This is a genomic window from Xanthomonas sp. F10, from assembly GCF_014206815.1.
Lineage (GTDB): Bacteria > Pseudomonadota > Gammaproteobacteria > Xanthomonadales > Xanthomonadaceae > Xanthomonas_A > Xanthomonas_A indica.
Map to the genome: position 1 here is coordinate 172,466 of NZ_JACHNP010000002.1, position 57,671 is coordinate 230,136.

The window sequence follows — 57,671 nt, forward strand, 5'->3', positions numbered from 1 at the left end:
GTGTTGCAGTGGACCGTGCTGCACCTGCTCGTCGAAGGCGTAGTAGACGTCGTTGAACGGGCACACCTCTTCCGGCGCGGGCAACGGTGCGAGGGTGGCGGCGTGCCGGTACCACGCCTCGGCGATGGCCGGATCGCGCTGCACGCCTCCCCAGCCGGTATCGCACAGCAAGCCGTAGAGCACGGCCGCATGCGCGCTCTGCGTGCAGCTGCGCGCGGCCAGGGCGCCCAGCCAGTCGGCCTGCAGGTGTCCGCCATGCACCGCAGCATGCAACGCCCGCAGCAGTTGGTGATCGTCCAGGCGCAACGGCGCCGGCAACGCGGCGACGGCCGACAGGTGGGGAACGGCCTGGTCAGGCTGCTCGGCGAAGCTGTACAGCTCCGCCAACTGCAGATGCAGCTGCGCACGGTCGCCATCGTCGTGCGTACGCTGCAACATGGCATGCCCGTGGTGCAGCGCCTGCGCGATCGCCTCGGCGTCGTCGGTGTCGATGCTGTCCACGTCGATCGCATCGAGCCAGGCGACCAGGCGCAGACGCTGGCGTTCGCCAGGGTCGAGGCGGGCGGCCAGCGGCCCTTCGGCCAGCGCGAGGATCTCTTCGCGGCTGCCGCCCCAGCGTGGAGTGTGCAGCGTGGCGTAGGACAGCAAGGCTGCGAGTCCATGGCCGCTGTGGCGCAGCGTCAGCGACAGCCAGAACCACGCCGGCGGCACGGGATCATCGGGGACCGGCCTTCCGTCCGGCGCGCGCAGTTGCGCGGGCAGTACCGCGGGCAGGCCGAGGGACGCGAGGTCCCGCGCGTCCGCCGCATCGAGCGTGTCGTTGTCGCTGGGATGCACGCCGTCGCATCGCCAGTGCGTCAGCCAGTCCGGTTCGCCGAAGACCTGCACGCTGCGGGTGAGCAGCGTGCCGAGGATCCACGGCAGCGGAGACCGCGCCATCAACTGCAGCGCGTCTGCAAACAAGTGCCATTGCGCGTGGCGCACCGCCCGCCACTGCGCCGCGCCGACGCCTTCCGCCCAGCCCGTGCCACGCGCCTGCAGCGCGCGTCGCTCCCAACAGGCGCAGCGCAGGAGCCGCGGTGCCGGACTGTCCGGAGACTGTTGTTGCCATGCGTCCAGCACGGCTGGCAGCGCACCGGGGCGGGCCGCCGCGAGTGCACCGGTCTCTTCTACGATCCGCGCGTACAAGCTCGCCTCGCCGGCTGCGTCGGTCGCGGCGAGCAGCGTCCGCAACTGCGCGTCCACCGCGTCGAAGCGTCGGGCGAGCAGGTCATGTTGGAAGGGGGTCAGATCGGCGCGCACGGCTTGCGCGACGGACGTGGCGGGATGCATGGGACGTCTCGGATCGGAAGGGAAGTGATGAGGGGAGCCGGTGCCGTTGCGCGCAGGCGGTCGGCCCACGCGGGTGACGCAGGCATGCCGTCTCGCCACGGCGGATCGCGACGGCACCGCGTGCCGATGGCAAGGTCCCGTTCGGTTCCCGCGCGGCGTGGCGGCGCAGGTGCGGCGCGCCATGCGCTCGCAGACGGCGCCGTCGTTGGGCGCGGAGAACCCGCTTGCGTGCAGGCGCCGCGCCGTCCGCGGTGGCGGCTGGCGGTGAAGGCGGCATTGGACGCAGGGAAGAGAAGACGAAATGGGCACAGAACAGGGGCGCCGTCTGCCGTCGTGGATCGCACGCGCGGCATCACGATGCAGACGACCGGCATGTCGACATGGGGCGTCGAGTGGGGGCGCGCAGTATAGGGCAGCGCCGTTAGCGCACCGTCGTCGCCATGGCGTCATCGCCGTGGCCATGCGGGTGCCGCGCGGATGCCGATCGCTGCGCCTCCGCGGGTGTGTTCCGGTTCATGTGCACACCACGCACGTGCATGGCTCGGCCACGCGGCGCTTGCGTGACGATCGCCGTGCTCTCGGCAGCGCTGGGTCAGCGTGGGTCGGCGCAATGCATGCCCTTGCCGATCTGTATCGTCACACGCCCGGCCACCGCGATCGATGGTCGGGCGTGCGGTGCGGGCGTTACTGCGGGCAGCTCACGCCGACGGCGGCGAAGGCATTGCGCACCGCGGTCACCGAACGGCCCAGGTCGCTGGCCGCGGTCTGCACGCCGCAGGCGCCGCTGTTGAAGCTGGTGCTGGGCGTCCAGTACAGCTGGTTGGCGCGGGCGAAGACTTCGAAGGCGCTGCGCGTGTTCCAGCCGGACGTCTTGGCCAGGGTGTAGAAGGCCTTGTTGTAGACGCCCGAAGAGTAGTGCACGTTCATGCCGCTGCTGTAGTTGGCGGCGTTGTCGATCGAGGCGCCGTCCTGGGTCGGGTTGGCCATGTAGCGCAGCGCGCCGCTGGCCTTGACGATCTCCGCGCCCACCAGGAAGTCGTTGCTGCCCTTGAGGTAGTACTCGGTGGCCTCGCCGGCCATGTCCGAGAACGCTTCGTTGATGCCGCCGGACTGGCCGGAGTAGGTGAGGTTGGAATGCTGCTCGGTGAAGCCGTGCGAGACCTCGTGGCCGGCGACGTCGGCGCTGACCAGCGGATAGAAGCGCGTGTTGCCGTCGCCGAAGTTCATCGTCGAGCCGTTCCAGAACGCGTTCTCGTAGCGCGAGCCGTAATGCACGCGCATCACCAGCTGGAAGGTCAGCGGCGCCACGCCGACGTAGCTGCGGTACATCTTCTCGATCACGCCGCCGAAGTAGTGTGCGTCGTTGATCGGCGAATAGGCGCCGTTGATGGCCTTGTAGGTGTTGCGCGAGCAGGTGAACTGGAAGGCGGTGGTGCCGGAGCTGCCGCCGTTGAGGTTCACCGATTTGACGTTGGTGTTCTGCATGCGGCAGTTGCTGTCCACGTCCAGGAAGCCGTGGATGCTGTCGCTGCCGTACTCGTACTGGCCGGTCTTGGTGTTGCCGCCCGGGCCGGTGGCGTCGCGGGTGGTCAGGCCCTCCCACTGCTTGAGGATCGCGCCGCTGCGCGCGTCCACGATCACGAACGGCCGACTCGGCGTGCCGCCCTGCGGCGCATCGGCGAAGAACGACACCACGTAGGCCAGGTGCGCGCGGTCGCTGTCGTCCAGATAGATCATCTGCGGCGCCTGCGCGCGCTCGATGCGGCGCTCGGCCTGGGCCGTGCCGAGGGCGACGCGCTGCGCCAGCAGCAGCGCGCGATCGGCAGTCAGCGTGGCGCTAGCCGCATTGGAGGCCGTGTTCGGCAACTCGCTGGCCAGCCCGGCCACCGAGCGGCCGAACAGGCTGTGCACGCTGCCGTCGGCGCGTTCGCTGACGATCACCTGTTCGCCCCACACCGGAATGCCGCGGAAGGTCTGCTGGTAGCGGCGGTGCACGGTGCCATCGGCATCTTCGCTGCTGCCGAGCAGGGTGAGCGCGGATTCGGCGTCCAGCCCGATCAGTTCGGCATGGCGCACGGCGGCCGCCGCCGGAATACCGCCCACGCGCGCAGCGGCGCTGCGGTACTGGGTACCGAGCGTGTCCGGATTCTTGGCATGCAGGTCCACGCGTTGCGCGGCGCTGGCGGAGGTGGCGGCGAGCGCGAGCAGCAGGGCGGGCAGCAGCACCGACGGACGATGACGACTTGGCAGAGTCATGAGCGGAATCCTCGAACGCGAGAAGGAAGGACACGCCGGCGCGGCAGCGAAGCGGCCGTGGCGCGGTGACGTGGCATGACGACTGGGCAGTGCGGCCGATCGGCGCAGTGCCTCCCCCTGTGCAGCGACCATAACGGCCGCGCTGCATCGCGTGGTAGACAGGTTGTGTTCAGGATTTTTGGCGCTTGAATGCAGCGTGCGCCGGTTCGGTGATGTGGGATGCGCGGTCGAGGCAGGTGCGTGCGCGATCGCAGCTTCATGCATAACGCTGCGAGTACGCACGTGGTTGATGCCGCTCCGTCAGAGGTCATGTAGACGCTTTGAGCGAAACGTGCGTTGTAGGAGCGGCTTCAGTCGCGACGAGATAATGCGGGGAATGCAGCGTCACGGTTGAAGCAGCCTTACGAAGATGTGGCGCCTCGGTATGCGAAAGCGGCGAGGTGCGGGCACACGTTGCCTGGGTGGAATGCTGTAGGCCCAGCACCTTAGCCGCGAATGCAGTTGGACGTGATGGCGGAGCGGGGCAAATATGCTGGCTAGCGGCAGCACTCGTCCCGTTTGGGATCGGCCGGACAGACGGTCGGTACAGCGTGTCGCGGCTGAAGCCGCTCCTACGACGGGTCGAACGATTCTTCGACTACGGAGCGGTTGAGAGGAACCATGGGGAGAAGCGCGGCTCGGATGGCGAATGCGCTGCAATGCGATGCGACGCTCGCGCATCCGCGGTTGCAGCTTCGCCCCTCGCCGCACGCTGCGGCGAGGAGGTGCTTGCTCAGGCCGGCAGCGCCAGGTCGTCGATCATCGCGCGCAGGAACCGCGCCGCTTCGCCGCCGGTGCAGGCGCGGTGGTCGAAGCTCAGCGACAGCGGCAGGATCTTGTGCGTTTCCACGCCGCCCATCACCGGCACCAGTTGGTGGCGGGCGCGGCCGGCGGCGACGATGGCCACGCACGGCGGCACCACGATCGGCGTGGCGTAGCGGCCGGCGAACATGCCGAAGTTGGACAGCGAGATGGTGTAGCCGCTCAGTTCCGACGCCGGGATGCTGCGCGCCTCCACCTGCTGGCGCAGGCGGTTGATGCCTTCGCGCACGCCACGTGCATCGAGCATGTCGGCGTTGCGCAGGGCCGGCACGAACAGGCCGTCGTCGGTGTCCACGGCGATGCCGATGTCCACGTGCGCGTGCAGGGTACGGGTCAGCGCCTCGCCGTCGAACCAGGCGTTGAGCGCCGGCACCGCCTGGCAGGCGGCGACGATCGCGCGCACCAGGCGCCCGGTGGTGTCGTTGCCCGGCGTCCACGCGTGCAGGTCGGCGTCGTCGTTGAGCGTGGTCAGCACCACCTGGCGCTGCGCCTCGGCCATCACCCGTGCCATGTTGCGGCGCACGCCCTTCAGCGGTTCGGGCTGGCCCTGCACGGCCACGCCCGGCGGCTGCGTGCGCATCGGCTTGCCGGCGGCGGAGAGCGGGGTGCGCGCGGGCGCTGCGGCTGACGGGGGGGCGTTCGTAGGAGCGGCTTCAGCCGCGACAGCAGGACGCCTTGCGGTCGCGGCTGAAGCCGCTCCCGCAGTCGCACCTGCCTTCGCCGAGCCATCCGCCGCGGCCTGCTTGACGTCGGCCAGGGTGACCGCGCCGTCGGCGCCGCTGGCGCGCACGCGGCCCAGGTCCACGCCCAGCTTCTTGGCCAGGGCGCGTACCGCCGGCATCGCGCGCACGCCGCCGACCGACACGGCTTGCTCGCTGTGCACGGTGTTGGAGCTCTGCATCGCACCGACCACGGTGCCGGCATCGTCACGCTCGCCGGCCGCCTGCGCGTTGTCGGCGTCGTGCAGCTCGCCGCCGTCGTCGGAGGCCACCACGCGGTCGTCGGCCGCGGCGGTGTCCGCGCCGGCGCCCTTGCCGGAAGCGGCCGGCGCCGCGCCGCCGTGGTGATGGCCGGTATCCTGGCCTTCGGCGCGCTGCGGCAGGTTCGGGTCGGGCGCGAACTGCGCCAGCATGCTGCCGGTGACGACGATGTCGCCCGGCGCGCCGGCCAGCTTCAGCACTTTGCCGGAGACCGGCGAGGGCACTTCGACCACCGCCTTGGCGGTTTCCATCGACACAAGCGGCTCGTCCAGCCGGATGGTGTCGCCTTCCTTGACGAACCACTCGACGATGGTGGCGTCGGGCAGGCCTTCGCCCAGGTCGGGCAGATTGAAGTTCTTGGTTTGGCTCATGTGGTCTCTTCCAGCAGTTCCAGGTCGCGTGCCGGCAGCCAGCCCTGCGTGCCGTCGGCGCGCTCGGCCCACCACCAGTCGCCGTATTCGTGATGCAGGACGACGGTGTCGCCCTGCGCGGCATCGAGTTCGCGCGCGTCGTAATCGCGCAGCGCCACGGCATGGCCGTCGCCGGTCGGCTGCAGCCAGGCCAGCGGCGCCCAGCCGGCACTGCCGGCGGCGCCGGTGATCCAGACGAACGCCGGCCACTCTTCGTCGCGCACGCCCAGCGCGACCCGCTCGCCGGCGGCGATGCGGATCGGATGCGGATAGGCCGCGCGGTAATCGCTGATCAAACGTGCCTGCATATCAACCCGCGGCCATCGCCCGCTTGGCCGCCGCCACGATCTTGTCGGTGCTCGGCAGGTATTTCATTTCCAGCCGGAACAGCGGGATGTGGGTGTCGTAGCCGGTCACGCGCTGCACCGGCGCGACCAGGTCGTACATCGACTGCTCGGCCAGGCGCGCGGCGATCTCGGCGCCGAAGCCGGCGCTGCGCGGGGCTTCCTGCACGATCACGCAGCGTCCGGTACGCGCCACCGATTCGGCGATGGTGTCGAAATCCAGCGGGCGCAGCGTGGCCACATCGATCACTTCGGCGCTGATGCCGTCGGCGGCGAGCCGGTCGGCCGCTTCCAGCGCTTCCTTGACCTGCGCGCCCCAGGCGACCAGGGTCACGTCGGTGCCGTCGCGCAGCACGAAGCACACGTCCAGCGGCAGCGCTTCGCCGTCGTCGGCCACCACTTCCTTGTACTGCCGGTAGATGCGCTTGGGCTCCATGTAAATCACCGGATCCGGCTCGCGGATCGCCGCCAGCAGCAGGCCGTAGGCGCGCTGCGGCGAAGACGGCAGCACCACGCGCAGGCCCGGCACGTTGGTGAAGATGGCTTCGTTGGCCTCGCTGTGATGTTCCGGCGCGCGGATGCCGCCGCCCCACGGCACGCGCAGCACCATCGGGCAGTGCAGGCGACCACGGGTGCGGGTGCGCAGGCGCGCGGCGTGGCAGATCAGGTGATCGACCATCGGGTAGACGAAGCCGTCGAACTGCGCCTCGGCCACCGGCTTCATGCCCTGCGCGGCGAGGCCGACGCTGAGCCCGGCGATGGTGGTCTCGTCCAGCGGCGTGTCGAGCACGCGCTGCGCGCCGAAGCGCTGCTGCAGGCCGGCGGTGGCGCGGAACACGCCGCCGTTGACGCCCACGTCCTCGCCCAGCACCAGCACCGACGGGTCGTGCTGCAGTTCCCAGGCCAGCGCCTGGGTCACCGCTTCGATCAAGGTAATGGGCGTGCTGGTCATCGGGGTGTCTCCGCGCGACGTCGCCGCGCTGTGGGCGGTGCCGGCCGCAGACGCGGCCGCGTGGTCGGCGAGGCGAGGGCTGAGCTCATCCATGGCGCTGCTCCAGGGCGATGGCCTCGGCACGCTGCGCGAGCAGGTCCGGCGGCGGGTCGGCGTACAGGTAGTCGAACATGGCTTCCACCGGCTGCACCGGGGTCTCCAGGTAGGCGTTGAGCTCGATGTCGGCCAGGCGCGCGCATTCCTGCTTCCACGCTGCTTCCTCGTCCTCGCTCCACAGGCCCTGCGCGCTCAGCCAGGCGCGCAGGCGCAGCAGCGGCTCGCGTTCCCAGGCCTGCTTGACCTCGGCATCGTCGCGGTAGCGGCGCGCGTCGTCGGCGGTGGTGTGGTCGGACAGGCGGTAGGTCATGAACTCGATCACCGTGCCGCCCTGGCCGGCCAGCGCGCGCTCGCGCGCCTGGCGCATCGCCTCCAGCACCGCGATCAGGTCGTTGCCGTCCACCTGCAGGCAGTGCAGGCCGCCGGCCAGGCCCTTCTGCGCCAGGGTCTGCGCGCCGGTCTGCGCAGTGCGCGGCACCGAGATCGCCCAGCCGTTGTTGATCACGCACAGGATCAGCGGCAACTGGTAGGCGCCGGCGGAGTTGAGCGCGGCGTAGAAGTCGGTCTTGGACGAGCCGCCGTCGCCGCAGGTGGCCACCGCCACCTGCGCCTCGCCGCGCAGCTTGAACGCCAGCGCGGCGCCGGCGGCGTGCAGGCACTGGGTGGAAATCGGCACGCAGATCGGGAAGTCGCGGGCGGCGTCGGAATCGCGCTGGAAGTCGCTGCCGCGCTCGTCGCCGCCCCAGTACAGCAGGATCTCGCGCGGGCGCACGCCGCGCATGAACATGGCGCCGTACTCGCGGTAGCTGGGCGCCAGCACGTCGCCGCGGCGCATCGAGGCGCCGATGCCGACGTGGGTGGCTTCGTGGCCCAGGCACGAGGCGTAGGTGCCCAGCTTGCCGGTGCGCTGCAGGGCCACCGCCTTGCTGTCGAAGGTGCGCACGTAGAGCATCTGCTTGAACAGCGCCAGCAGCGTCTGCGGGTTGGCCGAGTCGGCCGGAAGCGCGTCGCGGACCGGCTGGCCGCCCGCGTCGAGGTACTGCAGGAACTCAATTTCGAACTGGGCGGCGATGCTCATGGCGATGGCGCTCTCGACAACAAGTTTCAAATGATATGAGTCGGCATGTTAAGGAAGCCGTGCACAAAAGCCGTCGTGCACCGCAGCACGTGCTGATGCCGTATCGCACAAGAAAAGCCTGGTCGCGCCGCGTTGCCGATTGATGGCGTTGGGTATCGCCGATGTTGCACTGCGATGCATGCCGTTCATGTGCGCGTGGGTGTCCACCGGTGGCGCCGGTAGATGCCCGCAGTGCGCCGCGCGCGTCGACAGGCGAGAGCATTGGACAAGGGCGGAAGACGTAGGCGTGCAAGCGCGGCGCGAGGGCGCCCCAGCGCCCGCTACGCCTAACCTCGTAGGAGCGGCTTCAGCCGAGACGGGCCTTCACGGAACGCCCCGTCGCGGCTGAAGCCGCTCCTACGCGATATCGCGGGTGCCCCGCTGAATACCGGCAGCACATGATCGGTGACGGGTCGGCGTCGCCCCAGCAAAAAGGGCGTGGCCTCGCGGCCACGCCCTCGCACTTGCACCGCTTGCCGCGATCAGCGACCGAACAGGCGCAGCCCTTCCACGTAGGTGCTGAAGCGCGCGCTGTTGTCGCTGGGGTCGGCGTCGGCCGAGGTCGAGCCGGCGCTGGCGCCGATCACGATCTGGCGGTCGGCCGGCAGCGGCCGCGTCGCCAGGCTCAGGCGGAACGCGGCGCTGGCGCCCGGCGCCAGGTCGGCGCCGCTGCGGCACTGGAAGCGCGCGCTGCGCAGGCCGTGGTTCTGCCGCACGCACTGCCAGCCGCGCGGCGGCACCAGCGCGGTGAGCGCCGACAGGGTGCTGCCGTCGATCTCCAGGCTGGCGCCCTGCACCGGCGCGTTGCCGTGGTTGCGCACGTCGATGCGGTAGTCGGCGAAGAAGGCCAGGAACGGCAGGGTGGCCGGGCCATCGATCGACACCGCCAGGTCGCCGGCCGGGCGCGCCTGCACCGCCACCGTGGCGCTGCCGCCGTTGTCGCCGGGGTTGGGGTCCTCGGTCTGCGAGGCCACCGACGCGGCCAGGCTCAGGCTGCGCCCGACCAGGGCGGCGCCGGCCGGCACCGCCACCTCGAAGCGCGGCGTGGTGCCGGCGGCGAACTGTGCGGTGCTGCAGGTGACCACGGTCTGCGCGGCCACGTCCGGCGCGGCGCAGTCCCAGCCCGGGGCGGCGGTCACGCTCGGGGCCACCGCCGCGTCCAGGGCGAAGGCGACCGCAGCGGCGCGCGCCGCGTCCGGGCCGGCATTGGCCAGAGTGATGCTGTAGCGGATGGTGTCGCCGGCATAGACCGATGCGTTGGCGGCGCTCACGCGCAGGCTCAGGTCGGCGCGCTCCAGCGGCTTGAGCTTGATCAGCACCACCGCCGGGTCGTGGTCGGACAGCCGCGCCGGCGAGTTGGCGTCGTTGCGCGCCACGGCCGGGAAATCGGCGTTGAGCCGCGCGTGGGCTTCGCTGAGGCCGGCGATCTGCGCCGAGCGCATCAGCGCGCGGTTGGCCAGGATGTGGTCCAGCGACTGCACGTTGCCGTCGTAGGCATAGGAGTAGCTCTGGTCCGGCGTCGACAGCAGGGTCAGGTTGTACAGCGCCGGATCGACCAGGGTGGCGCCGTCGCCGCCGACCACGGTCTGCGTGTCGGGCGCCGGCAGGCCGGTGATGGTGCCCATCGCATCGACGTAGCCGTCGTTGAACTCGAAGGCGTTGAAGTCGCCCATCACCAGCAATTGCTCGGTGGGATCGGCGGTCTGGCGCGCCTGCAGCAGGTTCGCCAGGAACACCGCCTGCGCCTGGCGCTTGGCGCGGATGCGCTGGCCGCTGGCGTCGTCGGTCTCGGCGCCGTTGAGCGAGCGCTGGTGCACCTCGACCACGGTCAGCGGCAGCGCGCGGCCGTCGGCGAAATGCACCACCGCCTTCAGCAGCAGCGGCGGACGGTCGTTGAGCAGGCTCACGGTGCCGCTGGGCCCGGTCCAGGTGGCGGCCTTGCCTTCCTGGCTCACCGAGACCACCTCGACGCGGGCGAGGCCGGCGCCGATCTGCGCGGTCTTGACCAGGAAGCCGACGTCGATGCCGCCGACGTCGTTGCCTTCCTGCAGGTAGGCCACGTACTGCGGATCGGGCTGGCCGGCGGCCACCGCGTCGCGGTTGACGCGGTCGGCCAGGGTCTGCAGCACGCTCAGGTTCTCGATCTCCACCGTGCCGAGGATGTCGGGGGTGTTGAGGTAGTTGCGGATCGCCAGCGAGGCCTTGTTGAGGCGGGCCTGGTAGGCGGCCGCGGTCAGCACCGGTTCGCCGATCGCCGGATCGTTCTGGTCGTCGAAGAAGCGCTCCATGTTGTAGGTGGCGATGTTGACGTCGTCGGCCTGCGGCGCCGGGGCCGGCCTGGGCTGGTCGGCGCCGTTGCACTGCACGCTGGGCGCGGTTTCCGGGTAGATCGTGTAGCGGCGGAAGCTGTAGTCCAGCGGGCCGCTGACGCCGAGCACGGTGCAGCCGGCGGCCACGTCGATGCGCTCGCCGCCGAGGCCGGCGCTGCCGACCGCGATCACCTGCGGGCTGGTGTTCCAGCGCGGCACATCGCTTGGCGAGCCGGCCGGCAGCGCGTCGGGCTGCTGCACGCCGGCGCTGCGCCAGGCGCGCGGCAGGCCGGTGACCACGGCATGGAACACGCCGTTGCTGGTCGCGCTGGCGTTGGTCTCGTTGACGTTGCCCAGGGTCGGGGTGTTGACGGTCAGGCTGGGCACGGTGACGCGCATGCCTTCCAGGCGCTCGAGCTGGTCGTAGGCGCCGTTCGGGTCGGGGAAGCGGGTGGTCAGTTCGACTGCGGCCGGCAACGGATTGCCGGTGGACTGCAGCAGCACCGTCGGCGAGCTCAGTTCGGTCAGCGGCGGCTGGCTGGGGTCGGTGCTGGGCACGTACTCGACCACCGTGGCCTGCACCCGCACCGCGTTGCCCACCGCGGCCTCGGCCGGCGGCGCGCTGCCGGTGTAGACGTAGATGCCCTCGGAGGTGAGTGGGTCGGCGTCGGCCTGGGCGTCGGGCGTCTGCAGGAAGAAGCCGGCGCTGCGCCGCGCGGTGACGATGCCGCTGGTGGCGACCACCTGGCCGACCAGCGGCGAGCGCGCGCCGCTGCCCTGGATGCTGTGGATCGGCACCAGGTTGAAGTCGTCGTTGAGGATCACCCCGCTGGCGGTCAGCATGGACGGCAGCGCGCCGCTGACCCCGCTGATGTCCAGGTAGAAGGTCTCGTCCGGTTCGTTGCTGGTGTCGCCGTTGACCAGCACGCGCACCTCGGCGCTGCTTTCGCCGGCCGGGATCGTCACCTGGGTGGCGGCCAGCGCCTGGTAATCGCTGCCGGCGCTGGCGGTGCCGTCGCGGGTGGCGGCGGTGAAGCTCACGCCGGCGCTGCCGGCCGGCTGGCTCAGCGTCACGGTGAACACGAACGCGGTGCTGCCGCTGTCGCCTTCGGCGCGGCTGATGTTGGCCACGCTGGCCACCGGCAGGTTGCCGCCGCCGCACAGGCTGACCGCCGCGGCGCTGTTGCGCGGGGTCGGCGCGCCGGTGGCGAAGTCGGCATTGTTGTTGTCGCTGTCGGTGCAGCCGCCGTTGCCGCGCAGCACCGCCAGGGTGTTGCTGGGCGCGGCGGTCGGGGCGCTGCCTTCGGCGCAGCTGGCGCTGCTGCCGTAGCCGACGAAGTCGGCGTTGCCAGCCGGGCAGGCGCCGCTCAGTGCGGCGCTGCCCTTGCTCAGCGCGATCTTGCCGGCAGTGCCGCTCATGGCGATGGTGCCGGTGGCGTCGGGCGTGGGCAGCGCGGTGCTGCCGCCGCTGCCGTCGGCCTGCTTGACCAGGTAGTAGCCTCCGGGCGCGATGCTGCCGCTCAGCGGGGTGACCTGCCAGCTGCTGCCGGCGGCCGAGGCGTACTGCACCGACCAGCCGGCCAGGCTCACCGCCTCGCTGCCGTTGTTGTGCAACTCGACGAAATCGCTCTTGTAGGTGGCGCCGCTGTTGCCGCCACCGCCATAGACCTGGCTGATGACCACCTGCGCCTGGGCGTACCCGGCACACCCCAACGCGCACGACAACACTGCAGCTCGAAGCAGCATGGCTCGCATGAACAAGATCTCCCCAATCCTTGAAGACGTGGACTTAAGAGTGGCTGACGAAGCGTAGCGAGCAGTCGCCAGGTGGGTGCGGACGGCGCGGAGGAACCGCAGTGTACGAGTGGTACATGAGGATTCCGAGCACCGTCCGCGCCCGCCTGGTGGCTGCGCAGTAGTTTTGTTAGCCGCTCTTACGCAGATGACTTGACGGCGCCCCCCCAGGCGCCGCCGACGATTGTGCCGGAGTTTGACAAGGTGTGCTGACCAATGTGTGACATTCGTCGCTGCGGTACCCTTGCCGGCCCGGAACGCCCACGCCGCCCATGCCCGTCGAACAGAACCAGCGCCCGCTCGAAGCCGGCATCCATACCGACCTCGAAGGCCGGCTGACCTATGGCGGCTACCTGCGCCTGGACCGGCTGCTGTCGGCGCAGCAGCCGCTGTCCAATCCGCCGCACCACGACGAACTGCTGTTCATCGTCCAGCACCAGACCTCCGAGCTGTGGCTGAAGCTGCTGGCGCACGAACTGGGCGCGGCGATCGCGCACCTGCAGCGCGACGAAGTGTGGCAGTGCCGCAAGGTGCTGGCGCGCAGCAAGCAGGTGCTGCGCCTGCTGACCGAACAGTGGTCGGTGCTGGAGACCCTGACCCCGTCGGAGTACATGGGGTTTCGCGACGTGCTGGGTCCGTCCTCCGGGTTCCAGTCGCTGCAGTACCGCACCATCGAATTCATGCTCGGCAACAAGAACGCGCAGATGCTGCCGGTGTTCGACCACGACCCGCAGGGCCAGGCGGCGCTGCAGGCGGTGCTGGAGGCGCCCAGCCTGTACGAGGAGTTCCTGCGCTACCTGGCCCGCTTCGGCCACGCGGTGCCGGCGCCGTACCGCGCCCGCGACTGGCGCCAGCCGCACGTCAGCGACCCGCTGCTGCGCCCGGTGTTCGAGCGCATCTACGAGAACACCGACCGCTACTGGCGCGAATATGCGCTGTGCGAGGACCTGGTGGACCTGGAGACCCAGTTCCAGCTGTGGCGCTTTCGCCACATGCGCACGGTGATGCGGGTGATCGGCTTCAAGCGCGGCACCGGCGGCTCCAGCGGCGTCGGCTTCCTGCAGCAGGCGCTGGCGCTGACCTTCTTTCCGGAGCTGTTCGAGGTGCGCACCTCGGTGGGGCTGGAAAGCCGGGACCCGGGACTCGGGACCCGGGACCCGGATGGGGCGTCGCAAGCGCCGTAGTGGAGCGCGCTGGCAGGCGCCGCTCGGCCTTGCTGCGCTGCGTTGTTATCGGAGGCGTTCGTCTTCCGCGTGGACGCGGGCTTACCGCATGCGCACATCGCCTTCTTGCCCGGAATCCCTGGTGCTTGAGGTCCCGCTTTTCCGGGTCCCGGGCCCCGGGTCCCGAGTCCCGGCCCGTCCACGCATTTGACGCCACGCCGTCCCTCGGTGATCCTCGCGCGTTGCCCGGCCTGGCCGGACGCACCGCCCCAGCCCATCTGAATACGCAAGGGAACACCGCATGAGCGTTGACGTCGTCGCGTCGAACCACCCCGCCTCACCGCAGCCGCCGTCAGCGCAACCGCCCGAATTCAAGACCCTGCTGGGCCATCCGCGCCCGCTGTGGATGCTGTTCATGACCGAGTTCTGGGAGCGCTTCGCGTTCTACGGCATTCGCTGGGCGCTGGTGCTGTACATCGTGGCGCAGTTCCATGGCGGCCAGGGCACGGGCCAGGCCTCGGCCAGCGCCACCTACGGCGCGTACCTGGCGCTGGTGTATGCGGCGGCGATCTTCGGCGGCTATATCGCCGACCGGGTGCTCGGCTACCAGCGCTCGATCCTGGTCGGCGCCGCGGTCATGTCCACCGGCCTGTTCCTGATCTCCGTGCCCAACCCGCAGATCTTCGAACTGGGCCTGGCCACCGTGGTGGTCGGCAACGGCCTGTTCAAACCCAACATCTCGACCATGGTCGGCAAGCTGTACAGCGCCGCCGATCCGCGCCGCGACAGCGGGTTCACCATCTTCTACATGGGCATCAACCTGGGCGCGATGATCGCGCCGTGGCTGACCCAGCAGCTGGCCGAGAAGGTGTTCGGCACCGAAGCCATGCCGTCCTACAAGATGGTGTTCATCGCGTCGGGCTTCGGCATGCTGATCAGCCTGGTGTGGTTCTGGTTCGGCCGCCGCCAGCTCAAGGGCATCGGCGCGCCGTTGCCGGGCGGCGCAGGCAACATGCGCGTGATCTATGTGCTGCTGGGCATGCTGGTGGCGATCCCGGCGGTGTACCTGGCGCTGGCCGCCGGCGCCGAAGTGCTGCAGTGGATCCTCAGCACCATGTTCGTGGCGCTGGCGATCATGCTGCTGGTGGAGGGCATCCGCAACGGCAAGGTGGCGCGCGACAAGGTCATCGCGATGCTGATCATCTTCGCCTTCAACGTGCTGTTCTGGATGTTCTTCGAACAGGCCGGCAGTTCCTTCACCTTCCTCGCCGACGAGATCGTCAACCGCCAGTTCGGCGACTGGACCTTCCCGACCGCGTGGTTCCAGTCGGTCAACTCGCTGGCGATCATCACCCTGGCGCCGGTCATCGCCTGGATCTGGGTCAAGGCCGGCCGCTTCAATCCGTCGATCTCGCGCAAGTTCGCGCTGGGCCTGATGTTCAACGGCCTGGCCTTCCTGCTGCTGATGTTCGCGCTGTCGAGCCTGGTCAACGACGCCGGCAAGATCCCGTTCTGGACGCTGTTCATGGTCTACGTCATCCAGTCGGTGGGCGAGCTGTGCCTGTCGCCGATCGGGCTGTCGATGGTGACCAAGCTGGCGCCGGTGCGCCTGGTCGGCTTCGGCATGGGCGGCTGGTTCCTGTCCACCGGCATCGGCAACAACCTGTCCGGCATCTTCGCCAGCCATGTCAGCGGCGAAGGCGGCATGACCGTGGCTTCCGCGCTGGGCGGGTATACCTTCGGCTTCTGGGCGTTGCTGGGCGCCGGCGTGGTGCTGTTCCTGATCGCGCCGCTGATCAGCAAGCTGATGCATGGTGTGAAGTGAGGACGTGCCAATGACGATGAACAAGACGATGTGCGCCGCCCTGGCGGCGGTGCTGGCCCTGGGCGGTTGCAGCCAGACGGCGCCGCCTGAAGCGCAGGCGCCGGCCAAGCCGCTGGATACCTCGGTGCAGAAGCCGCCGGTGGCCGATCCCAACCAGCCGGTGGCCTCGGGCAATACCCCGGCGGCCGCCGACATCGCCGCGGCCAAGGCGCTGGGTGCGCAGTTCGACCCCCAGCGCAACCCCGCCGACGACCTGGACACAGCCATGGTCGAGGCCAAGCGCGGCGGCAAGCGCATCCTGCTCGACGTGGGCAACGAGGCGTGCGACTGGTGCCATACGCTGGACACCTTCATCGAGGGCGATGCGGAACTGCGCAGCTTCCGCGATGGGAACTTCGTCTGGGTCAAGGTCAACGTCAGCGACGCCAACAAGAACGAGGCGTTCATGGCGCAGTACCCGAAGATCGTCGACTTCCCGCACCTGCTGGTGCTCGACGCCGACGGCAAGCTGCTGCATTCGCAGGTGGTCGGCGACCTGCAGAAGGGCAAGGGCTACGACCGCAAGAAGTTCTCGGACTTCCTCAAGCAGTGGGCACCGCCCAAGCCCTGAGCGGCGGCGACGCGTCGTTCTCGCAGGAGCGGCTTCAGCCGCGACGGCGCGTTACTGGGAACGCCCGGTCGCGGCTGAAGCCGCTCCTACGGTGTCTATACGGCCCCATCTCGCGAGGTACCGGCGCCTCAGCGCCCGGTCATGCTCGGCAGGCCCTCGGCCGCCAGGCGGTCGATCAGCCGGTTCAGCAGCCGCTGCTCGTCCTCGCTGAAGGGGGCCAGCAGGCGCCGTTCGCACTCCAGCACCATCGGCGCCACCACCTGGTACACCTCCACCCCGGCCGGGGTCAGGTGCAGCACCGAGCGGCGGCGGTCGTCGCCATGGGTCTCGCGCTGGATGAACCCGCGCTCCAGCTGCCGCGCCACCGCCCGGCTCACCGCCACCTTGTCCATCGCGGTGCGCTCGGAGACCTCGCCGGCCGACAGGCCCGGATACAGCGCCAGCACCGCCATCACCCGCCATTCGGTCACCGCCATGCCGTAGCGCTCGCCGTAGACGCGGGCGATGTTGCTGCTGATGCGGTTGGACAGCACGCTGATCCGGTACGGCAGGAACCGTTCCAGATCCAGGGAGGGCGGCTCGGGCGTCGGGGCGGGCGTGGCGATCGTCATGCTGCATTGCACCTTGCTGGTGGTTTCACTTGTAACTACAACGGAGGATACTACGGCCATTCTCGCGAGTCTGGCGTCCGTCCGCACCCGAAATTTCGGCCCGGCCGCCGCACCCCGTCCTCCAGGAGACGCGTCATGAGTGCACAACCGCAACATCCGTCGCAGCCTGCCAACCTCGGCATGCAGGTCACCACCTTCGAGAACCCGATGGGTATCGACGGTTTCGAGTTCGTGGAATTCGCCGCGCCGGCCGGGCAGGGCGAGCAGTTGCATGCGTACTTCCGCAGCATGGGCTTTACGGCGGTGCTGCGCCATCGCCAGCGCGCGATCACCGTGTACCGCCAGGGCGGGGTCAATTTCCTGGTCAACGAGGAACCGGATTCCTTCGCCGCCGATTTCGCCGCCGCGCACGGCCCCTGCGCCTGCGGTTTCGCGATCCGCTTCCAGCACCCGGCCGACGAGGTCTTCGCCAAGGTGCTGGAGAACGGCGGCGAAGCCATCGCCGACAAGGCCGACACCCGCGCGGTGCAGGCGCCGGTGGTCAAGGGCATCGGCGACTGCATGCTGTACCTGGTCGACCGGTATGGCGAGAAGGGCTCGGTGTACGCAGATTTCGAGCCGGTGCCCGGCGCCGAGCAGCATCCGGCCGGGTTCGGCCTGACCTTCATCGACCACCTGACCCACAACCTGTATTTCGGCAACATGCAGCGCTGGTCGGATTACTACGAGCGCCTGTTCAACTTCCGCGAGATCCGCTACTTCGACATCAAGGGCGCCAAGACCGGGCTGGTGTCCAAGGCGATGACCGCGCCGGACGGCGTGGTGCGCATCCCGCTCAACGAATCGTCCGATCCCAAGAGCCAGATCAACGAGTACCTGGACGCCTACCGCGGCGAAGGCATCCAGCACATCGCCTGCTTCACCGACGACATCTACGAGACCGTCGAGCGCATGCGCGCGGCCGGCGTCGCGTTCCTGGACACGCCGGACACCTATTTCGAGGTGATCGACCAGCGCATTCCCAACCACGGCGAGGACGTGCCGCGGCTGGCGCGCAACAAGATCCTGATCGACGCCGACCCGGAGACCAAGCAGCGCAAGCTGCTGCAGATCTTCACCCAGAACTGCATCGGCCCGATCTTCTTCGAGATCATCCAGCGCAAGGGCAACGAAGGCTTCGGCGAAGGCAACTTCAAGGCGCTGTTCGAGAGCATCGAGCGCGATCAGATGAAGCGCGGCGTGCTCTGAGGGCGGAAGGCGGCGAGCGGGGGGCTGACGGCCAAGGTGCTCGAAGCCGGCGGATGCTGACAGCGCATCGCGGAGACTTCCGACAGCCGTTCTAGCCCCTCTCCAACCGGGAGAGGGGTTGGGGTGAGGGTAGGCTTGTGCAATGACGTCCAAGCCGCCCTTGCCCACCACGACATTGGAGCACGCGCGTGATCTGCGCACTGGCATGACCGATGCGGGGCGCCTGCTCCGGTACCACCTGCGCAGCGGTTTGTTGGGATTGAAATTCCGCAGGCAGCATCCGCTGCCGCCGTACGTAATGGATTTCTATTGCGACGCGAGAGCGATGGTGATCGAACTGGATGGTTCTCAGCACACGCTCGCCGTCGATGCGGTGCGTACGCGCTACCTCCAATCGCGAGGGATGCGGGTACTACGTTTCTGGAACAACGATGTGCTGAAACGGCCGGATGCGGTACTTGCGCACATCGTCGCGGTCGCCGGCGGTCTTACCCTCACCCCAACCCCTCTCCCGGTGGGAGAGGGGCTTCAAGCAGAAGAGCCCTCGTCATGAACATCCAACCCAACGGCTACATGTCCGGCTTCGGCAACGAATTCGCCACCGAGGCGGTGCCCGGTGCGTTGCCGATCGGGCAGAACTCGCCGCAGCGCGTCGCCCACGGCCTGTATGCCGAGCAATTGTCGGGCACCGCGTTCACCGCGCCGCGTGGCGTCAACCGGCGCAGTTGGCTGTACCGCATCCGCCCGGCGGTGGTGCATGGCGGCTTCGTCGCCTACGACCGCGCGGCCGCGTTCCACAACGATTTCCAGCGCGGCCCGGTGCCGCCGGATCAGTTGCGCTGGAGCCCGTTGCCGCTGCCGGAGGCGCCGGTGGACTTCGTCGATGGTCTATACACCATGGCCGGCAACGGCTCGGCCGAGGCCCAGCATGGCGTGGCGGTGCACCTGTACGCGGCCAACGCCTCGATGCAGGGCCGCTTCTTCTACGATGCGGATGCGGAACTGCTGATCGTGCCGCAGCTCGGCCGGCTGCGCCTGTGCACCGAGCTGGGCACGCTGGAGCTGGCGCCGCAAGAGATCGCGGTGATCCCTCGTGGCGTGCGCTTCCGCGTCGAGCTGCCCGACGGCCCTGCGCGCGGATACGTGTGCGAGAACTTCGGCGGCCTGCTGCGGTTGCCGGACCTGGGACCGATCGGCGCCAACGGCCTGGCCAACCCGCGCGACTTCCTGACCCCGGTGGCCGCCTACGAGGAAGGCGAGGGCGACTTCGAACTGATCGCCAAGTTCCAGGGCCATCTGTGGCGCGCGCCGATCGGGCATTCGCCGCTGGACGTGGTCGCCTGGCACGGCAACTACGCCCCGTACAAGTACGACCTGCGCCGTTTCAACACCATCGGCTCGATCAGTTTCGACCATCCCGATCCGAGCATCTTCACCGTGCTGACCGCGCCCAGCGACACGCCCGGCACCGCCAACATGGATTTCGCGATCTTTCCGCCGCGCTGGCTGGTGGCGCAGCACACCTTCCGGCCGCCGTGGTTCCACCGCAATGTCGCCAGCGAGTTCATGGGCCTGGTGCACGGCGTTTACGATGCCAAGGCCGACGGCTTCGCCCCGGGTGGAGCGTCGCTGCACAACTGCATGAGCGGGCACGGCCCGGACGCGGCCACGTTCGACAAGGCCTCGCAGGCCGATCTGTCGCGGCCGGACGTCATCGCCGACACCATGGCCTTCATGTTCGAGACGCGCGCGGTGCTGCGCCCGACCGCGCAGGCGCTGGATGCCGCGCATCGTCAGCGCGACTACCAGCAGTGCTGGCAGGGCCTGCGCCGGCAGTTCCGCGCGCCCTGAGCGGGCGTCGGCGCAGCTGCGCTGTTCAGGCTGCTCAGGCCACTGCCGAGGCTGCTTCTGCCGAGGCCGCTGCTGCCGCTGCTGCGGCTGCGGTCTCGGCGCTCAGGCGGCCTCCGCCGCCGCGGTCAGCGCGCCGTGCAGCGATGCCGGCAGGATCTCCAGCACGCGCTCGCGGATGCGCTGCGCGTAGCGCTCGGAGGTCATCTCCGGCATCGTGCGCAGCGCCAGCGCGATCGCGCACAGGGTGTCCTGTTCCTCGCGCGCGGCGCGCAATTGCTGCTGCAGCGCCGGCGAGGCCGGATGCCGCTGCAGTTGCAGCAGGTCCAGCAGATACATGCGCGCATTGAGCAGCGCGCGCCGCGGCTCCGTTGATGCCGGCGGCGCGCTTGTCGCCACCGGCATGGCGACGCTGCTGCGGCCATCGTCCAGGTAGCCCTGCTGCAGCAGGCCCTGCACGATCGCATCGGCACCGCGGCCGCCCAGCGTGGTCAGTTCCTCGACACTGCGCTGGCCGTCGGCCAGGATCAGCACGCGTCGCTGGCGCATGTCCAGCGGCGCATCGTGCGATTGCAGTGCCGCAAGGGCGAGGGCGGTCTTGCGCGGATGCATGGCGGCGGGGTCGGTAGGCGCGCAGCGTCGCGCAGCGCGGTGAAATGCCGATGACAGGCGCGATGCGCTGGCATGTCCGTGTCGACAGCCGCCTGCCATCGGCGCGGTCGAGCGCCTGGTTCGGGACGCGGTGCGCCGCCGCGCGTGCTCGGCGCTGCGTCGCCGCCGCCGTGCAGTGCGAGGGCATGCACGCTAGCCTATGCGCTGGTCCAGCGAGGAACTGCGATGAAGCCGATTCAACCAGGCGTGGCGGTCTTGCTGCTCGCGCTCGCCGCCTGCGACCGGCAGCCGCCATCGCCGCCGGCCGCGCCTCCTGCGCCATCGGCGTCCGCCGCTCCCGCCGCCGCGGCCGACGACGGCGCCTTGCCGCCGCCGGAGATCGACCAGCCCGACGGCGACGTGCCGCCGGCACAGGCCCCGGCCTCGGCGCTGCCGCCGGAACTGGCGGCGGGGGACCGGCAACTGGCGCGCATCGACGGCTACGGCGACCTGCGCCTGGGCATGAGCGCGGCGCAGGCACGTGCGGCCTGGGGCGGCGAACTCGACGGCCAGCCCAGCGCCGGCAGCAGCTGCTACGTGCTGCGTCCGCGCTGGGCCAAGGGCAACCGCCAGTTCGGCCTGATGGTCGAAGACGACGCGCTGGTGCGCTACGACGTGCGCACCGCCAAGGAAACCGCGCCCGGCGGCGGCAAGGTCGGCATGGACCTGGCGCAACTGCGCGCGCTGTATGCCGGCCGGCTGGAGGAACAGCCGCACAAGTATGTCGAAGGCGCGAAGGTGCTGCGCGTGCGCGGCGAGTCCGGCCAGCCCGGCGTGCTGGTGTTCGAGACCGACGCCGCCGGCAAGGCCGTCGCCTGGCGCGTCGGCCTGCCGCCGCAGGTGGATTACGTGGAGGGTTGTGGCTGAAGGGCGGGGATTGGGGAGTCGGGATTGGGGATTCGTAAAGGCGGCGCTATCGAGCGCTTGAGGCACAGCGGATCACGCCAGCCCTAACGCCGTACGGATGCCCGCTTTTGCGAATCCCGAATTCCTAATGCCGAATCCCTGCCGCAGCAAGCTGGCGCCGCTCGCGCCGCCGTGCGCGGCGGGCGTACCAGCGTTCGCGCAGGCAGGAGAAGATCACGTACAGCGCCGGGGTGCTGAGCAGGGTCAGGCTCTGCGAGATCAGCAGGCCACCGATCATCGCGATGCCGAGCGGGCGGCGCAGTTCCGAGCCTTCGCCCAGGCCCACGGCCAGCGGCACCGCGGCCAGGATCGCCACCATCGTGGTCATCATGATCGGGCGGAAGCGCACGATGCAGGCCTCGCGCGCGGCCTCCAGCGGGGTCTTGCCGTGCTCGCGTTCGGCGACCAGGGCGAAGTCGATCATCATGATCGCGTTCTTCTTGACGATGCCGATCAGCAGCACCAGTGCGATCATCGAGATCACCGACAGTTCGGTGCCGGTGACCCACAGCGCCAGCAGCGCGCCCATGCCGGCGGCCGGCAGCGTGGAGAGGATGGTCACCGGGTGCACCAGGCTCTCGTAGAGCATGCCCAGCACGATGTAGACCACCACGATCGCGGCCAGCACCAGCACCAGCATCGAGTTCGGCTGCAGCTGCACGCCGAAGCCGCCGCCGTCGGCGATGCGGATGTCGCCGGGCATGCGCAGCCCGGCCACGGCGGCGGCGATGATCGCATCGCCCTCGCCGGTGCTCACGCCAGGGGCCAGGTTGTAGCTCAGGTCCATGGTCGTGTACTGGTTCATGTGGGTGATCTGCGACGGCGCCAGGCCCGGCACCTGGTGGGCGACCGCGGTCAGCGGGATCATCGTGCCGTTGCGGGTGGGCACGTAGATGCGGTTCAGCGCCGCCGGCGTGGCGGTCTGGTCCGGCAGCGCGTTGACCACCACGCTGTACTGGTTGAGGTCGGAGTAGATGGTGGAGATCTGGCGCTGGCCGAACGCGCCGTACAGCGCGCCGTCGATGGCGCCGATCGACACGCCCAGGCGCGCGGCCAGGGCGCGGTCGATGACGATGTTCTGGCGCAGGCCGGCGTTGTCCACGTCGGTGCCGACATCGCGCAGCTTGGGGTTCTGCTTCAGCGCGGCCTGCAGTTTCGGCAGCCACTCCTGCAACTGCGCGTTGTCGTTGCCCTGCAGCGAGACGCGGTACTGCGCGCCCTGGCTGGTGCCGCCGCCGCCGTCGCTGGGCAGGTCCTGGATCGCGCGCAGGCGCAGCTGCAGGTCGGGGTAGCGGTCGGCCTTGGCGCTGAGCCGCGCCAGGACCTCGGCGGTGGTGTCGGTGCGGCCTTCGTCGCGGCGCTTGAGTTCGATGTTGAAGCTGGCGCTGGAACCCTGGCGGCTGCTGCCCAGGCGCGCGCCGACGATCTTCACCGCCGGGTCGGACATCAGCATGTCGGTGATGCGGCGCTGGCGGCTGACCATGTCGGCGAAGGACACGGTGGCGCTGGAGGTGGCGCGTCCCCAGATCAGGCCGGTGTCCTGCGCCGGGAACGAGCCCTTCTTGACCGCGCCGGCCAGGAACACCGTGGCCACGATCAGCAGCAGCGGGGTCAGTGCCAGCAGCAGCGCGTGGCGCAACGAGAAGTCCAGGGCCACGGTGTACACGCGCAGCATGCGTTCGTGCATGCGCTCCAGCCAGGCGCCGAAGCGGCCGGGGCGTTCCGGCTCGGCGTGCGCGGACAGGAAGCGGCTGCACAGCGCCGGGGTGAGCGTGAGCGAAACCACCGCCGAGACGCAGATCGCCGCCACCAGGGTGACGGTGAACTCGCGGAAGAACACCCCGATCATGCCGCTGGCGAACAGGATCGGAATGAACACCGCCACCAGCGAGGCGGTGATCGAGACGATGGTGAAGCCGATCTCGCGCGCACCGGCCAGCGCCGCATCCAGCCGCGACATGCCTTCGTCGAGGTGGCGCATGATGTTCTCGATGACCACGATCGCATCGTCGACGACGAAGCCGATCGCGATCACCAGCGCCAGCAGGCTCAGGTTGTTGAGGGTGAAGCCCATCACGTGCATCGCCAGCGCCGCGCCGGCCAGCGACAGCGGCACGGTGGCCGCGGCGATCAGCGTGGGCGCCAGCCGACGCAGGAACAGCGCCATGGTCAGCACCACCATCGCCAGGCTGATCATCAGCGTGGCCTGCACCTCGTTGAGCGAGGCGCGGATGGTCGGGGTGCGGTCGAAGTACGCCGTCATCCTGGTGCCCGGCTGCAGGTAGGTGCGCAGCATCGGGATCTCGGCCTTGACCCGGTCCACCGTCTCCACGATGTTGGCGCCGGCACGGGTGAACACGTACATCACCACCGCCGGCTTGCCGCCGAACCAGGCCGCCTGGTAGGCGTCCTGCTGGCCGTCGTAGACGTTGGCGATGTCGCGCAGGCGCACCGTGCGGCCCTGCTGCTGGCTGATCACCACCTGGCCGAAGTCGGCGGCCTTGGCCACCGCGTCGTTGGCGACGATGGCGGTGGTGGTGGTGCCGTCGCTGAGGAAGCCGGTGGGCGAGGTGACGTTGGCAGCGCGCACCGCATTGCGCAGGTCGTCCGGGGTCAGGCCCATGGCATTGAGCGCGCGCAGGTTCACGTCCACCCGCACCGCCGGGGTGGAGGCGCCGCCGATGTCCACCGAGGACACGCCGCTGATCTGGCGCAGGCGCTGCGCCAGCAGCGAATCGGCGACGTTGTACAGCTCGTCGGCCGATTGCGTGTCCGAGGTCAGGGCGATGGCGATGACCGGGTCGTCGTTGGGATTGGCCTTCTGGTAGCGCGGCGTGGCCAGGCCGGAGGGCAGGTCGGCCTGCGCGGCGTTGATCGCGCTCTCCACGTCCTGTGCCGCCGAGTCGATGTTGCGGTTGCTCTGGAACACCATGAACACCTGGCTGTTCCCCTCCGAACTGGAGGAACGCATGGTGTCGATGCCGGGCACCTGGCCCAGGTGCCGTTCCAGCGGCGCGGTGACCGTGGACGCCATGGTCGCGGCGTCGGCGCCGGCCTGGCTGGCCTGCACGAAGATCACCGGGATCGAGATGTTCGGCAGCGCCGCCACGCCCAGGCGCAGGTAGCACATCATGCCGATCACGAACAGGCCGATGGCCAGCAGCGCGGTGCCGATGGGACGGCGGATGAAGGGCGCGGAGATGTTCATGGGGCCGGGACCAGGAGAGCCGGGACCCGGGACTCGGGACACGGGACCCGTGCGAATTGGTCGCTTTGTTGTTCAGTGGCAAGCGCGTAGGTATGGCTGTTTTGCAGGTGCGCGCGGAGCCCGCTTTGCGGGTCCCGGGTCCCGGGTCCCGGGTCCCGGCTTCTCAAGCCCCTCATGCCGGCCGCTCCATTGACACCCGCGCCGCGCGCCGCTCGCGCCATGTCCGCACACGCTCGGAGGCACGTTCCATGTACAGGTAGATCACCGGCGTGGTGTACAGGGTGACCAACTGCGACAGCAGCAGGCCGCCGACGATGGAGATGCCCAGCGGGCGGCGCAGTTCCGAGCCGATGCCGTCGCCCAGCGCCAGCGGCAGCGCGCCGAGCATCGCCGCGGCGGTGGTCATCATGATCGGGCGGAAGCGCAGCAGGCAGGCGCGGCGGATCGCGTCGTGGGCGCTGGCGCCCTCCCGGCGCGCGTCGATCGCGAAGTCGATCATCATGATCGCGTTCTTCTTGACGATGCCGATCAGCAGCACGATGCCGACGATGCCGTCCACCGACAGGCTCAGCCCGCACAGCATCAGCGCCAGCAGCGCGCCGACACCGGCCGGCGGCAGGGTGGAGATGATCGTCAGCGGATGGATGTAGCTCTCGTAGAGCACGCCCAGCACGATGTAGATCAGCACCACCGAGGCCAGCAGCAGCCACACCACGTCGGTCTGGCTGCCGGTGAACTCGGCGGCCTTGCCGATGAACTCGGCATGCAGCTGCGGCGGCAACTGCAGCTGGGCGCGGGTCTCCTCGATCGCCGCCACCGCCTGCGACAGCGAATAGCCCGGCGCCAGGTTGAACGACACCGTCACCGCCGGCAGCTGCTGCTGGTGGCTGACCACCAGCGGCGTGGTCGACTGCTTGGCCTCGGCCACCGCCGCCAAGGGCACGGTGCCGCCGCTGCCGACGGTGATGCCGGTGTTCTGCGCGCCGATGCCGGTGGCGGTGGACGAGTTGCTGGAAGTGGTCTGGCCGAAGCTGGTGGCGTTGCTCGCGGTCAACGCGCCGCTGCCGTTGCTGGCCACCGCCAATTGGTTCAGCAGCGCGGTGCTAGTGCGGAACTCCGGCGCCACTTCCAGCACCACGCGGTACTGGTTGAGCTGGGTGAAGATGGTGGAGATCTGGCGCTGGCCGAAGGCGTCGTACAGCGTGTCGTCGATGGTCTGCATCGGCACGCCGAGGGCGCTGGCCTTGTCGCGGTCCACGCGCAGTTCCAGCGCGCGGCCCTGGTTGGCCAGGTTGTTGTCCACGTCGGCCAGTTCCGGGCGCTTGCGCAGCGCCTCGGTCAGGCGCGTGGCCTGGGTCGCCAGTTCGGTGCTGTCCACGTCCGAGAGCGAGTACTGGTACTCGGTGGCGGCCACGCGGGTATCCAGGGTCACGTCCTGCACCGGCTTCAGGTACAGCGCCACACCGGGTAGCCCGGCCACCGCCTTCTGCAGCCGCGGCAGCAGGTCTTCCAGGCTGTCGCGGTCGCTGCGCGGCTTCAGCACGATGCTGAGCTGGCCCTGGTTGAGCGTGGGGTTCATCGAGCCGGCGCCGATGAAGGCGGCCACGCCGGTCACCGCCGGGTCGCGGCGCAGCGCCTCGGCCACCGCCTGGGTGCGCTGCTCCATCTGCGGGAACGCCACGTTCTGGTCGGCCTGGACCACGCCGGTGATCAGCCCGGTGTCCTGCTCGGGCAGCAGGCCCTTGGGGATCACCACGTACAGCAGCACGGTCAGCACCATGGTCGCCAGCGCCACCAGCAGGGTCAGCTTCTGGTGGCCCAGCACCCAGTCCAGGCTGCGTTCGTACAGCCCCACGGTGCGCGACCACAGCGTAGTCTTGCCGGCCGCCGCCGCGCGCTCGTGCGCGTCCTCGCCCTCGGGCAGGGCGTCGGGCTTGAGTAGGTAGGCACACATCATCGGCGTGAGCGTCAGCGACACCAGCATCGAGATCACCACCGCGATGCTCAGCACCCAGGCGAACTCGTGGAACAGGCGGCCGGTGACGCCGGGCATCAGGATCAGCGGCAGGAACACCGCCACCAGCGACACGGTCAGCGACAGCACGGTGAAGCCGATCTGGCGTGCGCCGATCTCCGCGGCCTCGCGGCCGCTCTTGCCCTGTTCGATGTAGCGCACGATGTTCTCGATCATCACGATCGCATCGTCGACCACGAAGCCGGTGGCCACCACCAGCGCCATCAGCGACAGGTTGTCCAGCGACATGCCGGCGAAGGCCATCACCGCGAAGGTGCCGGCCAGCGACAGCGGCACCGCCACCGACGGGATCACCGTGGCCCACAGCCGGCGCAGGAACACGAAGATCACCGCCACCACCAGGCCGATGGTCAGGATCAGGGTGAACTTGACCTCGTGCACCGAGGCACGGATGGTCTCGGTGCGGTCGGAGAACACGTCCAGGTGCACGCCCGCCGGCAACACGCCCTGCAGCTGCGGCAGGATCGCGCGGATCTGCTCCACCGTCTGCACGATGTTGGCGCCGGGCTGGCGGCGCACTTCCAGCAGCACCGCCGGCTTGCCGTCGGCCCAGGCGGCGAGCTGGTCGTTCTCCACCCCGTCCACCACCTTGGCCACGTCCGAAAGCCGCACCGGCGCGCCGTTCTTGTAGCTGATGACGGTGTCGCGGTACTCGGCGGCACTGGACAGCTGGTCGTTGGTGCCGATGCTGTAGGACTGGGTCTTGCCGTTGAGCGAGCCCTTCGGCGCGTTGACGTTGGTCTGGGTCAGCGCGCTGCGCAGCGCCTCCATGGTCAGGCCCATGTTCGACAGCTGCGCCGGATTGACCTGGATGCGCACCGCCGGGCGCACGTTGCCGGCGATCGACACCAGGCCCACGCCCGGCACCTGCGACAGGCGCTGGGCCAGGATCGAGTCGGCGTAGTTGTTGACGTCGCGCAGCGGCAGCGTGTCGGAGCTGAGCTTGAGGGTGAGGATCGCCGCGTCGGCCGGGTTCACCCGGTTGTAGACCGGCTGGTAGGGCAGCGAGGAGGGCAGGGTGGACTGGCGGATCGCCGCCTGCACGTCCTGCGCGGCGATGTCGATGTCGCGGTCCATCGCGAATTGCAGCACGATCGTGGACAGGCCGGCCGACGAGTCGGAGGTCATCATCTGCAGCCCGGAGATCTGCCCGAGCTGCCGCTCCAGCGGCGTGGTCACCAGCGAGGCCATGGTGCTGGCGTTGGCGCCGGGATATTGCGTGGTCACCACCAGGCTGGGCGCGTCGATTTCCGGCAGCGCCGACACCGGCAGCTGCCGGTAGCCGAGGATGCCGAGCAGCAGCACGCCTGCCATCAGCAAGGTGGTGGCGATCGGGCGGCGGATGAAGATCGTCGAAAAGCCCACGGGGAAGATCCTTGCTGGTGAGAGTCCGGCGCGGCGGTGCCGGCGCCGGGGAAGACGGCGGAATCAGCGGCGGCCGTGGCCCCGCGCCGCGATCGCGGCGCGGCATGGCGACGCCGCCGCCTGCAGGCGCCCCAGTCGCGGCCTGCCGCGCGGGCGCGGCACGGCCCTCGCCGGGGCGCGCGGCGCGCTCAGCGCGGCCCGCCGCCGCCGCGGCGTCCGCCGCCGCGTTGCTGCTGCTTGCCCTCGGCGGCCTTCAGTTCGGCCTCGGTCGGCTCCGGTGGCGCCTCGCCCGGCTTCAGCGCGGTCACCTTGGTGCCGGGCTTGAGCCGGAACTGACCTTCGGTGACCACCCGCTCGCCGGCCTTCAGGCCTTCGGTCAGTTGCACCTGGCTGTCGCCGACTTCCGCGCCCTGCTTGACCGTCTGCATCTTGACCGTGTTGTCGGCCTGCACCACGTACACGTAGTCGCCGTTGGGGCCGCGCTGCACCGCCTGGGTCGGCACCACCACCCCGTCGGGCACGGTGCGCAGGGTCAGGCGCACGTTGACGAACTGGCCCGGCCACAGCGCGCGGTCGTTGTTCGGGAACACCGCGCGGACCTTGAAGGTGCCGGTGTCGACGCTGATCTGGTTGTCGATCACGTCGACCTGGCCGTCGCTGGCGATCGGATGCGCGTCGGTGCGGTCCAGTGCGGCCACCGGCAGCGGCGCCGCCGCCTGCGCCTGGCGCACGTCCTGCAACTGGATCTCGGGCAGGTTGAAGGTGACGTAGATCGGGTGCACCTGGGTGATGGTGACGATGGTGCTGCTGGTGCTGACGATGTTGCCCACGTCCACCCCGCGGATGCCGGCGATGCCGTCGCTGGGGGCGAGGATGCGGGTGTACTGCAACTGCACCTGCGCCGCGCGCATCTGCGCATCGTTGGCGGCGACCGCCGCTTCGTACTGCGCCACCTGGTTGCGCTGGGTGTCCAGGTCGGTCTTGGCCACGTACTGCCGGTAGGCCGGCGAGTCGGAGCGCTGGAAGGTGGAGCGCGCGGTGGCCAGCAGCGCCTGGTTCTGGCGCTTGCTCGCCGCGGCCTGGTCGTAGCTGGCCTGCAGCGAGCGCGGGTCGATCTGCGCCAGCAGTTCGCCTTTCTTGACTTCCTGGCCTTCGCGGAAGTTCAGGCTCATCAGTTGGCCGCCGACCTGCGGGCTGACGGTGACGGTGCTCAGCGCGGTCACCGTGCCGGTGGCGGTGGCGTAGATCGGCACCGCCTGGCTGCTGGCGGCGACCACCGTGACCGGCACCGGCGTGTTATCGCCGTCGTCGCCCATGCCGGCGTCGCCCCCCTTGTGATGCCCGCCGCCGCGCATGAAACGCGTGCCCACCACCACCAAGGCCACCGCTGCGAGGATCAGCAGCGCAATCTTCCAGAAACGCGACATCCGGGGAAACTCCTGTGGCGAGGCGGGGTGGAGGACCCTCCCGCAGTGGCTGGTGCAACGGTCGCGAAAGCATATCGCCGGCGCGTTGCGATTGGACCATGACTGAAGGGACAGACCCCGCGGGCGGGCGAGGCCGGTCGTTCGCTCTCGCAACGCACCGGCGGCGCATCGGTTGACACGGATTCGCAAAGGTTTTTTCCCCGCGGCGGGATCCACGGCCGCCCCCGACCGACCGCCGATGCACTACATTGACTGAACGCCTGTTGCGTCCCGACCTGGAGTCCTGCCATGCCGCGCCTGTCCCGCCTGCTGTCCGCGATGCTGTTCGCCGTCCCCGCCCTGGCCTGGGCGCAGAGCGCCGAGCGCCCGGAGGTGGCGGCTGCCGCGGCCAGGCTGCAGGCCAAGGTGGTGGAGTGGCGGCGCGACTTCCACCAGCACCCGGAGCTGTCCAACCGCGAGGAGCGCACCGCCGCCAAGGTCGCCGAGCGGCTGCGCGCGCTGGGCCTGAAGCCGCAGACCGGCATCGCCCACCACGGCGTGGTGGCGATCGTCAAAGGCGCGCTGCCCGGGCCGAAGATCGCCCTGCGCGCGGACATGGACGCGCTGCCGGTGACCGAGCAGACCGGCCTGCCGTTCGCCTCCAAGGCCACCGGCGAGTACCGCGGCGAGACCGTGGGGGTGATGCACGCCTGCGGCCACGACGCGCACACCGCGATCCTGCTCGGCGTGGCCGAGGCCCTGGTGGCGATGCGCGCGCAGCTGCCGGGCGAGGTCATGCTGGTGTTCCAGCCCTCGGAGGAGGGCGCGCCGGGCAACGAGGAGGGCGGCGCCTCGCTGATGCTCAAGGAAGGCCTGTTCCGCGACTTCAAGCCGCAGGCGATGTTCGGCCTGCACGTGTTCTCCAGCGTCCAGGCCGGCAAGATCGCGGTGCGCGGCGGCCCGCTGATGGCCGCCTCGGACCGCTTCAGCATCAAGGTGGTCGGCCGCCAGACCCACGGCTCGGCGCCGTGGAACGGCATCGACCCGATCGTGGCCAGCGCCGACCTGATCGGCGCCGCGCAGAGCGTGATCAGCCGTCGCGCCAACCTGTCCAAGCAGCCGGCGGTGCTGAGCTTCGGCGCGATCAAGGGCGGTATCCGCTACAACATCATTCCCGACGACGTGGAGATGGTCGGCACCATCCGCACCTTCGACGAGGGCATGCGCCAGCAGATCTTCGCCGACCTCAAGACCGTGGCCGAGCACACCGCCGCCGCGCACGGCGCCAAGGCCGAGGCGCACGTGCCCGACCAGGACGGCAACCCGGCCACGATCAACGACCCGGCACTGACCGCGCGCATGCTGCCCAGCCTGCAGGCGGTGGTCGGCGCCGGCAACGTCTACGAACCGCCGCTGCAGATGGGCGCGGAGGATTTCTCGTACTACGCGCAGCAGTTGCCGTCGATGTTCTTCTTCGTCGGCGCCACCGGCCCCGGCATCGACCCGGCGACCGCGCCCAGCAACCACTCGCCGCAGTTCCTGCTCGACGAGACCGCCCTGGACGTCGGCCTGCGCGCGATGCTGCAGGTCTCGTTGGATTATCTGGGGATGAAGCCGGAGGCCTGAAGGGGTGGGATTGGGGAGTCGGGAGTGGGGATTCGTAAAAGCGACAGTCCCGCAGCCTCGTGGAAGGCATCGTGCGTCGGCCCGGCAGCGATGGACAGATGGACATCCGTAGGAGCGGCTTCAGCCGCGACGGGCGTTACCGGGAAGACTGTCGCGGCTGAAGCCGCTCCTATGCGCGCGGCGCTGGATCGCCTCTGTGGGAGCGACTTAGTCGCGACGCGGGAAGCCCAGAACCGAGGGATTCCTTCGACACCAATCGTGGCCGCCCTTCCAGACTCGCATGTGCCCTGCGCCCTTTCCCTGTAGGAGCGGCTTCAGCCGCGACGGGCATGACCGGGAAGGCTGTCGCGGCTGAAGCCGCTCCTACGACGCGCGGCGTTGGATCGCCTCTGTGGGAGCGACGTCAGTCGCGACGCATGAAGCCTTGCAGCGACGCAAGCACCTCGACACAAGCGCGTGCAGCATCGCTTCGCCACTTCCGAATCCCCACTCCCCAATCCCCACCCATACACCTCCCAGCCAGAACGCGCCCGCTACACTGCACCACATGAACACCCCCCAGGATTCCAGCCTCGGCCGCGAGGTCGCCTACCCGTCGCAGTACGATCCCGCGCTGCTGTTTCCCATCCCGCGCGCCGCGGCGCGTACCGAGATCGGCCTCGACCCCGTGGCGCTGCCGTTCTTCGGCGTGGACCGCTGGCATGCCTACGAACTGAGTTGGCTCGATGCGCAGGGCAAGCCCTGCGTCGCCACCGCGACCTTGCAGGTGCCGTGCGCCTCGCCGAATCTGATCGAATCCAAGTCGCTCAAGCTCTATCTCAACTCGCTCAACGCGATGCGCTTCAACAGCGCCGAGGCGCTGCGCAGTTGCATCGTCACCGACCTGTCGGCGCGTGCCGGCGCCGACGTGGCGATGGAATTCGGCCTGCCGCCGATCGACACGCTGGGCGAGGGCGAATCGCTGGACGCGCTGGACATCGCCATCGACTGCTACGGCCCGCCGCGTCCGGACTTCCTGTCCGCCGCCGACGGCGAGGTGGTCGAAGAGACCCTGACCAGCGAATTGCTCAAGTCCAACTGCCCGGTCACCGGCCAGCCGGACTGGGCGTCGCTGCACATCCGCTACCGCGGCGGCCGCATCGACCGGGAGGGGCTGCTGCGCTACCTGATCAGCTTCCGCGAGCATGCCGGCTTCCACGAGCAGTGCGTCGAGCGCATCTTCCACGACCTGATGACGCGCTGCCGCCCGCAGTCGCTGCAGGTGGAGGCGCGCTACACCCGCCGCGGCGGCCTGGACATCAATCCCTGGCGCGCCACCCCGGACGTGGCCGAACCGCTGAGCTTCCTGCGCGATCTGCGCCAGTAACCAGACACCGCGCCGACACCGCAATGGTGCGGCGCCGTCCGCACCTGTGCTCGCCTGCGATCGGCTGCTTTCAGCGTGCTTGCGATGCGCGTGTCGCGCACCGCTCCCGAACCGATTGAACGACGGTCCCTGTCGCCGCGTTCGAGGCACGTCGCACGCCTGAACCGCGTCTGCGCGATTCACGGCTGCGCGATCCTTTTTTAACAAATCCTGTGACACCGTGGCATCGTCCCATCACGCAGGGAGCTACGCGATGAACAGCGATAAACGTGCCGACTTCTCGGCAGTCACTGCCAAGGTGGATACCACGGCCGACGTCGTGCAGAAGGCGGACTTCTCCGCCGTGCAGAGCAAGGTCGACAGCACGGCCGAGCAGGTGCAGCAGGTGTATGTGGTCAAGCCCGGCGATTCGCTGTCCAAGATCGCCAAGTTGCATTACGGCGACGGCAATGCCTGGACGCGCATCTTCGAGGCCAACCGCGACGTGCTCGCCGACCCCGACAAGATCTATCCCGGCCAGACGCTCAAGTTGCCCGCCGGCGCCTGACGACACGAGCTTCCACCACCACTTCTTCGCCATTCCGACAGGAGTCCCTTTCCGATGAAGACCCGTTCGATCTCCCCGTTTTCGCCGCTGCTGATCGCCCTGGTCGGTGCCCTGGCGCTGGCCGGCTGCAAGAAGCAGGAGCAGCAGCAGACCACGTCGCCCGATCCCACCTCGTCCGCACCGACCGAACAGATGCCGGGTCCGGCCGCCGCGCCGGCGGAGCAGCCGGCACCGGCCGCCGCGGGCGCCAACGCGGTGAACGTCGCCGCGGTCGCCGTCGGCAACACCGCGGCCGCGGACAAGTCGGTCGCGCCGCTGACCACGCTCGGCAGCAAGGACAAGATCATCGTCTCGGTGAAAACCGAGGGTTCGGCGACCAATGCCAACGTCGGTGCCAAGCTGGTGTTCCAGGACGGCCAGACCGCCGGCGAGCGCACCGAGACGCTCAACACCAGCGGGGCCGACACCACCAACTTCGAGTTCACCAATCCCAAGGGCTGGCCGGCCGGCCAGTACAAGGCCGAGGTCACCGTGAACGGCCAGGCGGCGGGTACGCCGCAGACGTTCGAGGTGAAGTGATCCAGGGCTGAGCCCGGGTCACGGGTCGCACGCGCCGCCTCTCTCCCGGCACGGGCGACACGCTGGCGCAGCCGCGAGGCTGCGCCTTTTTTATGGCTGGTCCGATGGGGTGTGCCCCCAGTGGCAGGAAGTGGCACTGCGAATCGAAGGCGCGCATCCGATGCCGAGCGCGCGCGCCATCGCTGCATCGCGGTTTGGACGGCATCGCATGCAGCACGGTGTGTTGCGCGACGCCGTCGGTTGTCTTCCAGGACAGTCATCATCCGTGCCGCCCACAGGTGCGGCGCCAGTGTGGGTGGGCCTCAGACTGGCGCCGCACTGCTGCATGGCGCTTGTCGAAAGCAAACCCCCGCGCTTTGCCCACAGCCGGCAGACACGCGACAATGGACGGCCGATGTCCGGCGGTTGGCGGCATCGCGAAACCTACAAGAAACAATACGCCGCCGTACTGTCGGTGCTGCCTATTCCCCCTGCCAGAGGTCATCCGTCGCGTCATGTCGAATACGCCCAAGATCCTGTACACGCTCACCGATGAAGCCCCGTACCTGGCGACGCAGTCGCTGTTGCCGATCGTCTCTGCGTTCGCCGGCACCGCTGGCATCGCCGTGGAGACCCGCGACATTTCGCTGGCCGGCCGCCTGATTTCGCAGTTCCCCGAATACCTGCGCGAGGACCAGCGCATCGCCGACGACCTGGCCGAACTGGGCCAGCTGGCGACCACACCGGAAGCCAACATCATCAAGCTGCCCAACATCAGTGCCTCGGTGCCGCAGCTCAAGGCCGCGATCAAGGAACTGCAGCAGCAGGGTTATGCGCTGCCGGACTACGTGGACGAGCCGAAGGACGAGAAGCAGAAGGAAGCCAAGGCGCGCTACGACAAGGTCAAGGGCAGCGCGGTCAATCCGGTGCTGCGCGAGGGCAATTCCGATCGCCGCGCGCCGGCCTCGGTGAAGCACTACGCGCGCAAGCACCCGCACCGCATGGGCGCCTGGAGCGCCGATTCCAAGTCGCACGTGGCGCACATGGATGCCGGCGATTTCTACGGCAGCGAGCGCTCGGCGCTGATCGCGCAGGCCGGCAACGTCAAGATCGAGCTCGTCGGCAAGGACGGCGCGGTGACGGTGCTGAAGGAAAAGACCGCGGTGCAGGCCGGCGAGTTGATCGACGCGGCGGTGATGAGCAAGCGCGCGCTGGCCGCCTTCGTGCAGGCGCAGATCGCCGATGCCAAGCAGCAGGGCGTGCTGTTCTCGCTGCACCTGAAGGCGACGATGATGAAGGTCTCCGACCCGATCATGTTCGGCGTGGTGGTCGAGGCGTTCTACCGCGACGTGCTGGACAAGCACGCCGCCACGCTCAAGCAGGTGGGCTTCGATGCCAACAATGGCATCGGCGATCTGTACGCGCGCATCGCCAGTCTGCCGGAGGCGCAGCGTGCGCCGATCGAGGCCGACCTGCAGGCGCTGTACGCGCAGCGCCCGGCGCTGGCGATGGTCAACTCCGACAAGGGCATCACCAACCTGCACGTGCCCAGCGACGTGATCGTCGATGCGTCGATGCCGGCGATGATCCGCGACTCCGGCAAGATGTGGAACGCCGAGGGCAAGCTGCAGGACACCAAGGCGGTGATCCCGGACCGCTGCTACGCCGGCGTGTACCAGGCGGTGATCGAGGACTGCAAGCTGCACGGCGCGTTCGACCCGGCCACCATGGGCAGCGTGCCCAACGTCGGCCTGATGGCGCAGAAGGCCGAGGAGTACGGTTCGCACGACAAGACCTTCCAGATCGCCACCGACGGCACCGTGCGTGTCACCGACGCCGGCGGCACGGTGTTGCTGGAGCATGCGGTGGAAGCCGGCGACATCTGGCGCATGTGCCAGACCAAGGACGCGCCGATCCAGGACTGGGTCAAGCTGGCGGTCGAGCGCGCGCGCCTGAGCGCCACCCCGGCGGTGTTCTGGCTGGACCCGCAGCGTGCGCACGATGCGCTGATGATCCAGAAGGTGGAGCGCTACCTGCAGGATCACGACCTCAACGGCCTGGACATCCGCATCCTGCCGCCGGTGGAAGCCACCGCGTTCTCGCTGCAGCGCATCCGCAAGGGCGAGGACACCATCTCGGTCACCGGCAACGTGCTGCGCGACTACCTGACCGACCTGTTCCCGATCATGGAGCTGGGCACCAGCGCCAAGATGCTGTCGATCGTGCCGCTGATGGCCGGCGGCGGCCTGTTCGAGACAGGTGCCGGCGGTTCGGCGCCCAAGCACGTGCAGCAGTTCGTCGAAGAGAACTACCTGCGCTGGGATTCGCTGGGCGAGTTCCTGGCCCTGGCCGCGTCGCTGGAGCACCTGGGCCAGCGCCACCACAACGCCGCCATCGGCGTGCTGGCGCGCACCCTGGACCAGGCCAACGGCCAGTTCCTGGACAACGACAAGTCGCCTTCGCGCAAGGTCGGCGGGCTGGACAACCGCGGCAGCCACTTCTACCTGGCCCTGTACTGGGCGCAGGCGCTGGCCGCGCAGGACGAGGACGCCACGCTGAAGGCGCGCTTCGCGCCGCTGGCCAAGCAGCTGACCGAGCAGGAAGCGACCATCGTCGCCGAGCTCAACGGCGTGCAGGGCCAGCCGGTCGACATCCAGGGTTACTACCGCCCGAACCTGGACCTGGTCGGCAAGGCGATGCGGCCGAGCAAGACCCTCAACGACGCCCTGGCGATGCTGAGCGCCTGATCGCTCGAGCCGAGCGTGACGCAAAGGGCCGCCCCCTCGGGCGGCCCTTTGCGTTTGCGGCGCAGGAAACGCCGTGTAGGAGCCGCTTCAGCCGCGACAGGCTGGCCGGGCACGCCCGGTCGCGGCTGAAGCCGCTCCTACGGGCAACCTGCGTCTGGCTCGACCTTGGCGAAGTAGGTCGCTGGAGATGTCCATGACGCAGATCCTGGCAGTATCCAGGCGCTGGTGGTTTTCCTGGATGCGTCGCCGGCTCCGCCCGACGCCCGCGTGACGCCACCACCTGGGTACACTGCGGGCATGCCGTCCACGCCGCTGCCGCTGCCGTCCGAACGCCGTGCCCTGGTCATCGGCCGCATCGTCTTCGAGGCGTTCGAGGACTACCACGCGCGCTTCGCGCAGATCTCCGCGCGTGCGCGCCAGCGCTTCGAGGCGCGCGACTGGAGCGCGGCGCGGGAGGATGCGATCGAGCGCATCGCGCTGTACGACCAGTGCATCGCCGAATGCATGCTGCGCCTGCGCGCGGTGCTGCTCGGCCAGGCGCACGACCGTGCGCTGTGGATCCGCGCGCGCGACCACTACGCCGAGCTGATCGCCGCGCTGATCGACCAGGAACTGTACAAGACCTTCTACAACACCCTGACCCGGCGCTTCTTCCGCACGCAGGGCGTGGATGCGCAGATCGAGTTCGTGGCGCTGGACATCGAGCCCACCGACGCCATCACCCACCCGGTGGCGCGGCACAACTACGTGGTGTCCGAGGCGCGGCCGGTGGACGCGTTCGTGCGCGTGCTCGGCGACTATCCGTTCGACGTGCCGTACGCGCACCGCACGCGCTGCGCGGCGGCGATCGCGGTGCGGCTGCAGGACGACCTCGCCCACTGGGGCGAGAACCCGGTGCGCGGCATCGAACTGCTGGAGACGGTGTTCTACCGCGAACGCCGCGCCTACCTGATCGGCCGCGTGTTCGGCGAGCACCGTTTCTCGCCGTGCGTGATCGCGCTGGTCAACGACGAGCAGGGCTTGCGCGCCGAAGCGGTGCTGACCAAGCGCAACGACGTGGCACAGCTGTTCAGCATCTCGCGCAGCTATTTCCAGGCCGACCTGTCCACCGTCGGCGATGCGGTGGTGTTCCTGCGCAGCCTGCTGCCGCACAAGCCGATCGACGAGCTGTACACCATGCTCGGCCGCGCCAAGCAGGGCAAGACCGAACGCTTCCGCACCTTCTTCCGGCACTTCCAGGCGCATCCCAACGAACAGCTGGTGCATGCCGAGGGCACGCCGGGCATGGTCATGGCGGTGTTCACCCTGCCCAGCTATCCGCTGGTGTTCAAGCTGATCCGCGACCGCTTCGCCTATCCGAAGACGATGAGTCGCGAGGAAGTGGAGGAGAAGTACGCGCTGGTGTTCAACCTCGATCGGGTCGGCCGCCTGCTCGACGCGCAGCCGTACCGCTCGCTGCGCTTCCCGCGTGCGCGCTTCGCGCCGGCGCTGCTGAAAGAGTTGATGGAGGGCTGCGCGCGTAGTCTGCGCGAGGACGGCGACGACCTGATCGTCGAGCTGTGCTACGTGCAGCGGCGCCTGCGTCCGTTGAACCTGTACCTGCGCGAGCAGGGCGCCGAGGCCGCACGCGAGGCCGCGCTGGACTACGCGCAGGCGATCAAGGACATGGCCCGCAACAACATCTTCCCCGGCGACATGCTGCTGAAGAACTTCGGCGTGTCGCGGCAAGGCCGGGCGGTGTTCTACGACTACGACGAACTGTGCCTGGTCACCGACTGCAACTTCCGCGACTGGCCGCAGCCGCGCAACGAGGAGGAGGCGATGTCCGCCGAACCCTGGTTCCACGTCGCCCCGCGCGACGTGTTCCCGGAGCGCTTCGCGATGTTCATGGGCCTGCCTGCGGCGGCGCTGGAGGCGGTGCGCCACGCCCACGGCGAACTGTTCGATCCGCAATGGTGGCGCGACCTACAGGCGCGGCTGCGCGAGGACGACTATCCGGACGCGCCGCCCTATCCGGACGCGCTGCGCCTGGCCTGAGTTGCCGGCCGACCGCCACTGCGGTGTAATCGGCGCCTCATCTCAGGCAAAGGAATGCGCGATGCACCGTCGATCTCTCCGCTCGTGGCGGCGCTGGAGCGCCCTGCTGTCGCTGCTGCTGGCATTTGCCGCCCTCGCCGCCGACGGGGTCGGCCCCGGCGCGGTGCGCAAGCAGATCGAGAGCAGCATGCTGGTGAGCGGCACCATCGATATCGAGCCCAGCGGCAAGGTGTCGGCGCTGGCGCTGGACCAGCAGGAGCGTCTGCCCAAGGGCGTGGTCGACTTCGTCCGCAGCACCGTGATGCAGTGGACGTTCGCGCCGCATGCGCGATGGCAAACCCGTTCCGGCGCGTGCGCCGATGACCCTGCGCCTGGTCGCCAAGCGCCAGCAGGGCGACGACTATCAGGTCGAGATCCGCGGCGCCGATTTCAGCCACTACGATCCCAACGACCGCAGCGTGGTCACCTCGATCCAGATGAAGCCGCCGGCCTATCCGGAAGCCGCCTACAGCGTCGGTGCCGCGGGATCGGCGTACCTGGTGCTCAAGGTGGGCCGCGACGGTCGCGTCGCCGACGCCGCGGTGGAGCAGGTCAACCTGCGCGTGGTGGCGTCCGAGCGGCAGATGCAGCAACTGCGCGACGTGCTGGGCAAGAGCGCGCTGGGTGCGGCGCGCAAGTGGACCTTCCGCCCGCCGAGCGAAGGCAAGGACGTGGATGCGCCCTACTGGACCGTGCGCGTGCCGGTCGATTACGCGCTGCTCGACCAGTCCCGCCAGGGTGCGCCGTCGGCTTACGGCCGCTGGATGAGCTACATCCCCGGCCCGCGCCAGCGTGCTCCGTGGATCACCGGCGAACACGCGACCGGCTTCTCGCCGGACCTGCTACCGGCCGGCGGCGTGTACATGGCCGACGGCGCCGGCCCGCGCCTGCTGACGCCGCTGCAGGGCGGCTGAGCGGCGATCGCCTGCCGCCTGGTCGCCGGGACGGCCAGGTGGCCTGCGTCGGCGACCGGTCGACGCTAGCGCGCCGCGCGGCCGTCGTCGTCGCGGCGTCGCGTCGAGACGACCAGCACCGCCAGCAACAGCCCGGCCAGCAGCAGCGACGCGCCGATCGTGCCCAGGTCCAGCCCGCCCTTGCTGGCCGGCTTGCTCAGCAGATCGCCGAGGGTGGCGCCGAACGGGCGGGTCAGCACGAACGCCGCCCAGAACAGTGCCGTGCGCGAGACACGGGTGAAGGCATACGCCAGGGCGATCGCCGCCAGCAACGCCGCGATCAGCAGCGCGCCACCGGCGAAGCCCAGGCCGGAACTGTCGGCCAGGTAATCGCCCAGTGCGGTCCCCAGCGTGTTGGAGACCAGGATCGCCAGCCAGTAGAAGACCTCGGCGCGGCCGCTGCCGATCCGCGCGACCGACAGGCTGCGTTCGCACAGCCACCATATCGCCAGCACCGCGGCCAGCAGGCTGACCAGCAGCAGCGCACCCTGCGCGTAGCCCAGCCCCAGGCTGCGGTCCATGTAGTCCGACAGCGTGGTGCCGGCGGTGCTGGTGGTCAGGATCACCCACCAGTACCGCCACGGCTGGAACTGCCGCGCGCGCAACTGCGCCCACAGCGAGACCAGGAACACCGCCAGCAGCAGCACGCTGCTCAGCGCATAGCCGACGTCCAGGGTCATCGACAGCAGGTCGCCGCCGGTCTCGCCGAGGGTGGTGGCGCAGATCTTCATCACCCAGAAGCCGAGGGTGACCGGGGCGACCTTGCTGACGGTGGGGTTGGCAGGGGCGGGCATGGTGGCGGACGCGGCGGGCGAATGGCGCCCATCTCACCGGCGCTTACGTCGAAAGACCGTCGGACCCCGCGCCGGTCAGGCGCTGGTCGCGCAGTGCCGGCCCCACAAACGCGAACGCCCCGCCGAAGCGGGGCGTTGCGGTCGAGCAGGCGCCTGGACTCAGCGCTTCATCGAACCGAAGAACTCGTCGTTGGACTTGGTGTTCTTCATCTTGTCCAGCAGGAACTCCATCGCCGCGATCTCGTCCATCGGATGCAGCAGCTTGCGCAGGATCCAGATCTTCTGCAGCAGTTCCGGCTCGATCAGCAGGTCCTCGCGGCGGGTGCCGGAGCGGTTGATGTCGATGGCCGGGTACACGCGCTTCTCGGCGATACGGCGGTTCAGGTGCACTTCGCTGTTGCCGGTGCCCTTGAACTCTTCGTAGATCACCTCGTCCATCTTGCTGCCGGTCTCCACCAGCGCGGTGGCGATGATGGTCAGCGAGCCGCCTTCCTCGACGTTGCGCGCCGCGCCGAAGAAGCGCTTCGGGCGGTGCAGGGCGTTGGCGTCGACGCCGCCGCTGAGCACCTTGCCGGAGGACGGCACCACGTTGTTGTAGGCGCGGGCCAGGCGGGTGATCGAGTCGAGCAGGATCACCACGTCCTTCTTGTGCTCGACCAGGCGCTTGGCGCGCTCGATCACCATCTCGGCGACCTGCACGTGGCGCGCGGCCGGCTCGTCAAAGGTCGAGGAGATGACCTCGCCGCGCACGGTGCGCTGCATTTCGGTCACCTCTTCCGGGCGCTCGTCGATCAGCAGCACGATCAGGTGCACGTCCGGGTGGTTGGTGGTGATCGCCGTGGCCACCTGCTGCATCAGCATGGTCTTGCCGGCCTTGGGCGGGGACACGATCAGCGCACGCTGGCCCTTGCCCTGCGGCGCCATCAGATCGAGGATGCGGCCGGAGATGTCTTCCGAGGAGCCGTTGCCGCGCTCCAGGGTGAAGCGCTTGCGCGGGAACAGCGCGGTCAGGTTCTCGAACAGGACCTTGTTCTTGCTCGCTTCCAGCGGTTCGCCGTTGATGGTGTCGACGATCGACAGCGCGAAGTAGCGTTCGCCGTCCTTCGGGAAGCGGATGCGGCCGGACAGGTGGTCGCCGGTGCGCAGGTTGAAGCGGCGGATCTGGCTGGGCGAGATGTAGGTGTCGTCCGGGCCGGCCAGGTAGCTGGCCTCGGCCGCGCGCAGGAAGCCGAAGCCGTCCGGCAGGATTTCCAGCACGCCGTCGGCGGCGACGCCTTCGCCGTGGCGGGTCAGCACCTTCAGCAGGGCGAAGATCACGTCCTGCTTGCGCGCGCGGGCCACGCCGTCCTGGATGTTGAGCTGCTCGGCGATGTCCAGCAGCTTCTGCGCCGGCATCTTCTTCAGGTCGCTCAGCGAGTAGATCGGAAAGCCTTCCGGCACGCTGGCGTGCGGACGCGGCACGAACGGCTCGTTGCCGCCGTTGTCGCTGGGCAGGCCGTTGTCCTGGAAGCGGTCGCCGCCGCGCTGGTTGCGGTCGCGGTCGCGGCGATTGCGGAAGCGATCGCGGCGGTTGCCCTGCTGGTTGTTCTGGTTGTTCTGGTTCTGATTGTTGAAGCGGTTGTTGTTGCCGCCGTCGCGCGGCTCACGGCCTTCGCGCGGCTCGCCGCCGTCGGACGCCTGGCTGCCGCCGCCCTGATGGGCCGGCGCGTCGCCGCCGCCGTGGCTCTGGTTGCCGCTCGCGGCCGGGGCCGGGGCGGACTCCGGCGCTGCGGCGCGCGGCGCCTCGGCCTGGGCCGGCGCGGGGTTCAGCGGCAGGGTCGGCTGCGCCGGCGCGCCGTGCTCGGCGGCGCCTTCCGCGCCGCTCGCGGCCTTGCTGACGCGCGGCTTGCGCACGCGCTTCTCGGCGGGGGCGTCGGCGCTCCCGGGTTCGGACATGGTGTGATCGGACAAGTGGTGTTCCTCGCTAAGAGTGCGAGCGCCCAGCGTGGGGGCATACGGGGTTGGGAGGAGGTCTGGGAGAGAATCTTCCAGAGGGGGTGCGGTGTGCGAATGCCACCGGATGCATCGACACTATCATCGCCGCGCAAGCACGGCAAGCAGGCGTTGGCGGGCGATTCAGCCACCGGCGGCGCAAGGCCGGCCGGGGGTGCCGTGGCGCCGCTCCGGTGGCGGAGCGGGCGCCGGCAGCGGGCGTCAGGCGGCGCTGCCGCCCAGGGTCTTGTCGATCATCTGGGTCAGCTGGCCCTTGCCGACCGCGCCGATCTGGGTGGCCTGGATCTGGCCGTTCTTGAACAGCAGCAGCATCGGGATCGAACGCACGTGGTACTTGATCGCGGTGGCGCGGTTCTCGTCCACGTTGACCTTGGCGACCTTCAGGCGGCCGTCGTAGGCGTCGGCGAGGTCGTCCAGCACCGGCGCGATCATCTTGCACGGGCCGCACCATTCGGCCCAGAAGTCCACCAGGACCGGCTCGTCGGACTGCAGCACCGTGGCATCGAAATCGGCGTCGCCGACGTAAAGGACCTTGTCGCTCACTTTGGGGGTTCTCCTGGGCCAATGCGACTGGCCGGACCGGGTGGCCGCCGCATTGCGGTAAACTGGGGCATTGCGCGGCGAACTCAAGGGATTCCCCCTGTCGCGCGACCCGGCATGGAAGACGCCAGTGTGCGACGCTGCCGGGACCGATGCAAGCCGCGACCTTACGCTTCGGGCGGGGTGGCCTCACGAAGATGGAATGATGAGCGACAAACCGCTGACCGATGTGACTTTTTCCGCGTTCGACCTGCATCCTGCGCTGCTCGCAGGGCTGGAAAGCGCCGGCTTCACCCGCTGCACCCCGATCCAGGCGCTGACCCTGCCGGTGGCCCTTCCCGGCCGCGACGTGGCCGGCCAGGCCCAGACCGGCACCGGCAAGACCCTGGCGTTCCTGGTGGCGGTGATGAACCGCCTGCTCAGCCGCCCGGCGCTGGCCGACCGCAAGCCGGAGGATCCGCGCGCGCTGATCCTGGCCCCGACCCGCGAACTGGCGATCCAGATCCACAAGGACGCGATGAAGTTCGGCTCCGAGCTGGGCCTGCGCTTCGCCCTGGTCTACGGCGGCGTGGATTACGACAAGCAGCGCGAACTGCTGCAGCAGGGCGTGGACGTGATCATCGCCACCCCCGGCCGCCTGATCGACTACGTCAAGCAGCACAAGGTGGTGTCGCTGCACGCCTGCGAGATCTGCGTGCTCGACGAAGCCGACCGCATGTTCGACCTGGGCTTCATCAAGGACATCCGCTTCCTGCTGCGGCGCATGCCCGAGCGTGGCACCCGCCAGACCCTGCTGTTCTCGGCCACCCTCAGCCACCGCGTGCTGGAGCTGGCCTACGAGCACATGAACGAGCCGGAAAAGCTCGTGGTCGAGACCGAGAGCATCACCGCCGCGCGCGTGCGCCAGCGCATCTACTTCCCCTCCGACGAGGAGAAGCTGACCCTGCTGCTGGGCCTGCTGTCGCGCAGCGAGGGCGCGCGCACCATGGTGTTCGTCAACACCAAGGCCTTCGTCGAGCGCGTGGCGCGCGCGCTGGAGCGCAACGGCTACCGGGTCGGCGTGCTGTCCGGCGACGTGCCGCAGAAGAAGCGCGAGACCCTGCTCAACCGCTTCCAGAAGGGCCAGTTGGAGATCCTGGTGGCCACCGACGTGGCCGCGCGCGGCCTGCATATCGACGGGGTCAAGTACGTCTACAACTACGACCTGCCGTTCGACGCCGAGGACTACGTGCACCGCATCGGCCGCACCGCGCGGCTGGGAGAGGAGGGCGACGCGATCAGCTTCGCCTGCGAGCGCTACGCGATGAGCCTGCCGGACATCGAAACCTACATCGAGCAGAAGATCCCGGTCGAGCCGGTCACCGCCGAACTGCTGGTGGCGCTGCCGCGCACCCCGCGCGCGGCGGTGGAGGGCGAGGCTGCCGAGGCCGACGGCGACGAGAGCATCGGCGAGATCTTCCGCGAGGCCCGCGCCCAGCGCGAGGCCGACGAGCAGCGTCGTGGCGGCGGTCGCGGCAAGCCCGGCGGCGGCCGCAGCGGCCCGGGCGGCCGTGGCGAGTCGCGCAGCGCCGACGGCAAGCCGCGGCGTCCGCGCACCCCGCGTCCGGCGGATGTCACGGCCGCTGCGGCCGACGGCACTGCGCCGGCTGCCGCCGCGCCGGCGCCTGCCCCCAAGCCGCCGCGTGCTGCGCCGGCCGAGGGCGCAGCGCCCGCGGTCGAGGGCGAGCGTGCGCCGCGCAAGCGCCGCCGCCGTCGCGGCGGGCGTCCGCTGGAAGGCGCCGAGGGCGCACCGGCCGGCAACGGCAGCACCGCTCCGGCGACCGCGGCCCCGGCCAAGCCGGTGCAGGTCGTGGCCACCCCGGTCAAGGCCGCGCGCCAGGCCGAGCGCGGCGCGGCGGCGAAGAACGATTCGTTCCTGACCCGCCTGGGCCGCAAGCTGCGTTCGCTGGTGTCCAGCTCCTGATCCGGGCCGGCCGTCCGCCGCGTGCGTCGCATGCGGTGGACGAACACCCCGGCCGCTCCGGCATAATCGCCGGATGAGCGTTCTGCGGTTCGACAATGTCAGCAAACAGTACGCCGGCGGCCATGCGGCGCTGGTGGACGTCAGCTTCGAGGTCGAGGAGGGCGAGATGCTGTTCGTCACCGGCCATTCCGGTGCCGGCAAGAGCACCTTGCTCAAGCTGATCCACCTGAGCGAGCGGCCCTCGCGCGGCGCCGTGCTGTTCGGCGAGCGTAACCTGCTGAAGGTGCGCGGCCGCCGCGTGCCGCTGCACCGGCGCGAGGTCGGCGTGGTCTACCAGGACCACCGCCTGCTCACCGACCGCAGCATCGCCGAGAACGTCGCCCTGCCGCTGATCCTGCGCGGCACCCGCCGTGCCGAGATCGGCAAGCGCGTGCGCTCGGTGCTCGAGCGCATGGGCCTGGGCCACCGCGAGAAGGCATTGCCCTCGCAGCTGTCGGCCGGCGAGCAGCAGCGCGTCGGCATCGCCCGGGCGATGGTCGGCGAACCGCGGCTGCTGGTCGCCGACGAACCCACCGGCAATCTCGATCCGACCCTGGCCGCGGAAATCATGCAACTGTTCGCCGAACTGCCGGCGCGCGGCACCAGCGTGCTGGTGGTCAGCCACGACCTGGCGCTGCTCAAGCAGATGCGCAAGCGCGTGCTGATCCTGGACCACGGCCGCCTGATCGACGACATCTCGCCGCAGGACCTGGCCGAATGAGCGCACGCAACGCCGGCGCCGCGGCGCCATCGCGGCTGGGCGTGTGGTGGGACCACCACCTGCACAGCATCGTCTACAGCCTCGGCCGCGCCATGCGCAAGCCGTGGGCGACGCTGCTGACCATGGCTGTGATGGCGCTGGCGCTGACCCTGCCGCTGGGCCTGTCGATCGCCCTGGACAACCTCAAGCAGTTCGCCGGCAGCGTGCAGCAGTCGCGCGACATCAACGTGTTCCTGAAGATCGACGTCGACGCCGCCGCGGCGCAGGCGCTGGCGCAGACCCTGCGCGGCCGCGCCGATGTGGCCGCGGTAACGCTGCGCACGCCTGCCGAGGGCATGGCCGAGCTGCGCGACAGCGCCGGGTTGGGCGAGGCGCTGGACGCGCTGCAGGACAACCCGCTGCCGACGCTGCTGATCGTCACCCCGGCCGCGGCCGACGACACTCCGCTGGCGACGGCGCTGACCGCGCTGCCGCAGGCCGACCTGGTCCAGCACGACGCGCTGTGGCGCAAGCGCCTGGACGGCTGGCTGCATTTCGGCGAACGCCTGGTGCAGGTGCTGTCGCTGCTGCTCGGCGCCGGTGCGGTGCTGGTGGTCGGCAACACCGTGCGCCTGGACATCCAGTCGCGGCGCGAGGAGATCGGCGTATTGCAGCTGCTCGGCGCCAGCGACGGCTTCATCCGCCGCCCGTTCCTGTATCTGGGCGCCTGGTACGGTTTCGGCGCCGGGGTGCTGGCGCTGGGCCTGCTCGCCGCCTCCGGCATGGCCTTGGGCCAGCCGCTGGCGGCGCTGGCCGACAGCTACGGCAGCCATTTCGTGCTGCATGGGCTGGACGCGCTGCACGCCGGCTTTGTCCTGCTCGGCACGCTGCTGCTGGGCTGGCTCGGCGCCTGGCTGGTGACCGGCCACTTCCTGCGCCAGACGCGGCCCACCGACACCTGAGGCGCACATGGCCGGGCACGAGCTCAAGCATCTGATCAGCGCCGCCCCGCGGGTGATGGTGGTCGATGGCTCCAAGCTGGTGCGCAAGCTGATCGCCGACGTGCTGCACCGCGAACTGCCCGACGTGACCGTGGTCGGCTGCGCCAGCATCGCCGAGGCGCGCGCGGCGCTGGAGGCCGGTCCGGTCGACCTGGTCACCACCTCGCTGGGGCTGCCCGACGGCGATGGCCTGACCCTGGCGCGCAGCGTGCGCGAGGCCGCCGGCCAGGCCTACGTGCCGGTGATCGTTGTTTCCGGCGACGCCCAGCAGCACCTGGTCGAGCGCCGTTTCACCGAATACGTCACCGACTATTTCGACAAGGCGCTCGGCCACGAGGCGCTGGCCACCTTCATCCGCGGCTACGTGCAGCCGCAGCCGGTGGCCGGCGCCACCGTGCTCTACGTCGAGGACAGCCGGGTGGTGGCCGAGGCGACCAAGCGCATGCTCGAGCGCCAGCAACTGCACGTGGTGCACGTGCTCAGCGCCGAGGACGCGTTCGCGTTGCTCACCGCCGAGTCGCTGGGCCGTACCACCCGACGCATCGACCTGGTGCTGACCGACGTCACCCTCAAGGGCGAACTCAACGGCCGCGACGTGGTCCAGCGCATCCGCGTCGATTTCGCCTACGGCAAGCGGCGCATGCCGGTGCTGGTGATGACCGGCGACAGCAATCCGCACACCCAGTCCGAGCTGCTGCGCGCCGGCGCCAACGACCTGGTGCAGAAACCGATCGAAGAGCGCCTGCTGGTCACCAAGGTGCTGTTCCAGTTGCGCCTGGCGCGGCTCGACGAGATCGCCGTGACCTTCTGACCGATGTGATGTCCCGAGCCTCAAAGCGATGAGCAACAACGAAGACGAAAGCCGGATCCAGCTGGAGCCGTCGTGGAAGGCGCAGGTCGGCGACTGGCTGCTGCGCCCGGAGATGCGCGAGCTGGCCACGTTCCTGCGCCAGCGCAAGGCCGCCGGCGCGCGGGTGTTCCCGCCGGGGCGGCAGATCTTCGCCGCCTTCGATGCCACCCCGTTCGAGCGGGTGGAGGTGGTGATCCTCGGCCAGGACCCGTACCACGGCTATGGCCAGGCGCATGGGCTGTGCTTCTCGGTGCTGCCCGGGGTGCCGGTGCCGCCGTCGCTGCTGAACATCTACAAGGAGATCGAGGACGACCTGGGCATCCGCCGGCCCGACCACGGCTGCCTGCTGCCGTGGGCGCAGCGCGGCGTGCTGCTGCTCAACGCGGTGCTGACGGTGGAGGAAGGCCGCGCCGGCGCGCACCAGGGCAAGGGCTGGGAGGGCTTCACCGACCACGTGGTGGAGACCCTCAACCGCGAACGCGAGGGCCTGGTGTTCCTGCTGTGGGGCAGCTATGCCCAGGCCAAGGGCAAGGTCATCGACACCCGTCGCCACCGCGTGCTCAAGGCGCCGCACCCCTCGCCGCTGTCGGCGCACCGCGGCTTCCTCGGCTGCAAGCATTTCTCGGCGGCCAACGAGTACCTGCGGCGGCGCGGCGCCACCCCGATCGACTGGAGCCTGCCGCCGCGCGCCGAACTGGAGGGGGCCCTGCGCGGCGCCTGAACCCCGGTTGGACAGGGCGCCGCTGTCGCCTGACGTGGACGCCATTTTCGCGAACCGGCTGCTACTTTGGCGGTCAGAAAACGGGATGGCGACGCGTCCCGATTGTTTCAACGGCTTGTGATGCAGTGCCATTCCTGAGTCGAATGTTGCATAAACAGAACACAGGAACTTTTTACTGTACCCAGCAGTCCAATTAGTAGACTGCTAAGATGAGCCCTATGAGCCAGACTCTCACTTCCAACGCATTGGTTGCCAACAACCTCCCGATCCCCAGTCCGCTCGGTTCGCTGGATGCCTACATCGGCGCCGTGCACCAGATCCCGGTGCTGACGTCCGACGAGGAACACGCACTGGCGGTGCGGTATCGCGACCAGGAAGACCTGGACGCGGCCCGCGAACTGGTCCATTCCCACCTGCGCTTCGTGGTGCACGTGGCCCGTGGCTACAACGGCTACGGCCTGCCGCTGGGCGACCTGATCCAGGAAGGCAACATCGGCCTGATGAAGGCGGTCAAGCGCTTCGACCCGGACATGGGCGTGCGCCTGGTCAGCTTCGCGGTGCACTGGATCCGTGCCGAGATGCACGAGTACATCTTGAAGAACTGGCGCATCGTCAAGGTCGCCACGACCAAGGCGCAGCGCAAGCTGTTCTTCAACCTGCGCAAGTCCAAGACCCGCCTTGGCTGGATGAATGCGGCCGAGGTCACCGCGGTGGCCAAGGACCTCAACGTGTCCGAGCGCGAGGTGCTGGAGATGGAGTCGCGCCTGTCCGGTCGCGACATCGGCTTCGATGCGCCGTCCGACGAGGACGACGACCACGCGCCGCCGTCGCCGGCCGCGTATCTGATGGCCAACGAGGAAGATCCCTCGCAGGCCTACGAACGCGCCGACAGCGAGGACAACCAGCTGCAACTGCTGCGCGAAGGCCTGGCGGAACTGGATGCGCGTTCGCGCGACATCATCAAGCGCCGCTGGCTGGATGCCGACAGCAAGATCACCCTGCAGGAACTGGCCGACGAGTACGGCGTGTCGGCCGAGCGCATCCGCCAGATCGAGGCGAACGCGCTGAAGAAGATGAAGGCGCTGTTCGTCGCCTGAGTCGCCTGCGGCGGTCAGTAGTAACGCAAAAAGGCCCGGCACTGCCGGGCCTTTTCTTTTGTTGCTGGACGGCACCGCTAGTGACGACTGCCGAGCGCGGAAGCGTGCCCGCGCGAGTGACTGTGAGCTACGACTCCGGCGGGCGCGCCACCGGCAGGTGCCAGCCGTAGCGGATCGCCATGAAGCGCAGGCCGAAGCACAGCACCGCGCCCACACCCAAGCCCCAGGGCTGCGGCAGGTGCAGCACCTGCGCCGCGGCGACCACGCCGCCGCCGAGCAGGGCCGCCACCGCGTACAGCTCGGCCTGCAGCACCACCGGCGTGCGCGCCACCAGCAGGTCGCGGACGATGCCGCCGCCGATGCCGCTGAGCATGCCCAGCAGCGGTGCGCTGACCGGGCCCAGGCCGAACGCCAGCGCCTTGCTGGTGCCGTACACCGCGAACAGCGCCAGGCCCATCGCATCGAAGATCTGCACCGGATTGCGCAGGCGCTCGACCGTGTGGTGACGGTAGAACGCCAGCAGCCCGGCCAGGCAGGCGACGCCGAGATAGCGCACGTCGGCCAGCGCAGCCGGCGGGGTGGCGCCGATCAGCACGTCGCGGGCGATGCCGCCGGAGACCGCGGCCGCGCACGACAGCACCAGCACCCCGAACAGGTCCAGGCGATGGCGCACGCCGACGGTGGCGCCGCTGATCGCGAACACGAAGGTGCCCAGCAGGTCGAGCAGGAACAGGAAGGTCGCCAAGGCGGGCACTGCACTGCAGCAAAAGGCCGGCTAGGATCGCAGCCCGCTCGGGCAGTGTCACCTGTCCGCCGGCGGCGCGGCCTGCGCCTGCGGTTCCTCCGCCGCGGGTGGATCGCCGAGGATGATCCGCGCCGCGCGCTGGTAGCTCCAGTACGCCCAGGCCCAGTTGAGCAGCACCACCACGCGGTTGCGGAAGCCGATCAGGAAGAACACGTGCGCGGCCAGCCAGAACCACCAGGCCAGCACGCCGGAGAGCTGCAGCCGGCCCAGGTGCACGATCGCGGCCATGCGCCCGATGGTGGCCAGGTTGCCGTAGTCGGCATAGCGGAACGGCACGCTGGCGGTGTCGCCGCGCAGCCGCCGGCGCAGGGTGTCGGCGACGTGCCGGCCCATCTGCTTGGCGGCCGGCGCCACGCCGGGAACCGGGCGGCCGTCGGCCTGCTGCACCGCGGCCAGGTCGCCGGCGACGAACAGCTCCGGATGGCCGGGCACGCTCAGGTCCGGCTGCACCTGCACGCGGCCGCTGCGGTCCAGCGGGGTCTGCAGGGTCTTCGCCAGCGGCGAGGCGGCCACGCCGGCGGCCCAGACCACGGTGCGCGCCGGCACGAAGGTGCTGCCGAGCCGGTAACCGCTGGCGTCGATGTCGGCGACCGGCACGCCGGTCAGCACTTCCACGCCGAGCTTCTCCAACTGCTTCTGCGCCTTGGCCGAGAGGTGCTCGGGGAACGAGGACAGCACCCGCGGGCCGGCCTCGATCAGCCGCACCCGCGCCTCGGCCGGGTCGATGCGGCGGAACTCGTGCTTCAGCGTGTGCCGGGCGATTTCGGCCAGGGTGCCGGCCAGTTCGACGCCGGTGGGGCCGCCGCCGACAATGGCGAAGCTGAGCCAGGCCGCGCGCGCGGCCGGATCGGTTTCCGCTTCGGCGCGTTCGAACGCCAGCAGCAGGTGTCGGCGCAGCTGTAACGCATCGTCCAGGGTCTTCAGGCCCGGCGCGTGCGCCGCCCAGTCGTCGTGGCCGAAATAGGCGTGGGTGGCACCGGTGGCGACCAGCAGGTAGTCGTAGTCCAGGACCTGGCCATCGGCCAGGCGTACCTGCCGCGCCTGCTTGTCGATGTACACCACTTCGCCCAGGCGCACTTCGACGTTGTCCTGGTGGCGCAGGATCTGCCGCAGCGGCGCGGCGATGTCCGGTGCCGACAGGCCGGCGGTGGCGACCTGGTACAGCAGCGGCTGGAACAGGTGATGGTTGCGGCGGTCGATCAGGGTGATGCGCAACGGCGTCTTGGCCAGGGCGCGGGTGGCCCACAAGCCGGCGAAGCCGCCGCCGACCACGATCAGGTGCGGCACGCGCGTGTCATCCATGCAGGACTCCAGGAGGGGGAGGGGAGAGGAGGCGTCCGCTGTCGACGCGGCGGTCGCGTCGCAGTCGCGCGGCGCGCCGATCCGCCGGAACGCGCGCTGCCGATGAGGCGCTGCGCGATCGTCGAAGGCCGGACCTGCATGCTCGTATAGTAGCGCGATGCCAAGCGCGGTCAGCGACAGAGAAAACGCACGGTCATGTCAGCGACAGTGAAGCCGCGCGCTTCGGCGCCGTTGCAGGCGCCGCTGCCGTCGCGCTGGCGCAGCCTGCTGTTCTGGGCCAAGACCCGCGCGCTGCAACTGCGCCGCGCGCTGGACGATCTGCGCGATGGCCCGCGCCGGCATCGCCGCGATGGCGGCCTGGCGATCGCCGATGCCGCCTGCGCCGAATCGGTCACCGCGCTGTGGCCCGACAGCGATGAGACCGCACCGCAGCTGGTGGCCGGCAAGATCCACAACCTGCGCCTGGCCGCGCGTGCGCTGCACGGCGTGGAAGTGCCGGCCGGGGCGACCTTCAGTTTCTGGCGCCAACTGGGCCGCGCCACGCGTCGTCGCGGCTTCGTCGCCGGCCGCGAACTGCGCGAGGGCTGCCTGGTGCCGTCGATCGGCGGCGGCCTGTGCCAGCTGTCCAATGCGATCTACGATGCGGCCCTGCGGCAGGGCCTGGAGATCGTCGAGCGGCATCGCCACACCCAGGTGATTGCCGGCTCCCTGGCCGAACGCGACCGCGATGCGGTGGTGTTCTGGAACTACGTGGACCTGCGCCTGCGCGCCGCTGCGCCGTGGCGGCTGGAGGTGTGGCTGGACGGCGAGGCGCTGCACGTGCGCATCCGCGGCGGTGCCGCGGCGCCGGCGGCACTGCCGTTGCCGCCGCTGCAGCGCCGCACCGCGCCCGCCGGTGTCGATGCCGCCAACGACTGCACCCGCTGCGGCCGCAGCGCCTGCCATCGCCATGTGGCGGCGGTGCCCGACGGTCTGCACCGCACCTGGCTGGTGGACGAGGACTGGCCGGAATTCGCCGAGGACCGCCGGCGCCGGCGGCAGCCGGGCGACCGGGTGCTGGCGTTGCCGCGCACCAGTGTCGCGGCGGTGCACGCAGCGCTGCTGCGGCGCTGGTGGCTGTGGCGCGGCATGCCGTTGCCGCAGGCGCGCCAGCGCGCACAGCGCATCCGCCTGCAGACATTGCGGCGCCGGCTGGGCGCGCGCGACGTCGACCTAGTGGTGCCGCAGAGCCTGTTGCCGGAGTTGTAGCTGGCCGGCGAACTGCAGGGGCGGCGCTGGGACGTGTACATGACCGCCTTGCCGATGCACCTGCTGCAGGCGCGCCTGGACGTGGCCGCGCAGCGGCATCCGCACAGTCCCACCCTGCGCGATTTCCGCGCCGATCCGGCGCTGGTCCAGGCCGAGCGCGCGGCACTGGCGCAGGCGCGGCACTGGATCGCCCCGCACCGCGAACTGCTGGCGCTGGCAGGCAGCCGCGGTCTCGCGCTGGCATGGCAACGGCCGCCGCTCCCGGCGGTCGCGGCAGGGGATGCGGTCGCCATCGCGGACACCGTGCCGCGGGTGCTGTTGGCGGCCTCGGCGCTGGCGCGCAAGGGTGCCTACGAATTGCGCGAAGCGGTACGTGGCTTGCCGCTGCTGTTGCTGCTGCCGCCCGGCGCGCAGGAAACGCCGGACTTCTGGAACGGCGTCGACGTGCAGCGCGTCGCCTCGATGGCAGAGGGCGTGCGTGCGGCCACGCTGGTACTGCTGCCGGCCTGGATCGAACAGCAGCCGCGCGGGCTGCTGCTGGCCATGGCGCTGGGCAAACCGGTGATCGCCACCGCCGCCTGCGGCCTGGCCGCGGACGATGGCGCGTGGCGCTGCGTGGAAGCCGGTGACAGCGCCGTGCTGCGCACGCAGGTGCTGGAGGCATTGGGCCTGGCGGGTTGAGCGAAACAAAAGGCATCGCGGCCTCAGATGCGTGGTCCGTCCGCTTTGCCTCGTATCAGCCTGACGCGGTTCGCCCAGAGCGGCTCCTTTGCCACGGGCTGGCAACCCACGCCATTGCCGCGTAGGAGCGGCTTCAGCCGCGACCAGGCGTTACCGGGAAAACGCGTCGCGGCTGAAGCCGCTCCTACGGAATGTGGGACCACGCGCAATCGCATCGCGAATCGGCTTCTGACGATCTGCGGCTTCATCCATGCCTCGACGGGCACATCACCCGCTCAGCAACGCGCGTCGGTGCTCCAGCGATGGCTTGCAGGAGACGCGTCGCCGCCTCAGTACAGATCCTGCGGATCCACATCCAGCGACCAGCGCACCCGCCGTGCCTGCGGTAGTGCGTGGATCGCCGGTACCGCCGCGTCCAGCAGCGCGTGCAGCGCGCGCCGGGTGCTGGCCGAGAGCAGCAACTGGGTGCGCTGGAAGCCGGCGCGGCGTGGCATCGGCGCCGGCATCGGGCCGAAGCGCTGCACCTCGTCCTGCACCGGCAGCAACGCGCGCACGGCGGCGAGGAAGGCGTTGGCATGTTCGACCTGCTTGGCTTCGGCGCGCAGCAGCGCCAGATGCGCGAACGGGGGGAAGCCGGCGGCCTCGCGCTGCTCCAGTTCCGCGGCGGCGAAGGCGTGGTAGCCGCCGTGCACCAGGGTCTGCAGCAGCGGATGTGCGGGGTGATGGGTCTGCAGCCAGACCTCGCCCGGGCGGGCGGCGCGGCCGGCGCGCCCGGCGACCTGGATCAACTGCTGCGCCAGCTTCTCGCTGGCGCGGAAATCGGCCGAGAACAGGCCTTCGTCGATGCCCACCACCACCACCCGGCTCAGCTGCGGCAGGTCGTGGCCCTTGGCCAGGATCTGCGTGCCGACCAGGATGCCGGGCGCGCTGCCGAGCGTGGCAAGTTGCGTCTCCAGCGCGTCGCGGCGCTGGGTGGTGCTGCGGTCGATGCGCAGCACCGGTACGTCCGGGAATGCCTGCACCAGGCGTTCTTCCAGGCGTTCGGTGCCGATGCCCTGCGGCTGCAGCGCCAGGCTGCCGCAATCCGGGCAGGCCAGCGGCGCCGGCTGGCGCGCGCCGCAGTGGTGGCATTGCAGGCGCCGGCCGCCGGCGTGCACGGTCATCGGCGTGGCGTGCAGCGGCGTGCTGCAGCGCTGGCACGGCGCGGTCCAGCCGCAGTCGTGGCACAGCAGCACCGGCGCATAGCCGCGGCGGTTCTTGAACACCAGCACCTGGCCGCCCTCGGCCAGTGCCGTGCCGATGCCGGCCAGCACCTCCGGCGACAGGCCGTCCTGCAGCGGGCGCTTGCGCACGTCGAGTACGCGCACCGTCGGCGGCTTGGCGTCGCCGGCGCGGCGGGTCAGGCGCAGGTGCGCGTAGCGGCCGCTGGCGGCGTTGTGCAGGCTCTCCAGCGACGGCGTGGCGCTGCCCAGCAGCACCGGTACGTCCAGCGCCTTGCCGCGGACCAGGGCGAAATCGCGGGCGTGGTAGCGGATGCCGTCCTGCTGTTTGTAGCTGCCGTCGTGTTCCTCGTCGACCACGATCAGGCCGGCCCGCGGCAGCGGCACGAACACCGCCGAGCGGGTGCCGACCACCACCTGCGCCTCGCCGCGCCAGGCGGCGGCCCAGACCCGGGCGCGTTCGTTGTCGTTGAGCCCGGAATGCAGCGCATGCACGGGTACCCCGAGGCGGGCGCGGAAGCGTGCCAGGGTCTGCGGGGTCAGGCCGATCTCCGGCACCAGCACCAGCGCCTGGCGGCCGCGCGCCAGGCAGGCGGCGATCGCCTGCAGGTAGACCTCGGTCTTGCCGCTGCCGGTGACGCCGTCGAGCAGGAACGGCGCGAAGCCGGCAGCGGCGACCACCGCGTCGATGGCGTCCTGCTGTTCGGCATTGGGCACCGGCCCGGGCTGCGGCTGCGGCGCCGCGGCGCTGGCCGGCACCGCGATGCGTTCGGCATGCCCCCGCTTGGCCAGGGCCCGCGCGGCGCTGCGCCAGTCGTCCATCGCCTGGTCCAGCCGGTCCTCGTCCATGGGGCCGGCCGCCAGCAGCGCGGCGAAGCGATGCGGACGGGTGCCGGGACGGGCACGGTGGCTGGCGCCGGCCTCGGTCAGGCGCCAGGCCCAGGCGTGGGTGTCGGGCAGCGGCTCGCCACGGCGCAGCGGCACCGGCAACGCCGTGGCCAGCACCTCGCCCAGCGGCGCGTGGCTGTAGCGCGCCAGCCAGCGCAGCGACTCGGCCAGTTCGCCGTGCAGCAACGGTGCCGGGTCCAGCCAGGCCAGCGCAGCGCGCAGGCCGTCGGCGTCCTCGGCCTGGCCGATCGCGGCCACCACGCCACTCAGTTCGCGGTTGCCGAACGGCACCTGCACGCGGCGGCCGACATCGCCGTCGGCGACCGTGTCGCCGGGCGGTGGCAGGTAGTCGAACAGCTGCGGCAGCGGCACGGGCAGGGCGACGCGGAGCGTGGCGGCGGGGGAGGGCATCCACCTAGTCTAGCGGCCGCGGCAAGCGCGCCCGGCAGCCAGGAGTTGCGCGCGATTGCTGCCCGCAAAGTGATAAACCGGTCGTAAATAGCTGCCGTGCTTGGAGAATCGAATTTATCCACATCTGCTGTGGATAAAGCTGTGTATGACGGGCATGCTCCACGCCGTGAAGACGGACTCACAAGCCTCTGCCACGAGTTGGACAAAAAAGCGCCAATCGCATTTATTGCTTTAAGAACAATCACTTGGCCGTGAAACACAGATGCAACATGGTTTCGCGGGGGCTTGACAAGACCTGTCCCGGGCCAATTTCCGGTGCTGTGCACAACCCGCCGTCGCGACGGCCGCCGATGAGCCGATCGCTGCGTCGCTGTCAAGCGCGCGGTGCGGCGGCGGCCTCGCTATCATCGCGCCGATGATGGAGTTCCGATGACCGCCACGTCCCCTTCCGACGGCGTGGCCGCCCCGCCCGCCCTGGCCGCGTTCCTGCGCGGGATCGAACGCCGCGCCGCGGTCCTGGCCGACCTGCAGAGCGGCCGGCCCGAACGCGGCACGCCGGCCCTGGCGGCGGCGATGCGGGCGTTCCGCAGCCACGCCGCGGCCCTGCCGATGGCCGACTGGCCGCTGCGGTTCTGGAAGCTGCTCGGCGCGGTGCCGACCCTGCGCCAGGCCGAGGCCGCCGCGGGCGCCTGGCCCGCGCCGCTGGCGCACCTGCGCACCCTGCAGCCGGCCGATCGCCTGGCGCTGCTGCTGCGTATCGTGGCCGGGCTGGACGAGCCGCTCGCCGCGCAGGTGCTGCAGTTGTCCACCGAGGACTACCAGCAGGCGCTGGCGCGGGCCTGCCCGCGCGATGCCGCGGGCAGGCCGGATGCGGCGGGCTGGCGCGCGCTGGCCGATGCGGCGCAGCAGTGCCTGCGCGACCTGCCGCCGGCACGGCTGCAGGCCCTGGCGCAACTGCGCGATGCGGCGATCGCCGGCAGCACGGCCCCGCCGGCGGCGACCCCGGCCCCGGCTCCGGCAACGGACACGGCCCCCGTACGTCCGCGCCGCCGTGGCGCGCGCTCGGCCCTGCGCACGCGCCTGGCCGGGGCGGTGATCGCCGTTGTGGTCCTGGCCCTGGTCGGTACGGCGTTCTGGGATCGGCTGCCGTGGCGCCGCGCGCACGTGGCGACCGGCACGGGCGGCACCGACGCGGGCCTGGCGCTGGGCGACACCGGCCCGGTGCAGGTGGAAGTGCTGCCGCCGGAATCGGATACTGCCAGCGCGCCGCCGCTGCCGGCCGACCCGCCGGCGCCGCTGCCCGAGCCGGCGATCTACGACCTGGATTTCTATGCGTGGTACGCGGCCGGTGCGCCGCCGCCGCGGATCGAGCGCAGTGCCCCCAGCGCCGCCGACCTGGCCGAGGCCGCCGAACACCCGCCGGCCGCCGCCGTGGCCCCGGCTGTCGCGCCCGCGGCAGCCAGCACGCCGCCGGCGCTGACCCCGGCGCAATTGCGCGCGCGCCAGGCCGCCTGGGATGCGCTGCCGGCGGCGGCGCAGGCGCGCCTGCGCCAGGTCGCCACGGCCTTCGCCGGCCTGCCGATCGAGCAGCAGCACAGCTTGCATGCGCAGTTCGCCGAAATGGACGCGCTGGAGCGCCACGGCTGGTTGCTCGGCCCGGAACTGGGCGCCGAGTTCTGGGCGCTGCAGCCGCTGCTGGGCTACGTGCCCGCGGCGCAGCGGCAGGCGCTGCTGGGCGTGCTGCGCAGCCTGCCGGCGGACCAGCGCGAACATCTGGCGCTGCTGTCGCAACGCACCCCGCCGCAGGACCGCGCGGCCTTGCGCCGCGACCTGCTGGCGCAGGGCGCCGACAGCCGCGGCGCCTGGCTGAAGCAGCGCGCCGCGCGCTGAGATGCGCGCGCGGCGCTTGGCTTTCGCGGGCGCCTGATTCCAGCCCCGGGGCGCGGCTCCCAGCAGCCATCCGCCGCAGCGGGTAGAATGCGCGGCCTCCGCCACCCGGTGTCCGGCGCTGTCTGCGCGGCCGCAGTGGCGAGATCGCCAGAGTCTTGCAATGTTTTCGTCTTCCACCCCGGCCACGGTCCGGGGCCGCGAACTGCGCACCACCGCGCAGCTCGCCCTGCCGCTGGTCCTGGGGCACGTCTCCACCGGCCTGATCAGCTTCGTCGACAACGTGATCGCCGGTCACCACGGCACCCGCACGCTGGCCTCGGTGACGGTCG

Annotated in this window: 42 protein-coding genes and 1 other RNA gene (2 of these 43 running past the window's edge); 24 read left to right on the top strand and 19 right to left on the bottom strand. The window is 70.0% G+C overall.

The genetic code is table 11. The features are described from left to right. From FHR56_RS12330 to FHR56_RS12365, 8 genes are all read right to left on the bottom strand, one after another. A protein-coding gene (locus tag FHR56_RS12330; RefSeq protein ID WP_184502636.1) for a DUF4034 domain-containing protein crosses the window boundary here: on the bottom strand, nucleotides 1-1,794 show its 5' portion. It extends 645 nt beyond the left edge of the window; the window shows 1,794 of its 2,439 coding nt (coding positions 1-1,794); the start codon lies at nucleotides 1,792-1,794; its stop codon lies beyond the left edge, outside the window. Between the two features lie 222 nt (nucleotides 1,795-2,016). Beyond that, on the bottom strand, nucleotides 2,017-3,588 hold the full coding sequence (locus FHR56_RS12335; protein WP_160945610.1) for a M4 family metallopeptidase: 1,572 nt from the start codon (nucleotides 3,586-3,588) through the stop codon (nucleotides 2,017-2,019). A 772-nt stretch (nucleotides 3,589-4,360) separates the two neighbouring features. Beyond that, the gene (locus FHR56_RS12340) at nucleotides 4,361-5,800 is read right to left on the bottom strand and encodes a dihydrolipoamide acetyltransferase family protein (RefSeq protein ID WP_160945609.1); all 1,440 of its coding nucleotides are present in this window, start codon (nucleotides 5,798-5,800) and stop codon (nucleotides 4,361-4,363) included. After that, the gene (locus FHR56_RS12345) at nucleotides 5,797-6,147 is read right to left on the bottom strand and encodes an SH3 domain-containing protein (RefSeq protein ID WP_160945608.1); all 351 of its coding nucleotides are present in this window, start codon (nucleotides 6,145-6,147) and stop codon (nucleotides 5,797-5,799) included. Before FHR56_RS12345 ends, FHR56_RS12340 begins: the two co-directional genes overlap by 4 nt. 1 nt (nucleotide 6,148) lies before the next feature. Further along, complete coding sequence (locus tag FHR56_RS12350) at nucleotides 6,149-7,228, bottom strand: alpha-ketoacid dehydrogenase subunit beta (RefSeq protein ID WP_160945607.1); 1,080 nt, start codon at nucleotides 7,226-7,228, stop codon at nucleotides 6,149-6,151. Beyond that, complete coding sequence (gene pdhA, locus FHR56_RS12355; RefSeq protein WP_160945606.1) at nucleotides 7,221-8,309, bottom strand: pyruvate dehydrogenase (acetyl-transferring) E1 component subunit alpha; 1,089 nt, start codon at nucleotides 8,307-8,309, stop codon at nucleotides 7,221-7,223. The genes FHR56_RS12350 and pdhA overlap by 8 nt, the downstream gene beginning before the upstream one ends. Nucleotides 8,310-8,830: 521 nt before the next feature. Next, the gene (locus FHR56_RS12360) at nucleotides 8,831-12,412 is read right to left on the bottom strand and encodes a lamin tail domain-containing protein (RefSeq protein WP_160945749.1); all 3,582 of its coding nucleotides are present in this window, start codon (nucleotides 12,410-12,412) and stop codon (nucleotides 8,831-8,833) included. Nucleotides 12,413-12,454: 42 nt separating this feature from the next. After that, a non-coding RNA gene (locus FHR56_RS12365) (sX9 sRNA) lies at nucleotides 12,455-12,530 on the bottom strand. A 193-nt stretch (nucleotides 12,531-12,723) separates the two neighbouring features. Here FHR56_RS12365 and FHR56_RS12370 point away from each other — a divergent pair. The 3 genes from FHR56_RS12370 (at nucleotide 12,724) to FHR56_RS12380 (ending at nucleotide 16,049) form a co-directional block, all read left to right on the top strand. Continuing rightward, nucleotides 12,724-13,635 carry a tryptophan 2,3-dioxygenase family protein gene (locus FHR56_RS12370; protein WP_160945605.1) on the top strand — a complete coding sequence of 304 codons (912 nt, stop codon included), beginning with the start codon at nucleotides 12,724-12,726 and terminating at the stop codon, nucleotides 13,633-13,635. A 280-nt stretch (nucleotides 13,636-13,915) separates the two neighbouring features. Beyond that, nucleotides 13,916-15,439, top strand: a complete 1,524-nt coding sequence (locus FHR56_RS12375) for an oligopeptide:H+ symporter (protein ID WP_160945604.1) — start codon at nucleotides 13,916-13,918, stop codon at nucleotides 15,437-15,439. Between the two features lie 10 nt (nucleotides 15,440-15,449). Then, nucleotides 15,450-16,049: a thioredoxin family protein gene (locus FHR56_RS12380; protein WP_160945603.1), complete on the top strand. Its 600-nt coding sequence runs from the start codon at nucleotides 15,450-15,452 to the stop codon at nucleotides 16,047-16,049. Nucleotides 16,050-16,177: 128 nt separating this feature from the next. Here FHR56_RS12380 and FHR56_RS12385 read toward each other — a convergent pair whose 3' ends face one another. Continuing rightward, complete coding sequence (locus FHR56_RS12385; protein WP_160945602.1) at nucleotides 16,178-16,660, bottom strand: MarR family transcriptional regulator; 483 nt, start codon at nucleotides 16,658-16,660, stop codon at nucleotides 16,178-16,180. 180 nt (nucleotides 16,661-16,840) lie between these two features. On the opposite strand from FHR56_RS12385, the gene hppD reads away from it, so the two are divergent. The 3 genes from hppD to hmgA all read left to right on the top strand — a co-directional run bounded on the left by hppD (nucleotide 16,841) and on the right by hmgA (nucleotide 19,759). Beyond that, a complete protein-coding gene (gene hppD / locus FHR56_RS12390; RefSeq protein WP_160945748.1) occupies nucleotides 16,841-17,908 on the top strand; it encodes a 4-hydroxyphenylpyruvate dioxygenase in 1,068 nt (355 codons plus the stop codon). Nucleotides 17,909-18,050: 142 nt separating this feature from the next. Further along, nucleotides 18,051-18,461, top strand: a complete 411-nt coding sequence (locus tag FHR56_RS12395; protein ID WP_160945601.1) for a DUF559 domain-containing protein — start codon at nucleotides 18,051-18,053, stop codon at nucleotides 18,459-18,461. Further along, the gene (hmgA, locus tag FHR56_RS12400) at nucleotides 18,458-19,759 is read left to right on the top strand and encodes a homogentisate 1,2-dioxygenase (RefSeq protein WP_160945600.1); all 1,302 of its coding nucleotides are present in this window, start codon (nucleotides 18,458-18,460) and stop codon (nucleotides 19,757-19,759) included. The genes FHR56_RS12395 and hmgA overlap by 4 nt, the downstream gene beginning before the upstream one ends. Nucleotides 19,760-19,861: 102 nt before the next feature. On the opposite strand, the gene FHR56_RS12405 is transcribed toward hmgA, so the two are convergent. After that, nucleotides 19,862-20,368 carry a hypothetical protein gene (locus FHR56_RS12405; protein ID WP_160945599.1) on the bottom strand — a complete coding sequence of 169 codons (507 nt, stop codon included), beginning with the start codon at nucleotides 20,366-20,368 and terminating at the stop codon, nucleotides 19,862-19,864. A gap of 225 nt (nucleotides 20,369-20,593) precedes the next feature. Here FHR56_RS12405 and FHR56_RS12410 point away from each other — a divergent pair, with 225 nt between their 5' ends. Beyond that, nucleotides 20,594-21,274 (top strand): lectin, encoded by a 681-nt coding sequence (locus FHR56_RS12410; protein WP_160945598.1) that lies wholly within the window; start codon nucleotides 20,594-20,596, stop codon nucleotides 21,272-21,274. A 124-nt stretch (nucleotides 21,275-21,398) separates the two neighbouring features. On the opposite strand, the gene FHR56_RS12415 is transcribed toward FHR56_RS12410, so the two are convergent. The 3 genes from FHR56_RS12415 to FHR56_RS12425 all read right to left on the bottom strand — a co-directional run bounded on the left by FHR56_RS12415 (nucleotide 21,399) and on the right by FHR56_RS12425 (nucleotide 29,348). Continuing rightward, entirely contained in the window at nucleotides 21,399-24,521 is a 3,123-nt protein-coding gene (locus FHR56_RS12415; RefSeq protein WP_160945597.1) for an efflux RND transporter permease subunit, read from the bottom strand. A 172-nt stretch (nucleotides 24,522-24,693) separates the two neighbouring features. After that, nucleotides 24,694-27,921 (bottom strand): efflux RND transporter permease subunit, encoded by a 3,228-nt coding sequence (locus FHR56_RS12420; RefSeq protein ID WP_160945596.1) that lies wholly within the window; start codon nucleotides 27,919-27,921, stop codon nucleotides 24,694-24,696. A 188-nt stretch (nucleotides 27,922-28,109) separates the two neighbouring features. Further along, a complete protein-coding gene (locus FHR56_RS12425; RefSeq protein WP_160945595.1) occupies nucleotides 28,110-29,348 on the bottom strand; it encodes an efflux RND transporter periplasmic adaptor subunit in 1,239 nt (412 codons plus the stop codon). 288 nt (nucleotides 29,349-29,636) lie between these two features. On the opposite strand from FHR56_RS12425, the gene FHR56_RS12430 reads away from it, so the two are divergent. The 7 genes from FHR56_RS12430 to FHR56_RS12460 all read left to right on the top strand — a co-directional run bounded on the left by FHR56_RS12430 (nucleotide 29,637) and on the right by FHR56_RS12460 (nucleotide 39,161). Then, on the top strand, nucleotides 29,637-30,953 hold the full coding sequence (locus FHR56_RS12430; protein WP_160945594.1) for a M20 family metallopeptidase: 1,317 nt from the start codon (nucleotides 29,637-29,639) through the stop codon (nucleotides 30,951-30,953). A 547-nt stretch (nucleotides 30,954-31,500) separates the two neighbouring features. Further along, complete coding sequence (gene queF / locus FHR56_RS12435; RefSeq protein ID WP_160945593.1) at nucleotides 31,501-32,319, top strand: NADPH-dependent 7-cyano-7-deazaguanine reductase QueF; 819 nt, start codon at nucleotides 31,501-31,503, stop codon at nucleotides 32,317-32,319. 253 nt (nucleotides 32,320-32,572) lie between these two features. Continuing rightward, complete coding sequence (locus tag FHR56_RS12440; RefSeq protein WP_017911040.1) at nucleotides 32,573-32,866, top strand: LysM peptidoglycan-binding domain-containing protein; 294 nt, start codon at nucleotides 32,573-32,575, stop codon at nucleotides 32,864-32,866. A gap of 54 nt (nucleotides 32,867-32,920) precedes the next feature. Further along, the gene (locus tag FHR56_RS12445; RefSeq protein ID WP_160945592.1) at nucleotides 32,921-33,445 is read left to right on the top strand and encodes a hypothetical protein; all 525 of its coding nucleotides are present in this window, start codon (nucleotides 32,921-32,923) and stop codon (nucleotides 33,443-33,445) included. 494 nt (nucleotides 33,446-33,939) lie between these two features. Next, nucleotides 33,940-36,171, top strand: coding sequence for an NADP-dependent isocitrate dehydrogenase (locus FHR56_RS12450; RefSeq protein WP_160945591.1), 2,232 nt, complete (start codon nucleotides 33,940-33,942; stop codon nucleotides 36,169-36,171). Between the two features lie 297 nt (nucleotides 36,172-36,468). Further along, on the top strand, nucleotides 36,469-38,208 hold the full coding sequence (gene aceK, locus FHR56_RS12455; RefSeq protein ID WP_160945590.1) for a bifunctional isocitrate dehydrogenase kinase/phosphatase: 1,740 nt from the start codon (nucleotides 36,469-36,471) through the stop codon (nucleotides 38,206-38,208). Nucleotides 38,209-38,531: 323 nt separating this feature from the next. Beyond that, nucleotides 38,532-39,161 carry a TonB family protein gene (locus FHR56_RS12460; RefSeq protein WP_237473025.1) on the top strand — a complete coding sequence of 210 codons (630 nt, stop codon included), beginning with the start codon at nucleotides 38,532-38,534 and terminating at the stop codon, nucleotides 39,159-39,161. A 65-nt stretch (nucleotides 39,162-39,226) separates the two neighbouring features. On the opposite strand, the gene FHR56_RS12465 is transcribed toward FHR56_RS12460, so the two are convergent. The 3 genes from FHR56_RS12465 to trxA form a co-directional block, all read right to left on the bottom strand. After that, nucleotides 39,227-39,994, bottom strand: coding sequence for a hypothetical protein (locus FHR56_RS12465; RefSeq protein WP_160945589.1), 768 nt, complete (start codon nucleotides 39,992-39,994; stop codon nucleotides 39,227-39,229). A gap of 159 nt (nucleotides 39,995-40,153) precedes the next feature. Beyond that, on the bottom strand, nucleotides 40,154-41,944 hold the full coding sequence (gene rho, locus FHR56_RS12470; protein WP_160945588.1) for a transcription termination factor Rho: 1,791 nt from the start codon (nucleotides 41,942-41,944) through the stop codon (nucleotides 40,154-40,156). A gap of 243 nt (nucleotides 41,945-42,187) precedes the next feature. Then, on the bottom strand, nucleotides 42,188-42,529 hold the full coding sequence (gene trxA / locus FHR56_RS12475; protein ID WP_017908556.1) for a thioredoxin TrxA: 342 nt from the start codon (nucleotides 42,527-42,529) through the stop codon (nucleotides 42,188-42,190). A 202-nt stretch (nucleotides 42,530-42,731) separates the two neighbouring features. Between trxA and rhlB the strand changes: the two genes are divergently transcribed. The 6 genes from rhlB to rpoH all read left to right on the top strand — a co-directional run bounded on the left by rhlB (nucleotide 42,732) and on the right by rpoH (nucleotide 48,897). Beyond that, entirely contained in the window at nucleotides 42,732-44,489 is a 1,758-nt protein-coding gene (gene rhlB, locus FHR56_RS12480; protein ID WP_160945587.1) for an ATP-dependent RNA helicase RhlB, read from the top strand. 73 nt (nucleotides 44,490-44,562) lie between these two features. After that, nucleotides 44,563-45,249, top strand: a complete 687-nt coding sequence (ftsE, locus tag FHR56_RS12485) for a cell division ATP-binding protein FtsE (protein WP_160945586.1) — start codon at nucleotides 44,563-44,565, stop codon at nucleotides 45,247-45,249. Beyond that, nucleotides 45,246-46,190, top strand: coding sequence for a permease-like cell division protein FtsX (gene ftsX, locus FHR56_RS12490; RefSeq protein ID WP_160945585.1), 945 nt, complete (start codon nucleotides 45,246-45,248; stop codon nucleotides 46,188-46,190). Before ftsE ends, ftsX begins: the two co-directional genes overlap by 4 nt. A gap of 7 nt (nucleotides 46,191-46,197) precedes the next feature. Beyond that, nucleotides 46,198-47,040, top strand: coding sequence for a response regulator (locus FHR56_RS12495; RefSeq protein WP_017909425.1), 843 nt, complete (start codon nucleotides 46,198-46,200; stop codon nucleotides 47,038-47,040). Between the two features lie 28 nt (nucleotides 47,041-47,068). Beyond that, on the top strand, nucleotides 47,069-47,800 hold the full coding sequence (gene ung, locus FHR56_RS12500) for a uracil-DNA glycosylase (RefSeq protein WP_160945584.1): 732 nt from the start codon (nucleotides 47,069-47,071) through the stop codon (nucleotides 47,798-47,800). 218 nt (nucleotides 47,801-48,018) lie between these two features. Next, nucleotides 48,019-48,897, top strand: a complete 879-nt coding sequence (rpoH, locus tag FHR56_RS12505) for an RNA polymerase sigma factor RpoH (protein WP_160945583.1) — start codon at nucleotides 48,019-48,021, stop codon at nucleotides 48,895-48,897. A 127-nt stretch (nucleotides 48,898-49,024) separates the two neighbouring features. Here rpoH and FHR56_RS12510 read toward each other — a convergent pair whose 3' ends face one another. Both FHR56_RS12510 and FHR56_RS12515 read right to left on the bottom strand, forming a co-directional pair. Further along, the gene (locus FHR56_RS12510; RefSeq protein ID WP_160945582.1) at nucleotides 49,025-49,642 is read right to left on the bottom strand and encodes a trimeric intracellular cation channel family protein; all 618 of its coding nucleotides are present in this window, start codon (nucleotides 49,640-49,642) and stop codon (nucleotides 49,025-49,027) included. A gap of 57 nt (nucleotides 49,643-49,699) precedes the next feature. After that, entirely contained in the window at nucleotides 49,700-51,004 is a 1,305-nt protein-coding gene (locus FHR56_RS12515; protein ID WP_160945581.1) for an NAD(P)/FAD-dependent oxidoreductase, read from the bottom strand. Nucleotides 51,005-51,199: 195 nt separating this feature from the next. On the opposite strand from FHR56_RS12515, the gene FHR56_RS20635 reads away from it, so the two are divergent. Together FHR56_RS20635 and FHR56_RS20640 are read left to right on the top strand one after the other, a co-directional pair. Further along, on the top strand, nucleotides 51,200-52,252 hold the full coding sequence (locus tag FHR56_RS20635) for a VanW family protein (protein ID WP_237473024.1): 1,053 nt from the start codon (nucleotides 51,200-51,202) through the stop codon (nucleotides 52,250-52,252). Nucleotides 52,253-52,291: 39 nt separating this feature from the next. Continuing rightward, on the top strand, nucleotides 52,292-52,933 hold the full coding sequence (locus FHR56_RS20640) for a glycosyltransferase (protein WP_237473023.1): 642 nt from the start codon (nucleotides 52,292-52,294) through the stop codon (nucleotides 52,931-52,933). 329 nt (nucleotides 52,934-53,262) lie between these two features. On the opposite strand, the gene FHR56_RS12525 is transcribed toward FHR56_RS20640, so the two are convergent. Further along, nucleotides 53,263-55,452 carry a primosomal protein N' gene (locus FHR56_RS12525; RefSeq protein WP_160945580.1) on the bottom strand — a complete coding sequence of 730 codons (2,190 nt, stop codon included), beginning with the start codon at nucleotides 55,450-55,452 and terminating at the stop codon, nucleotides 53,263-53,265. Nucleotides 55,453-55,881: 429 nt separating this feature from the next. Between FHR56_RS12525 and FHR56_RS20645 the strand changes: the two genes are divergently transcribed. Beyond that, nucleotides 55,882-57,342, top strand: coding sequence for a hypothetical protein (locus FHR56_RS20645; protein ID WP_260400286.1), 1,461 nt, complete (start codon nucleotides 55,882-55,884; stop codon nucleotides 57,340-57,342). Between the two features lie 160 nt (nucleotides 57,343-57,502). Further along, nucleotides 57,503-57,671: the start of an MATE family efflux transporter gene (locus FHR56_RS12535; RefSeq protein WP_160945579.1), read on the top strand. 1,202 nt of this gene lie beyond the right edge of the window; only the first 169 of its 1,371 coding nucleotides appear in the window; it begins with the start codon at nucleotides 57,503-57,505; its stop codon lies off the right edge, out of view.

Excerpts from the sequence above, each read along its gene's own strand:
- FHR56_RS12335 (WP_160945610.1), bottom strand. The coding sequence starts at position 3,588 with ATGACTCTGCCAAGTCGTCATCGTCCGTCGGTGCTGCTGCCCGCCCTG.
- FHR56_RS12340 (WP_160945609.1), bottom strand. The coding sequence starts at position 5,800 with ATGAGCCAAACCAAGAACTTCAATCTGCCCGACCTGGGCGAAGGCCTG.
- FHR56_RS12345 (WP_160945608.1), bottom strand. The coding sequence starts at position 6,147 with ATGCAGGCACGTTTGATCAGCGATTACCGCGCGGCCTATCCGCATCCG.
- FHR56_RS12350 (WP_160945607.1), bottom strand. The coding sequence starts at position 7,228 with ATGGATGAGCTCAGCCCTCGCCTCGCCGACCACGCGGCCGCGTCTGCG.
- pdhA (WP_160945606.1), bottom strand. The coding sequence starts at position 8,309 with ATGAGCATCGCCGCCCAGTTCGAAATTGAGTTCCTGCAGTACCTCGAC.
- FHR56_RS12360 (WP_160945749.1), bottom strand. The coding sequence starts at position 12,412 with ATGCGAGCCATGCTGCTTCGAGCTGCAGTGTTGTCGTGCGCGTTGGGG.
- FHR56_RS12370 (WP_160945605.1), top strand. The coding sequence starts at position 12,724 with ATGCCCGTCGAACAGAACCAGCGCCCGCTCGAAGCCGGCATCCATACC.
- FHR56_RS12375 (WP_160945604.1), top strand. The coding sequence starts at position 13,916 with ATGAGCGTTGACGTCGTCGCGTCGAACCACCCCGCCTCACCGCAGCCG.
- FHR56_RS12380 (WP_160945603.1), top strand. The coding sequence starts at position 15,450 with ATGACGATGAACAAGACGATGTGCGCCGCCCTGGCGGCGGTGCTGGCC.
- FHR56_RS12385 (WP_160945602.1), bottom strand. The coding sequence starts at position 16,660 with ATGACGATCGCCACGCCCGCCCCGACGCCCGAGCCGCCCTCCCTGGAT.
- hppD (WP_160945748.1), top strand. The coding sequence starts at position 16,841 with ATGCAGGTCACCACCTTCGAGAACCCGATGGGTATCGACGGTTTCGAG.
- FHR56_RS12395 (WP_160945601.1), top strand. The coding sequence starts at position 18,051 with ATGACGTCCAAGCCGCCCTTGCCCACCACGACATTGGAGCACGCGCGT.
- hmgA (WP_160945600.1), top strand. The coding sequence starts at position 18,458 with ATGAACATCCAACCCAACGGCTACATGTCCGGCTTCGGCAACGAATTC.
- FHR56_RS12405 (WP_160945599.1), bottom strand. The coding sequence starts at position 20,368 with ATGCATCCGCGCAAGACCGCCCTCGCCCTTGCGGCACTGCAATCGCAC.
- FHR56_RS12410 (WP_160945598.1), top strand. The coding sequence starts at position 20,594 with ATGAAGCCGATTCAACCAGGCGTGGCGGTCTTGCTGCTCGCGCTCGCC.
- FHR56_RS12415 (WP_160945597.1), bottom strand. The coding sequence starts at position 24,521 with ATGAACATCTCCGCGCCCTTCATCCGCCGTCCCATCGGCACCGCGCTG.
- FHR56_RS12425 (WP_160945595.1), bottom strand. The coding sequence starts at position 29,348 with ATGTCGCGTTTCTGGAAGATTGCGCTGCTGATCCTCGCAGCGGTGGCC.
- FHR56_RS12430 (WP_160945594.1), top strand. The coding sequence starts at position 29,637 with ATGCCGCGCCTGTCCCGCCTGCTGTCCGCGATGCTGTTCGCCGTCCCC.
- queF (WP_160945593.1), top strand. The coding sequence starts at position 31,501 with ATGAACACCCCCCAGGATTCCAGCCTCGGCCGCGAGGTCGCCTACCCG.
- FHR56_RS12440 (WP_017911040.1), top strand. The coding sequence starts at position 32,573 with ATGAACAGCGATAAACGTGCCGACTTCTCGGCAGTCACTGCCAAGGTG.
- FHR56_RS12445 (WP_160945592.1), top strand. The coding sequence starts at position 32,921 with ATGAAGACCCGTTCGATCTCCCCGTTTTCGCCGCTGCTGATCGCCCTG.
- FHR56_RS12450 (WP_160945591.1), top strand. The coding sequence starts at position 33,940 with ATGTCGAATACGCCCAAGATCCTGTACACGCTCACCGATGAAGCCCCG.
- aceK (WP_160945590.1), top strand. The coding sequence starts at position 36,469 with ATGCCGTCCACGCCGCTGCCGCTGCCGTCCGAACGCCGTGCCCTGGTC.
- FHR56_RS12460 (WP_237473025.1), top strand. The coding sequence starts at position 38,532 with ATGCGCGATGGCAAACCCGTTCCGGCGCGTGCGCCGATGACCCTGCGC.
- FHR56_RS12465 (WP_160945589.1), bottom strand. The coding sequence starts at position 39,994 with ATGCCCGCCCCTGCCAACCCCACCGTCAGCAAGGTCGCCCCGGTCACC.
- rhlB (WP_160945587.1), top strand. The coding sequence starts at position 42,732 with ATGAGCGACAAACCGCTGACCGATGTGACTTTTTCCGCGTTCGACCTG.
- ftsE (WP_160945586.1), top strand. The coding sequence starts at position 44,563 with ATGAGCGTTCTGCGGTTCGACAATGTCAGCAAACAGTACGCCGGCGGC.
- ftsX (WP_160945585.1), top strand. The coding sequence starts at position 45,246 with ATGAGCGCACGCAACGCCGGCGCCGCGGCGCCATCGCGGCTGGGCGTG.
- FHR56_RS12495 (WP_017909425.1), top strand. The coding sequence starts at position 46,198 with ATGGCCGGGCACGAGCTCAAGCATCTGATCAGCGCCGCCCCGCGGGTG.
- ung (WP_160945584.1), top strand. The coding sequence starts at position 47,069 with ATGAGCAACAACGAAGACGAAAGCCGGATCCAGCTGGAGCCGTCGTGG.
- rpoH (WP_160945583.1), top strand. The coding sequence starts at position 48,019 with ATGAGCCAGACTCTCACTTCCAACGCATTGGTTGCCAACAACCTCCCG.
- FHR56_RS12515 (WP_160945581.1), bottom strand. The coding sequence starts at position 51,004 with ATGGATGACACGCGCGTGCCGCACCTGATCGTGGTCGGCGGCGGCTTC.
- FHR56_RS20635 (WP_237473024.1), top strand. The coding sequence starts at position 51,200 with ATGTCAGCGACAGTGAAGCCGCGCGCTTCGGCGCCGTTGCAGGCGCCG.
- FHR56_RS20640 (WP_237473023.1), top strand. The coding sequence starts at position 52,292 with ATGACCGCCTTGCCGATGCACCTGCTGCAGGCGCGCCTGGACGTGGCC.
- FHR56_RS12525 (WP_160945580.1), bottom strand. The coding sequence starts at position 55,452 with ATGCCCTCCCCCGCCGCCACGCTCCGCGTCGCCCTGCCCGTGCCGCTG.
- FHR56_RS20645 (WP_260400286.1), top strand. The coding sequence starts at position 55,882 with ATGACCGCCACGTCCCCTTCCGACGGCGTGGCCGCCCCGCCCGCCCTG.